The sequence below is a fragment of the Arthrobacter sp. P1_B11 genome, assembly GCF_056406715.1.
In genome coordinates this window covers 110534-166567 of the sequence record NZ_JBFTZQ010000007.1, presented here as the reverse complement: position 1 = coordinate 166567, position 56034 = coordinate 110534, and the positions used below count along the sequence as shown (strand labels likewise).

The following is a 56034-nucleotide window of genomic DNA, read 5'->3' as shown; positions in this document are numbered from 1 at the left end:
TTGTCCAGTGCCAGCCCGGAAACGTCCGCAACAGCCATGCCGCCGGTCGGGATTCCGAGGTCCGCGAGCTGCTTCAGCACGGCGGCCTTGGCCGCCTCGCTGCTCGCCGGCTGCCCGGCGGCCACCGCAGCCATCCGGCCCAGGGTCTCGGCCAGGTAGTTATCCGACGTCTGGAGCATGAGGTCCACCTGCTGGCTGACCGTCGCCGACTCCACTTCCCCCAGCACGGCGGCGTCCGCTGCCGGCTTCCCTTCAAGACGTCCGACGCCGGGCGCCACCTTCAGTCCGGCGGCGGCCCCGGCCGCTTTGAGCTCCGCTGCGAAGGCCTCGCCAGCGGCGATGGCGGAATCCTGCGGACGCGACCCGGTGACCACTGCCGGGTCGAAACGTGCCGAGTTCAGCGCCAGCGGGAAGAGCGGCGCCACCTCCCCGGCAGCGACGTCGTCCGGGCTCCAGGCCGGGCTGAGGGAAGGTCCGGTGAACAGGGAGTCGTCCACGAGCACCTCCACCGATCCCGCAAACCCGTCCCGGCGCAGCGACTCGGCAGTCAGTTTGGCGAGGGTGGCAAGGCCGGCGTGGCCGAGTACCTTGCCTTCGGCGGATTCGCCCGCGCCCAGCAGGACGTCCCCGCCGCCCACGAGCACCACCGCCCTTGACTTGGCGGCCGGACCGGCCTTGGCCCCGATTGCCGGCCCCGCGACGGCTTTCGTGCTGAACCGCGTCTCCGGACCGATCCCCCGCAGCGCCGCCACAGCGGTGAGCAGCTTCATGTTTGAGGCCGGGATCCTGTTGGCCGCGCCGCCCCGGTCGAACAACACCGTGCCCGTGGCCGCGTCCTGGACAATCCCCGTAAAGGTGCCGCCGCCGTCGGTCTTCAGGACGGGACCGAGCCTGGCCGCAACCTCCGCAGGTACCGGAACGGGCGCCGTGTTGCTGAGCGGCCCAATTCCCTGCGGGACGGACAGCCGGTCCGGCACAAGCTGCCAGGTGGGTATTGGCGCGGGGACCTCCGCGGACTGGTCCGGGCCGGTCAAGCCCTGCGCGATCAGCATCCCCGCAGGAAGGGCCAGGGCGGCCAGAAGGACCGTGAGCAGCAGCATTGGCCAAGCCCGATTAAGTGCACGGAGTGGTCGGGTGATCGATCGGCTGGACGGCGCACTGCGTCTTGCGCGGCCGGTTGCCGTGCCGTTGGTGCCCCTCATGCTGCTGGTCCTCAAAGTCCTGAAATTACCCCATTAGTTCCTGAAACCTGGGCCTCTCGCTATATCCTCAATAGTAGTCGGCGGCAATGACTGTCCTTCCAGCGTGCCGCGAACACCCAGCAATCGTCGAGGAGCATTCCATGAAGCATGACGTGACCATCGAGATCCCCAAGGGATCGCGCGTCAAGTACGAAGTCGACCATGAGACCGGCCGAGTCCGCCTGGACCGCGTCCTCTTTACCTCCATGCACTACCCCACCCACTACGGTTTCTTCGAGAACACCCTCGGCGAAGACGGCGACCCGCTGGACGCACTGGTGCTCCTGCAGGACTTCGATCTGCACCCGGGCGTCATCGTCGAAGCGCGCCCGATCGGCGTCTTCAACATGACCGACGACGGCGGCGGAGACGCCAAGGTCCTGTGCGTGCCGGCGGACCCCCGCTTCGACCACATCCAGGAAGTCAGCGATGTCAGCGAGTTCCTGATCAAGGAGATCGAGCACTTCTTCACCCGCTACAAGGACCTGGAGCCGGGCAAGTGGGTCAAGGCCGAGGGCTGGGCCGACCGCGCCGCCGCAGAGGCTGAGCTCGAGGCGTCCATCAAGCGCTACGTGCCTGCAGCGCACTGACGCTTTCTTGAAGGCTGCCCGACGGCGGCGGGGGTTCCCTGCGAACCGCACCCGCCGCCGTCGGTGTTTAACCGCAAGTTCCAGGCCGGCCGCGTCCAGCCGGGCGCTCCCGCAACAGCTGTGTCCGGGCCCAATTTCGGGAGTGGCCAGCTTGTCTCGCGGCTACCAACCGGTAGGCTGTTTTTCACCATGTTCACGCTGACTATCAACCAAACAGACAGCCGGCGCGACGGCGACCGGGTCCCGACGCTGCTCAAGGATCTGCGGCATATCCCGGCACGCCTGGACTTCGATCGCTCGGTAGAGGACGAGGTCCAGGGGATCCTGGACTGCCCTCATCAGACCGTGGAGGCAGCGCTGATCGCCCTGCGGTGCGGCAGTTGGTATGTGGGGGTCGGGGTAGGGCCTGTCAACGAGCCCCTGCCGAACCAGATTAAGGACGCTTCCGGGCACGGGCTCGTCTACGCGCGCCGGGCCGTGGACCGGCTCCGCAACGGCAAAGACCGGATACCGGTGGCCGTCGAAGGACCGCTGGCAGACCTTGCCGCAGAATGTGAAGCCGTCATGCGGCTACTGGGCCAGATCGTCCGGGACCGGAGCGACGCAGAATGGCGTGTCCTCGATCTGCTGACCCCCGGCGTCAGGGGCCAGCAGAAGGCGGTGGCGGCTGAGCTGGGCATCACGTCCCAGGCCGTCAGCAAGGCCGTTTCAAGGTCGCAGTGGAACGAGGAGCATGCCGCCCGCCCCGCCGCCGCGCGGCTGCTGTCCCTCATTCTCGAGGTCCGCTAGCGCCCCTGTGGCTGCCGTAAGGCTTCTTTGCGTTGCGCTGGTTCTGCCGCGTTGAACCCGCTCGTGCCTCGTAGTGGAGCGCACACAATAAATTGGCTGGTCAAGCGGGGATGCGTTACCGCCGGCGCGCAAGCCGCAGATACGTCGCAATCAGGCGGGGGACGACGAGGTATACGGCGACGGGGACGACGACGAGCGTGACCGCGAGGGCCCGGAGCACAGGTGGCAATGGCCCGATCAACGGTGTGAGCGCCCACTGGCTGAGCGCGACGAGCGGGAAGATCGCGACCCACGTGATGACGGCCCGCTCGTGCACCGTCGGCGGTGCGGGTGCCCGGGTCGGGGTTGGTGCTGTGGCGTACATGGCGGGCTCCTTTCGGTCTGTATGCCCTTCCTGATGCCCTTCATATTAGGTTTCGAGGGCTGGCCGAGACATCGGGGCGGCTACTCAAGTGCCTACTCATTTGGGGGGCTGGACACCCTTACTTCGCCCCGCAGATACTGATGGCATGGCCAGGAGAACCCTCCCCACGGCACCCAAGACGCGGGTCCCCGGGCGTCTCCCGGCGTCTGGGAGCAGCTTCGTTGGTCGCACTGCCGAACTCGCCGCTGTCACCGACGCTCTCCTGTCGAGCCGCCTCGTGACGCTCGCCGGACCCGGTGGCGTCGGGAAGACACGCATAGCCCTCGCCGCGGTGCACGCCGCCGGCGACCGCTTTGGCCATCCGGTATTCGTCGACCTCACCCGTATCCCCGAGGGCGCCCCGGTGGCGCTCGCGGTAGCAGAGGCCATGGGACTTCGCGGCGTCAAGAGGGAGGGTGCCCTCGACGCGATCCTGTGGTGGCTCGACGGCGGAGAGCGGGTGCTCCTCGTGCTGGACAACACCGAGCATGTCCTTGAGGAGACGGCTGCGCTCGTGGCCGAGCTCCTCGAAGCGGCCGTGGAATGTACCGTCCTGGTCACGACCCGACAGCCCCTCCACGTCGCGGGCGAGCGTATCGTCCCGGTGGGGCCCATGCTCGACGACGATGCCGAGACTCTCTTCTGGGAGCGCGCGCTAGCGGTGCGACCGTCGCTTTCGTTCTCCATGGAGTCCCGCTCCGCGTCCCGGGAGCTGTGCGCGCGCCTGGACCGGCTGCCGCTGGCCGTTGAGTTGGCAGCCGCTCGCATGTCCGTCATGACGCCGGCGGAGATGCTGCCGCTGCTCGAGCGGCGCCTGCGTGCCCTTGGATCCGGATCTGCCACAGGGCCGGCCCGCCATCGCAGCCTGCGGGCCTGCATCGCTACAAGCGTGGACGCGCTGGGGGAGCGCGAGCGCGCTGCGTTCGAGGCATGCGCCGTCTTCGCGAGCCCGTTCGACGCACGGGCGGTGGCCGCCGTCGCGGGTGCGTCACTCGAGGACCTAGAAGACCTCGTCGCCCGATCCCTGCTCCAGCCATCCGTCGACAGTGCCGGCCACACGGTCTTCCGCCTTCTCGAGAGCCTGCGCGAGTTCGCTCGCGAGGGGCTCGACGCCGGACGGCTCGAGGGGGTGCAGAGGCGCCACCTAGCGTGGATCGCGGCAGAGTTCGGTACCGACCGGCCATTGAGCGTGATGGAGAGCTCACGCAACGGGCAAGCCGTCGATCGCCTGCCCGATCTCCGGGCGGCTCTCGACTTCGCGGTCGTCGCCGCACCTGCCGAAGGCCTTCGGCTCATGGGCGCGACGCGCGAGCTGTGGTTCCGCAATGCCCAGGACGAAGGGCTCTCCCGGGCCATCGGTCTTCTGGAACGTCATCCAATCGCTGATGAGGCGCGCGCCGAAGGGCTTGTAACCGCTTCCGTCTGCCACACGTCGCGGCAGGAGACCGAGGCCGGGAACCGGCTGGCTGCGGAGGCGCTCGCCATCCTCGAACGGGATTCGGCAGGGGCAGGATCCGCCTTCTTCTACCAGGCCATCGCCCGATGTCTTGCCAAAGACACCGAGGGTTCAGTGGAGTCGTGCCGGGCGGCTCTGGATGTCTATACGAAGCTCGGCGATGCGGCCGGACGGAGCAGGGCCGTCGGCATGCTGGGTATGGCGGCGGTGTGGGCCCGTCGCGACGAGGAGGCGATCGGCATCCTCCATGAGGCTGTGGACCTTGCCGTCGACGCGCGGGACCTCTGGGCCCAAGGTCAGATCCTCACCTACTTGGGCCTCGCCGAGTCGAATCTGGGCCGCACCGTGGTGGGCCGGGCCAGGCTTTTCGAAGGGGTGGACGCCTTCGCCCGAGTGGGGGACATTTCCTACCGCGGCGTCGCGCTCGCCCGCCTCGCGGCGCTGACTGTGACGCGGGACCCGACGACGGCGGTGCGGGCGGCCGCCGCGACCACGCGTCGGGAGGGGGCCGGGGGGAGGTTCCACGAGATCGCGCTTGCGGACCTCGCCCAAGTACAGTCGACCGCGGAGCTGCTGCTCGGACCGCACAGCTTCGCGGTCGCGTGGGAAGCCGGGGAGAAGCTCTCATTCGCGGAGGCCGCGGCGGAGCTCCGGGCCGTCGGCGGCGGGCTGCAGCCGGACATACTGACGCCCCGCGAACTCGAGATCGCCGAGCTTGTGCGCCGAGGTCTCGGCAACGTGTCGATCGCGGCGCAGCTCTCGCTCTCGGCGCGTACCGTCGAGAACCACGTCGCGCATGCCCTGACGAAGTTGGGACTGCACAGTCGCGCGGCCTTGGCTGTCTGGGCGGCGGAGCGCAGGAGGCCTGACTGAACGGGCGCAGCCATTTGCCGAACGTCGGTGCCAGTTGCTCGGTGGCAGCCGGCGTTACAGCAGACTGCGCAGAACGTGGGCGGCGCCGTCGTCGTAAACGGACTTGGTGACCTCATCCGCGGCGGCGGCCACTTCCTCGGGGGCCTGGCCCATGGCAACGCCGCGGCCCGCCCAGGTGAGCATCTCGATGTCATTGCGGCCGTCGCCGATGGCCACGGTGCATGAGGCGTCCACGCCAAGGCTGCTGCGGAGCTTTTCGAGGGCGCTGGCCTTTGTGACTCCGGCTGCAGCTATGTCCAGCCAGGCCGTCCAGCCAACCGAATAGGTCACGCCGGCGAGGCCGATGTGCTGGATGGCCTCGTTGAACTCTTCCGGGGTGTTCTCGGCGCTGAACACCACCACGCGGACCGCGGTGGCCTCAAGCATGGTCTGGAAGTCGGTGCCAATGGCCTCGACTCCGAAGCTGGCATCCTGGAACCGCTCAGTGGACAGGAAGTTGCCGTCCTCATCCTCCAGGGCGTATTTGGCCGAGGGGAGCCGCTTGCGGAGGGCGCGCAGCGCGGGGCCGGGGTCGAAGGTGGCCTTGTGGATGATCTCGTAGCCGTCTGTCAGCTCGGGATGCAGGCGCAGCGTGACGCCGCCGTTGCAGCAGACGGCGTAGCCGCGGTCGATGCCGATCTGCTCAATCACCGGAAGGGTGGCGTTGAGCGAACGGCCGGTGGCGATCATGACCTCATGGCCTGCTGCCACCACGGCCTGCGCGGCTTCGCGGACAGGGGCGGACATGTGGCCGTCGTGGTCAACGAGGGTGCCGTCCACGTCCAGCGCGATCATGAGTTTCTGCGGGGTTTCTCGCTGGTCTTCGATGCCAGCGGCTGAGGATTCAGTCATTGTAGTCATGCCTCCTAGTACAGCAGACACCCCTGACACCCGCTAGGACGCAGGCCACAGCACTGTGTGAACACCGGGTAAATATTCACAGCTTTTCCCCGGTGTGAGTGTTTACCCGGTGTCGCCGGCGGGGTTAGAGGACAGGCAGGACCTGGAGGCCGCCGAGGTACTTCTGCAGGGCCGCGGGCACGTTGACTGAGCCGTCCGGGTTCTGGTGGTGCTCCAGGATGGCCACTATCCAGCGGGTGGTGGCCAGCGTGCCGTTGAGCGTGGCGACAGCCCTGGTGCCCTTGGGGGCGCCGTCCTCGTTGAGCACGCGTTCGCGGATGTTCAGGCGGCGGGCCTGGAATGTCGTGCAGTTGGAGGTGGAGGTCAGCTCCCGGTAGTTGCCCTGGGTGGGGACCCAGGCTTCGCAGTCGAACTTGCGGGCCGCGGACATGCCGAGGTCGCCCGCGGCGGTGTCGATCACGCGGTACGGGAGCTCGCACTTGGCCAGCATCTCCTCTTCCCAGGCCAGCAGGCGCCCGTGTTCCGCGGCGGCCTCTTCAACGGTGGTGTAGATGAACATCTCCACTTTGTTGAACTGGTGCACGCGGATGATGCCGCGGGTGTCCTTGCCGTGCGATCCGGCCTCGCGGCGGTAGCAGGAGCTCTGGCCGGCGAAACGGATGGGACCCGCCGTGAGGTCCAGGATCTCGTCGGCATGGTACCCGGCCAGCGCCACCTCGGAGGTTCCCACCAGGTAAAGGTCGTCTTCGGCGAGACGGTAGATCTCGGCGTCGTGCTTCACATCAAAACCGGTGCCCTGCATGATCTCGGGACGCACCAATGTGGGCGTGATCATGGGGACAAAGCCGGCCTCGATGGCCTGGTCCATGGCCATCTGCAGCAGCGCCATCTCCAGCCTGGCGCCGACGCCCCGCAGGAAGTAGAACCGCGAGCCGGACACCTTGGCGCCCCGCTCCATGTCGATTGCGCCGATCAGCTCACCGATCTCCAGGTGGTCGCGCGGCTCGAAGTCGGGAAATTCGCGGGGTGCGCCGACGGTCCTGACCACAATGTAGTCGTCCTCGCCGCCTTCGGGCACGCCGTCTTCAATGAGGTTGGGAATGGTACGCAGCAGCTCTTCCTGCTTGGCCTGCGCGGCGTCGGCTTCGGCGGAGGCGGCCTTGACGGCACCGGCGAGCTCGCGGACCTCAGAGAGCAGTGCCTGCTTCTCCTCGCCCTTGGCCTGGGCCACCTTCTTGCCGAACACATTCTGTTCAGCGCGGAGGTTTTCGAAGCTGATCAGCGCGGCCCGGCGCGCGGCATCCGCGTCGATGATCGCGTCCACCACGGTTTCGTCCGCACCTCGGGCGCGCTGGCTGGCGCGGTACTTGTCCGGATTTTCGCTGAGGTCTTTTACGTCGATCACCAGACAAGAGTATCGAATATGCCGGGCTGCCCGGCGCGGACGCTGTTCCCGATTGCCGGGGGCTCCGATTGCGGACCCGTTGCTGGACGCCCCGCCGAACTGGGAGCGGTGCCTGGCGGGATAGTGTTGAAGCACCATGAGCGACTTGCTTCTCTACGTCCTGATCGCTGGGGCCCTGGCATTCGCCGTCTCCAGCTGGTGGGGCGTGCGCAGCCTCAAGGCCCTGCATGCGCGCAGCGCCGTGCGGGAAGACACCCATGCGCACGGCCTGGAACGCCAGCGTGTTGCCGTGGTTCTGAACCCCATCAAGGCCAAGTCGGCCGAGGCGCGCGCCGCCATCCAGCGCGCCTGCCTTGCGGCAGGCTGGGAGGCCCCACGGTTTTTTGAGACGACGGCGGATGACCCCGGCCACTCACAGGTGCAGGCAGCGCTCCACTACGGCGCCGATGTCGTCCTTGTGGGCGGCGGTGACGGCACCGTCCGCGTTGTGGCTGAGTCGCTCGCCCACACGGGTGTGGCGATGGGCCTGATCCCGCTCGGCACGGGAAACCTGCTGGCGCGCAATGTGGACGTGGACCTGTACGACCTATACGGCAACGTCCAGACGGCCCTCTTCGGCCATCAGCGGTACATCGATACGGCCCGGATGCACATCGAGAACTCGGCGACCGGCGCTTCGTCCAACCATGCATTCCTGGTTATCGCCGGCATCGGTATGGACGCCGAGGTGGTGGGTGATACGAATGCCGGGCTAAAGCGTGCCGTGGGCTGGCTGGCGTACACCGAGGCAGGCGTCCGGCACATGCCCGGACGCCGGAAGAAAGTGTCGATTTCGCTGGACGACCAGCCCGAACAGATGCGCAAGATCCGCAGCGTCCTCTTCGCCAACTGCGGACTCGTACCCGGCGGCATCGACCTGATCCCCCAGGCCATGATCGACGACGGAATGCTGGACGTCGTCGTGATGAGCCCGCGAAGCGCCGTGGGCTGGCTGGCGATGTACACGAAGATTCTGTTCAAGCACAAGCGGCACCTGCCCGTGATGAGCGTCTACCGCTCCGGGAAGGTGGTCATCAGATGCCCGGAGCCCATGCCCACACAACTGGACGGCGACACCTCCGGAGAAGCCACTAAAGTCACGGTTCAGGTGGATCCCGGATCCCTGCTGATCCGGGTCAGGGCCATGCCCGGCATTGGCACGGGCGGCAGCCAGGCCTAGGCGGACTTGGCGGTTCCAGCATGCTTGGCGGCCTCGGCGGCCTTGGCGGCTGCACGGGCCTCGGACTGCTCGCGGATCATGGCCTGTTCCTCTTCGAAGCGCAGGCGGTCCGCCCGGTCGGCGTCGTCCCCGTCCCAGTCCTGGTTTTCAGCGGTCGGCTTGGGATTGACGATCATTCCCTGGCCGTCGTTGTCGGCGCTGGCACTATCTGACATGACCCGCTCCCTTCGTTGGGGCCGCCCCCCTTGTTGATCAGGCAAGCATACGCACAGTCCTAGGGGCAGGGAAGTGCCGTCAGGGGCATTTGTCTACGCTGTGGGCGAAGCATTTACGGTCATTTCGGAGCCCAGCGAGTCCGCCGCGAGAATATCTCCGACCCACGCATGCGCAGCCTGGAATGCTTCGTCGGAAGTATGTGGCGCCACCACCGGGCTTTGCGCATCCGCGCGCCCGTAGGAGCCGAGGAACCTCGTGGCGGGGCTGATGCGGTGCAGCCCGGCAAGTGCGTCTGCGACCCGCGCGTCCGCCACATGGCCGTCGGCGTCGATGCTGAAGAAATAGTGGCCAAGGTACTGCCCGGTGGGCCGGGATTCGATCCGACTCAGGTTCACCCCGCGGGTGGCGAACTGGTCCAGGATCTCCATAAGGGCACCGGGACGGTCTTCAGGCAGCGGAACTACCACGGTGGTCTTATCCGCGCCGGTCCGGGCTGGAAGAACGCCGGGACGCCCTACGAGAACAAAGCGCGTCACAGCACCGGGGTTGTCGCCGATGTTCTCGGCCAGCACGTGGAGCCCCGGCTGTTCCGCGGCAACAATGGGAGCGCAGATGGCGGCATCGTAGTGGGCGTCATCCTCCAGGAGGCCCATCGCCGCGGCGGCAGTGGAAGAGCCCGGAATGTATTCAGCACCAGGGATATGCGCATCCATCCACAGCCTGCACTGGGCCCAGGCGTGGCCGTGGGTGGAGACGCGCCGGATCTGAGAAATGTCCGTGCCGGGCCTCGCCACGAGGACAAAGCTGATGGGAACAAGCGCCTCGCGGATGATCCGGAGTTCCTGTCCCGTGGCGATGGCATCGAGGGTGGCCGTAACGCCGCCCTCGACGGAGTTCTCGATAGGGACCATTGCAGCGTCAGCAGATCCGTCGCGCACCTTGTCCAGCGCGGTGTTCACGTTGGACGACGGAACCCGGATGGCGTCTGCCGCGTCCGGGACCTGCATCAGCGCCGCCTCCGTGAACGTGCCCTCGGGGCCAAGGAAGGTATAGGTGGGACGTGAGGCAGACATCAGTATTCCTTACGAGTTATATAGGGGAAGGGCAGCGGTGGCCGAGCGGGTCAGAGAACCACGGGCTTGAGCCCATTGTCCGAGACCAGCTGCTTGCCGGACTCGAGCCACTGGTCCATGCCGCCTGCGACATTGAGGGCCGAGTAGCCTTGGCCGACCAGCCACTGGGCGGCCCGGAATGACCGTCCGCCAGTGCGGCAGATGACGTAGAGGTCCTGGTCCGGGTCCAGGTCATCGATGCGGCCGGGCAGCTGGTCCAGGGGGATGTGCACCGCGCCTTCGGCGTGGCCGGCCACCCACTCGTAGTCTTCGCGCACATCTAGAATGGTGGCGTCCGCGGGAACCTCGTTGACGGTGACGGTATCGAAGTCGCTCATGGGAGTCCTCTCCTCGGCTGCAAGCTCTCAGCACCAGCGTATCGCCAGCGGGCAGCCCCGCGGCCCACGGGCGGCACGTTACGCTTCTTGGATCATGCAAAGGACAACAGCCCTGCCAGCCGGCACTCCCGCGGCCCGCGACGTGTCCGGCGACAGGGCGTTGCCCGCGCCCGGGAGGATGCGCCGCCTTGAGTGAGATCCACGACCTCTCAGCGGTGCTGCTCAGGGACGAACTGCGGTCCGGGGAGCTCTCCGCGCGAGAGGCAACAGCCCACTTCCTCCGGCGGATCGAGGCCGCGAATCCCCGGCTGGGCGCGTTCATCACGGTCACCGCGGACATGGCCCTGGCCGATGCCGCCGCGGCCGATGAGCTGCAAGCCCGCCTTCCCCGCGAGCAGCTGCCCCCGCTCCATGGTGTTCCGCTGGCGTTCAAGGACCTGACCGACGTGGCCGGCGTGGTCACAACGCACGGCAGCGCAGCCCTGGACCGCCGCCCGGCTCCCGTCGACGGCGCCCTCGCCGCGGCACTAAAGGGTGCCGGGGCCATCTCACTTGGCAAGACGCAGGTTCCGGAATTCGGGCTGACGGCCTACAGCGAGAACCTCATCGCCCCGCCGTCGCGCAATCCGCACGCGCTGAGCCGCAGCTCGGGCGGTTCATCCGGCGGAAGTGCCGCCGCGGTGGCAGCCAAACTGCTGCCGTTCGCGCCGGGGTCCGACGGCGGCGGGTCTGTCAGGATTCCTGCTGCCGCGTGCGGCTTAGTGGGACTCAAACCCGGCCGCGGACTGGTTCCGGCGGGGGAAAGCAGCGGCGATCCCGCCGGGCTGGTGGTTTCAGGACCGCTGGCGCGCTCCGCCGCGGACGCGGCGCTCATGCTCGACGCGCTGGCTGCGGAGGGTCCTGAGGGCAGTGCGGTGAACGCGGCACCGGGCGGCGCCCGCTACCTGGAAGCCGTCAAGGCCGCACCGCCCAAGCTGCGGATCGGTGTGAGCCTGGACAGCCCGTGGTCCGCCATCTTCCCGTTCACCCCGGAACCCGAAGCGCTCGATGCCCTGGCAGCTGGCGCCCGGCTGCTGACAGACGCCGGGCACGACGTCGTCGAGACCGCCATCCGCTACGACAACCGTTATCCGGACGCCTTCACCACGGCCTGGACGGCCGGCGTCGGAGCGGCCCGGATAGCACCGCAGCGCGAGGCTTTGCTGGCCCCGCTCACGCGAACCTTCCGGCGCCGGGCACAGCAGCGCAGCGCAGCGAAACTGAACGAATCCCTCGCCTTCCTGCGCCAGTTCCAACGGGACACCCTGGCGCAGTACGCCGAATGGGACCTGATCCTGACGCCGTCACTCGCCCAAACGCCGCGGCCGGTGGGCTGGTTCACGGGCTCGGCCCACGGGGACGGCCACTGGCCGGCGTCGGAATGGGCGGGCGACGCCGACGGCGACTACCGGAAGCAGTGCGAATTCGCCCCGTGGTCCTCCATGGTGAACGTCTGCGGCCTGCCCGCCGTCAGCATCCCGGTGCACTGGACCGGCGGTGGCAGCGCGGACGCGGGACTTCCCATGGGCATTCAGCTGATCGGCCCGATGGGATCCGAAGCGCTGCTCCTGCAGGTCGCGGCCCAGCTGGGGTATTAGGCGCAGCTGGGGCATGAGGCGCAGCTGGCGTAACGGCGGGCGACTGGTCCGGCCGCTGACAGATTGACGGGTTGCTTCCCGTTCCCCGGGCCGCTCCTCAGATGGTGCTGTACGAGTTGGTGGCTGCGACGCTGAACAGGAGCGCGAGGCTGATAATGGCCAGCACCGTGAGGGCCAGGCCGACGTATCCCATCACCAGACCGGCTAGGGCGAGACCGCGTCCCGACGGTTCACGCCGCAGGGCCATGTGCCCCAGGATGACCGCCGCAATCTGCGGCAGGATGACGAACCCAAAACCGACGAAGACTGCGATGCCGCAGCACAGGCTGGCGATGCTCAGCGTTTTCGGTTCAGCCGGCATCCCGTAGTGGGGCTGGCCGTAGGGGCCGGCGTACTGCTGGCCATAGGGGCTACCCTGGTTGCCGTAGGGGCTCCCCGGCTGGGCGTAGGGGCGGCCGTACGGGCCGCCGTCGTAGCCTGACCCGCCCCGTCCCTGGCCGAATTCCTGGCCATAGAGCGGCGGCGTGTACAGCGGGGGCGCCGGAATGTCCGAACCCTGCGGCGGAATATACGACGGCGGCTGGTAGCCATCCGGCGTTGGGTCGCCGCCCGTTCCGTTGGGGCGCTGCTCTGTCATGGGGATCCCCTCTGAAAGTGTCCTAAGCAAAACAGTACAGCCGCCCCGGGCAATGGCACGGGCAACCCGTCAATCACCATCGGTGACTTTAGCGGGGCAAAATCTCCCAGACGACCCAAAGGGGCGGCAGAAGGAGTGCTGATAAGAGAAAGCCTGCAATCAACGCCCCTCCCATGTACCGCGCCACACGGGTGCCGGGGGAACGGCGCCGCCCCGGCTGAGGAAAGCCGTTCCGGACGCCGGAGTGCCGGCCAGCCTGCCCCCGGCCAGCGGGATACTGGACCCGGGAGGAGGGGATTGCGTGGTGAGGGACAACCGGAGGACATCGGCCGCTCGGACCAGGGGCAGCCGGGCGTGATGCCTGGGATATCGCAGTGGCGGATGATCCAACAGTTGGAGGCTGTGTAGTCGCTTGCCGGGGAGCCGGCGCCCTCAACCCTTCCTGGACCATGGCGCGGGCAGGCCGCGCCATGGTGCCCGGCCCCTCCGGGACCTGCGGCTGCGTGAGGAGCTGGCCGAGCTGGGCATACAGTCCGATCACGGACTCCGAGTCAAGCACCCGGGGTAATGCTGCCACCGCCGCCACCAGCCGGTCGGTCCCATGCACTTCCACCCCGCAGGCGGTATTTCCGGAAACTTCGTGCTGCGCCGCCATGCAGACCATGGAGCGCACGAACCTGCGCCGGTTCGCCGGAAGAAGGGCGGCCACGGCAGCGGCCTGCCCCAGCGCCACTTCTATAACAGGGTGCCGGGCATAGCCGTTCTGCCGCAGCACTCCGTCCCGGACCTCAACGTGGCCATTCCAGCTCTTGGAGCTGATGACCACCACCCCGCCGGGCCCCACCAGTACGTGATCCAGCCTGGCCAAGGGGCGGCCGGGCCAGTGGACATCGTGCAGGAGAAACCAGCCGTGGGGCAGCAGCAGGCCGAGCGTGCCTGCCACCAGCTGCTGGTAGCCGGCAGCGGCGTGCTCCGCCCGGTCAAGGTCGCGTTTCAGCCGCGCAATCCGTTCCGGCGACAACCGCGACTGTTCGAATGCCCCATCTGCAGCCCCCATTGCCCACACCCCCATTCATTACCATTCAGAGCGTCACTGTTCGGATCGTCGACCCGTTGAGGCACAGCCAATCGGGGACCCGTTCCGTGACGTGCTCCTTTTGCACGCCGCCCGTTATCTTTTCCGGCCGGCGGCAGCGACCGCCGTCGTCATTCTTTTTTGAAGGTAGCAGCCGCATAAACAGCCGGTATATAGGTACTTTTGGCGGTGAGTACTCAGTTTTTCCATGTCGATTTCCAACTAGCCGCACTATTTCCTGAAATTCGGCGTCATAGGGACCGGATTACGGACAACTCGTGTTGCGTTCCGGCCACGTCTGGCATGCTGGTCCCATGGCTAGCCGCGCGGGTACAGTTGCCCAATCCCAAGACCTTGTTGACCTGACCGCTCTTCTCGATGCGTACTACGACGTCACGCCTGACCTGGGTGATCCCGGGCAGCGTGTGGCGTTCGGAACCTCCGGGCACCGCGGGTCCAGCCTGAAGGCGTCCTTTAATGAGGCTCACATCGTGGCCATCACCCAGGCCATCGTGGAATACCGGGCAGGGCAGGGCATCACCGGTCCGCTCTTCCTGGCCAAAGACACCCACGGGCTCAGCGAACCGGCGCAGAATTCCGCCCTGGAAGTTCTTGCCGCCAACGGCGTGAAGGTCCTCATCGACGCCCGCCACGGCTACACCCCCACCCCGGCCCTGAGCCACGCCATCCTGACCTACAACAGGAACGCCCCGGCCGGCGCTCCGCAGGCGGACGGCATTGTGGTCACGCCCAGCCACAACCCGCCCGGTGACGGCGGCTTCAAATACAACCCTCCGCATGGCGGACCTGCGGACACCGACGCCACCGGCTGGATCGCCAACCGGGCCAATGAACTGCTGGAGAACGGTCTTCGCGGCGTGAAGCGGATTCCGGTGGCTGAAGCTCTCGAGGCCGAGACCACGGGCAAGTTCGACTTCCTCAGCAGCTACGTTGACGATCTTCCGTCGGTCCTGGACCTGAACGCCATCCGCGAGGCCGGCGTCCGGATCGGTGCGGACCCCATGGGTGGCGCCTCCGTGGACTACTGGGGCGAGATCGGCGAACGGCACCACCTGAACCTCACCGTGGTCAACCCCACCGTGGACCCGCAGTGGGCCTTCATGACGCTGGACTGGGACGAGAAGATCCGCATGGACTGCTCCTCGCCGTCCGCCATGGCCTCGCTCATCAACCGGATGTCCGAAGGGGCGAACTACGACGTCGCCACCGGAAACGACGCCGACGCGGACCGCCACGGCATCGTGACACCCGATGGCGGGCTGATGAACCCGAACCACTACCTCGCCGTCGCGATCGACTACCTCTACCGCCACCGCACAGGCTGGAACCCGGAGTCCGTGATCGGGAAGACACTCGTGTCGTCCTCCATCATCGACCGCGTCGCCGGAAGCCTGGGCCGCAAGCTGGTCGAGGTGCCGGTGGGCTTCAAATGGTTCGTGCCGGGCCTGCTGTCCGGCGAAGGCGCGTTCGGCGGCGAGGAATCTGCCGGCGCTTCGTTCAACAAGATGGACGGCAGCGTCTGGACCACGGACAAGGACGGCATCCTGCTGGCCCTGCTCGCTTCGGAGATCACCGCGGTCACCGGGAAGTCCCCGTCGGAGCTCTACAAGGGCCTCACCGACCAGTTTGGTGCACCCGTGTACGCCCGCATCGACGCCGCTGCAACGCGGGAACAGAAGGCGGCGCTCGGGAAGCTGTCGTCGTCGGATGTCACGGCCACCGACCTGGCCGGCGAGACGATCACCGCGAAACTGACGGAGGCGCCGGGCAACGGAGCTTCCATCGGTGGCCTGAAGGTGGTCACGGAGAACGCCTGGTTCGCCGCCCGCCCCTCCGGCACCGAGGACGTGTACAAGATCTACGCTGAGTCCTTCAAGGGCGCCGACCACCTGAAGCAGGTCCAGGCGGAAGCCAAGGCCCTGGTGGACGGGGTTATTTCCTAAGCTCCCACAGCTTGAGGATGCGCCGGATGGTGCGGTCACCATCCGGCGCCATGTCCACGAGTGCAATGTGGTCAAGCACGACGGCGTCGCCCGGGTTCACGCGTTGCTCACCGTGGTGGGACACATGCGGGCGGAAGAGCCGCCGGGTGTGGTGCGGGCTCGCGACACGGCCGGAAAGCTGCTCCACCGCCTGCACCAGGGATTCGTGCAACGCCTGCAGCGCGGGGTCATCCTTAACCAGGCTGACGGGTACGGAGCCTTGATGCCCGAAGTGGTGGTCCCCGCCGATGGACAGCACTGAGCCCAGCGCCTGCTTGGCCGGCACCTCGGCGAGCGACGCGAACCGGGCCGTGCCGCCGTCGTCCGTAACATTGAAACGCACCAGCGTGATGTGCAGCGGCCAGTCGGTGCGCAGGAACTCCTGCCCCTCCGAGGCCGGCTCAATGAACGCCACCATGATGAGGTTCCGCATACCCCAAGTGTGCCACCGGGGCCTGTTGCCTCATTGCAATACCTCCGGGAAGAGTGATTCGTTGCCTCATCTGAAAACCTCCGGTTGGCTCCCTTCGTTGCCTCATTGAAAAACCTCCGGGAGATCAGTTGTTCCAGGCCCTGTTGACGGGTTTGAGCGCTGCTGGTTTCTTCGCCAGGGCCAGAGTTTCCAACTCGGCGGTGAGAGCGAGGATTTGGCGCGACAGTGCCCCGGGTTTGATCCGTTTGAACGCGGCATTCATCTGGATGACGGGGCGTTTACGCATCCTCTCGTGCCGGATCGCGCGCTGGTGGGGCGTGGCCGGCGTGTCATGCTTCTTGGTGACTTTCGCGCCGTGCCGGGTTTTTTCGATGAGCTTTTGCTGGGGCAGCAGATAGTTGGTGAAGACGCGGTCCAACGCCCAGATCTCATTGAGTTTCTCCAGTTCGGCGGCGGTGTCGTAGCGAAGGTAACCGACCAGTTCCCGGACCCGGGCCCAGTTCTTCTGCTCCACATGTGCGCCATCATTCTTGTTCCCGGGCCGGGACCGGGTGAACGTGATCTCATGGGCGTGGCAGTACGCCAGAAGGTGTTCGTTGATGAATTCGGAGCCGTTGTCCGAATCGATGCCGATGATGGGAAAGGGGAACACCTCGGTGACGTGCTCCAGGGCCTCGAAGACCCACTTGGCGGCTTTGTTCCGCACGGACCGGTTCACCGTCCACCCGGTGGAAATATCGGTCACCGTCAGGGTGAAACAGAATTCCCCGAAGCTGTTGCCTCCCTCGTGGCCGACCAGATCGATCTCCACAAACCCCGGCACGGCATCGTCCCACTCGGCCCACGTGCGGACCGGGATCTGGGACTTGAGCAGCGTACCCGGCTTGGTATGCGAGCGTCCCCGCGGGATCAGTCTCGCCCGTTCACCGGCCAGTTTGCGGTCGATCGTCGCCGCGCTCACATAGTCGCGGTGCCAGCCGGTCAGTTCGACCAGCTCGTTCAGGATCCGGGTCTTCCCTGAGCGGTCGGCGCTCTTATAGGCGAGGGCTTTCTTCTTCGTCACAGCTTGCCGCTGGGCCATCGTTAGCTCCATGAAAACGGGCATAGCCCGCATCCGCTCCCAAGGCCGTCCACCACGCCGCTCCGCGGAGGTTTTCAGATGAGGCAACGTATCCGGCCACGCGGAGGTTTTCTACGAGTCAACGCGCGGGGATGCTCTCAACCAGGGAACAGGACTAAACTTGGGGTAGGCCCGGATGCATGCCTTGCAGCTCTAAGCTGCAGAAATACTGCCCCGATTGCCTCCGGAATGTCCCCCATGTTGCCGGAGGCAATCGCGCGTCCTGAGGCTGTCCGCCTGGTCGCTTCGAAGCCTGGACCGGGCGAAGGCTTGGACCAGGCGAAGGCTCGCACCGGGCGAAAGCTTGCGCGGGCGAAGCCTTGACGGGCGGATCAGACGGTGCGGACGACGTGCTCGTAGGCGAACTTGGGCTTGGCCTCGCCCCAGGCGTCAGCTCCGGGCCGGCCGATGTTGACCACGAGGAAGCTCTTCTGGTCACCGGCGGGGAAGAACTCGGCGTCGATCGCGGTGAAGTCCGCGCCCGTCATGGGGCCTGCGGCGAAGCCGAGGGAACGCACGGCGAGGATGAAGTAGCCCGCCTGCAGGTGCGCGTTGTTGTTGCCTGTGGACGTTGCGAGGTCCGGGGACGCGTCGTACATGGCCTTGGGGGCGTTGTACCCCGGAAGGAAATTGTCCCACTGCTCCTGCCACGAGGTGTCGTAGCTGAGGACCGCAACGAGCGGCGCGGAGGCCGTCTTGGCGCGGTTCCCGGCGGAGAGGAAGTCCACGAGCTTGGCGCGGGCCTCGTCCGAGCGCACGTACGTGACGCGCAGTGGCTGGGAGTTAAACGCGGTGGGACCAAACTTGGTCAGTTCATAGATGGCGCGGGCCTGCTGCTCGGTGACCTCACCGGTGAAGGCGTTGGCCGTGCGGGCTTCAGCGAAAATCGCGTCCACGGCTGCGGAATCGATCACGGCTTCTTCATGGGCGATTGTCATTCAGTTCCCTTTAGCTTTGCCGCCGTCCCTGCTGGGCGTGGCGGTGCACTCCTGCTTTCCATGGTTACAACCGTGCCGGGAGCAGCCCTCTTCCCGTGACGGCCGGTTACGGGACGTGAGCTTGGGCACATCCGCCCGCTGGAACCCTCTTGGCGCCCGGGCCTGGCGCGGTATTGTTGCACCGGAAGATCCCAGCCCCCAACCCGCGGGCTATCCCTCTGAAAGGCCCCCGGCAATGAGCATGCTCGGAACCAAATGGAAGCTGCACGGCAACGGAAAAGCGGTCCGCCCAGGCGAAGTGGTCGCCCCCGGGGAACGGCTCACCTGGCCAATCACCATCGGCGTGGGCATGCAGCATGTGGTGGCCATGTTCGGCGCCACGTTCCTGGTGCCCATCATCACCGGAATGCCCCCGGCCACAACCCTGTTCTTTTCCGGCATCGGCACGCTCCTGTTCCTGGTGATCACCCGGGGCCGCGTGCCCAGCTACCTCGGCTCCAGCTTCGCTTTTATCGCACCCATCATGGCCTCCCAGCAGCAGTACGGCGTCCCCGGCGCCCTGGGCGGGGTGGTGCTGGCGGGAGCCGGGCTTGCCGTGATCGGTGCCATCGTGCAGAAGTTCGGTGCGGGCTGGATCAACAGGCTTATGCCGCCGATCGTCACCGGCGCCATCGTGGCGCTGATCGGCCTCAACCTGGCGCCCGCGGCCAAGAACAACTTCGACCTAGCCCCCGTGACCGCGCTGATCACGCTCGTGACAATCATCCTGGTGAGCGTCCTGTTCCGCGGGATCGTCGGCCGGCTTAGCATTCTCGTGGGCGTGGTGGTGGGCTACCTCGCGGCCATGGTCCGCGGCGAGGTGGACTACTCCAAGATGGACGCCGCGGCCTGGGTCGGCCTGCCCCATTTCCAGACGCCGGAGTTCCACCTGGGCGTCGTGGGCCTCTTCGTTCCGGTGGTGCTGGTGCTGGTGGCCGAGAACATCGGGCACGTAAAGTCCGTGTCCGCCATGACCGGGCAGAACCTGGATGGCGTCTCCGGCCGCGCACTGATGGCCGACGGAGCGGCCACCGTACTGGCAGGCTTCGGCGGCGGATCGGGTACCACCACCTATGCCGAGAACATCGGCGTCATGGCGGCCACCAAGGTCTACTCCACCGCGGCGTACTGGGTGGCGGGTATCTTCGCGATCCTCCTGAGCTTCTCGCCCAAGTTCGGCGAGCTGATCGCCACGGTTCCGCCGGGTGTGCTGGGCGGCGCCGCCACCATGCTCTACGGCATGATCGGCATCCTGGGCGTGAAGATCTGGGTCCAGAACAAGGTCAACTTCTCCAACCCGGTGAACCTGACCACCGCCGCCGTCGCGCTCATCATCGGCATCGCCGATTACACGTGGACCATCGGGGACCTCAAGTTCACCGGCATTGCGCTGGGCTCCGCCGCGGCTCTGGTGATCTACCACGGCATGAAGGCCATCGCGAAGGCCCGGGGCACCGCGGCCGAACCGGAGACCGAGGGGCCGTCCGGACTTCCCCCGGCCGCGAAGGCAGCCATCAACGCGGCGGCGAAGCGGTCACCGAAGAAGCGCTAGGCCCCGGGCCTGTCTTCTCACGGGCGCATGTGCCACGCCCGAGGAATGTCCGGAGCATATTTGCACCGTTTTGAGCCCGCAGGCCACTTGGCGCCCCTGAAAATCAGGGGCGCCAAGTGTTTTCCGCCGGCAAGGTGGTGCAGGAGTGCGGCGCCGGCACCTGAAGAACTGGGCTGCTACCCGGCGTCGAACGTCTCGTCATCGTCGTTCGGGGACTTTTCCTTCGGCAGATCGTTGCCGCTGCCGTCCGGCAGGCCGGCGGCGTCCTGGTCCGGCTCCGAAGAGAACTGGTCTGAGCCCTGGGCGTCCGCGTTGCCCTCATCGATCTCGGCGTCCGCTGACGGTACCGCTTCGTCTCCTGCACGCGCGTCGGCTGTTTCAGCCCCGGCGCTCGGCGAGGCATCGGCGTCTCGGGGAATCGGGGACTCACCGGGGACGGTATCGAAGCCGGCTCCGCTGGCATCACCCTCGGCATGGAGCTGCTCGTCTGTCCCGCCGAAGCGGCCGGCACCGGGTTCACCCGCGCTGTCCTGATCTTCTTCGGCAAAGTGGCTGAGGTTCGGCGTACCTGTGCCGAAGGTCTCGCCGTCCGGGCTGTTCTGGTTCAGGCCTGCTGCGTCAAAATCCTCCTCCTCGCGGGGCTGGGCAAACTGCTTTCCGCCCACCTCCTGCTCAACGGTGGGCGTGCCGTAGCCTCCCGCTTCCTCTTCAGGGGCGGCGTGCTGGTTGTCCTGGCTCATGTGTTCCTCCTGATTGGCTGGAAATTGCTGGAAAACGTGGTCTCCGTGCGGCCCAGGGCCCGGCTCACAGCCCCTTGCCGCCGGTGACGGGCAGAACTGCCCCGGAGATGTACGAGCCGGCGTCGGACGCCAGCAGGACATAGGCCGGGGCGAGTTCCGCGGGCTGGCCGGCGCGCTGCAGCGGCGTGTCCTGGCCGAACTTGGGCAGTTTGTCAGGCCATTCCGTGGCCGGAATAAGCGGAGTCCAGATGGGGCCCGGCGCCACGGCGTTCACGCGGACACCCTTAGGCCCGAGCTCCTGGGCCAGGGCCTTGGTAAAGGCAACCTGGGCCGCCTTGGTCATGGCATAGTCGATCAGTCCCGGTGAGGGGTTGAACGCCTGGATGGAAGCGGTGGTGATGATCGACGCACCCACGGTCAGGTGCGGCACGGCGGCACGGGCGGTCCACAGCAGTGAGTAGAGATTGGTTTGAAAGACGCGGTCGAACTCTTCGGTGGGAAGCGATTCGAAGCTGTCCCGGTTCTTCTGGTAGGCGGCGTTGAGCACCACCACATCCAGCCTGCCGAACTCCGCTACTGCGTCGTCCACGATCTTCGTGCTGAACTCTTCACTCCGGCCGTCGCCGGCGAGAAGCAGCGCCCGCCTGCCGGCCTTGCGGATCCATTCCGCCGTGTCCTGGGCGTCCTCTTCCTCCTCGGGAAGATAGGAAATGGCGACATCCGCACCCTCGCGGGCGAAGGCAATAGCCACCGCCTTGCCGATGCCGGAGTCGCCACCGGTGATGAGCGCGGCTTTGCCCCGCAGCTTGTCGCTGCCCTCGTAGCTCAGCTCGCCATGGTCCGGCTGCGGATCCATCGGGGCGGTGAGTCCCGGCTGCTTCTGTTCCTGCTCGGGAAAGGGTCCCGAGTGGTAGGTACCACGGGGATCCCTGGGCTGGTCAGTCTGCTTTGCTGAGTCACTCATAGTCCACCTACTAACGGTCAGGGTTCTAACGGGCAGGGTCATGCGGGACTGGCCATTGAGGCGGCTTCACGGTTCGCTTTCCACGGCTCCCTCCGTGGGCCATTGGGCGTCCGACTCTTCGAACCTAACGCAGGTTTGAGGACCAAGTCCACATCCTGATAGAAATTAGTCAGCAAACTTAGCAGTTGTTGAATTCGGTCCGGCTTGAGCCTACGTTGGGAGCAGGCGGGCCCGCCTGAGGCCAGATGGAGGTCGATGCATGAGTGATCCGGACGCCCCAGCAGGCAGCGGCAGGAATGAGACCCGCGAGGAACAGCTCGACCGCAACTGGATGGAGCTGTTGCAGGAGCTGCGGGTGCTGCAGACGGGCGTGCAGATCCTTGCCGGCTTCCTGCTGACCCTGCCTTTTCAGCAGCGGTTCAAGGAACTCGACGACTTCCAGATCGGCCTCTATCTGGTGAATGTGGCGCTTGCCGCCCTGACCACCGCCTTCATCCTCCTGCCGGTCAGCGTGCACCGGCGGCTGTTCCGCCACCGGCTCAAAGAGACTCTGGTGTCCAGTGCGGACAACATCACCAAGATCGCACTGGGCGGCGTGGCATGCCTCAGCGTCGGGACTGCGGCGCTGGTCTTCGACGTCACGGCCGGGCGCACCGCCGGACTCACCGCAGGGCTGGTACTGCTCGCGGTGCTGGCCGTCCTTCTCGTTTATGTCCCCCTGCATCTTCACCGGCAGGCCCGGAGATAGCAGGCCCGGAAGCCGGACAGAAACTGCCGGCTCCGCTCCAGTGAGGGCGGGGCATCAATCAAAAGAGCACGGAGGAACAATGCGTAAATGGGCCAAGGAACACGGGCTGCTGCTGGCAAACGTGGGGCTCTTCCTGGCGTTCTTTGGCGGCATGATCCTCACCGGCGCCAGCAACTACAGCGAAGACCAGCTCGCTCACGGGCAGCCGGCCGTCACCGTCGCGGAATATCTGGGCACCGGCGCTTTTGTGGAAGCCACGTTTGAAAACTGGGAGTCCGAATTCCTGCAGATGGGCATGTACGTCATCCTCACCGTGTTCCTTTTCCAGAAGGGCTCCTCGGAATCCAAACCCATGGGAAAGGACGCGCCGCAGGACGAGGATCCCCGCAATGCCACCATCAAGGACGCCACCCCGTGGCCCGTGAAGCGCGGCGGAGTGGTGCTGAAGCTTTATGAACACTCCCTTTCGATCATGTTCCTGCTGCTGTTCCTGGCCTCGTTCGTGCTGCACGGCATTGGTGGCGCCGACGATTACAACAGCGAGCAGGAGAGCCACGGCCAGCCGACAGTAAGCGTCTTGGGCTACTTCGCCACGAGCCGGTTCTGGTTCGAGTCTTTCCAGAACTGGCAAAGCGAGTTTCTCGCCGTGGCGGTGCTGGTGGGAACATCGGTCTACCTGCGCGAGAAGGGGTCCCCCGAATCCAAACCCGTCGCCGAACCGCACTACGAAACCGGCGCCTGAGCGCACCTGTCCAGCAAGGTCCGGCCTAGGGGCGAAGCATGCGGTGTTAAGCGCCTTCGAGCACCTGGGAAGTGGCCCACGCAAGGTATTTTGCGGCATTGGCGACGGCGTCTTCCGGGCTTGAGGCGACGTCCAGCAGCTGCGCCGCGGCCACCACGCCGTGTTCGGCCAGGTCCTCCGGCGTGACCAGGATCCGCCCCGCCACCACGATCACCGGGATGCCCCGTTCCCGGGCGGCGTCCGCGAGCGCGATGGGTGCCTTTCCGGTGAGGGACTGGGAGTCCATGGAACCTTCGCCGGTGATGACGAGGTCGGCGTCCTTGAGCTGCTCGGCCAGCCCGGTCAGCCCGGCGACGAGGGCGAAGCCGCCTTCGAGGGTGGCGTGCGTGAAGGCCAGGAACGACGCCGGGAAGCCGCCCGCCGCTCCGGATCCCGGGACGTTGACGTCCCGGCCCGTGGCCTCCCTGAGGATGGACGCCCAGTTGCGCAGGCCGGCGTCGAGCTTTTCGGCGGCGTCCTCATCAGCACCCTTCTGCGCGCCGAAGACGTGTGCCGCGCCGTCGGCGCCGTACAGCGGATTCTGAACGTCGACGGCGATCCGGAAGTTTACGGCGGTCAGGCGGGGATCGAGGCCCGAGACATCCAGGGCTGCCACTTCCGCGAGCGATCCGCCGCCCAGCGGCACCACGTTTCCGGCCGTGTCCAGGGGCTTGAGCCCCAGCGCACGCAGGGCGCCGCTGCCGCCGTCGGACATGGCCGAACCGCCAACGCCCAGCACGATCTCCGTGGCGCCGGCGTCCAGGGCCGCGGCAATCAGCTGGCCGCAGCCATAACTGTGGGCGCGGAGGGAGTTCTCCGGCGTCGGCTCCATGTGGGCCAGGCCGGAAGCCTGGGCAGTCTCGATCACAGCCGTGGCTCCGCCGAAAGCATCCTTCCGCAGCGCCCACGCCGCGCCGATTGGGGCGAGAATGGGCCCGACGACGGCGTTGAGCCGCTCTTCGTACCCGGCGGCAACGGCAGCTTCGAGCGTCCCTTCGCCGCCGTCGGCCACCGGAAACTGGTTGGCTACGGCGTCGGGATAGACGCGGCGGGCGCCTTCGGCGATGGCGGCGGCGGCTTCGATGGCGGTGAGGGAACCCTTGAACTTGTCCGGGGCGATGAGGATGCGCATGGCACCATCCTGCCAGCAAGGCTCAGGAACGCGCGCTTGCCGGTTCCGTCATGCCGGCTCCCTGAACCACTGATTGGCCGGAGCACGCGCCCGCCATCAGGCGCGTGCTTCCTCCTGGCCGGCGTATGTGTCCAGGAGTTCACGGGCGCCGCTTCCGTCCGGCCCTTCGGCGGAGAGGGCGGACCGCATGCCGTCCAGCTTCTCGGCGCCTGCGGGGAAAGGAGGCAGGAGCGGGACGTCCGGATCCGTCAGGACCTCGATCACCACGGGGCGGTCCGCCGCAAAGGCGCGGTCCCAGGCGCTGGCCAGTTGCCCCGGGGAATCGACCCGGATCCCCATCAAACCCAGCAGTTCCGCGTAGCCGGCATACGGAAAATCCGGGATCTCCTGACTGTCCGGGAACCGCGGCTCGGACTCTGTTTCCCGCTGCTCCCACGTGACTTCGGCGAGGTCGCGGTTATTGAAGACACAGACCACAAAGCGCGGATCAGCCCATTGCCGCCAGCGGTGTGCGACGGTCACCAGTTCTGCAATCCCCGCCATCTGCATGGCGCCGTCGCCCGACAGCGCCACCACCGGCCGCTCCGGCCGGGCAAGCTTGGCCGCGATGCCGTACGGAATGGAGCAGCCCATGCTGGCAAGAGTCCCGGACAGGTGCGCCGGCACTCCCGGCGGAAGGGTCAGCTGGCGGGCGTACCAATAAACGCAACTGCCGACGTCGACACTCACCTGGGCGTTGGCCGGGAGCCGGCCGTTGAGCTCTCGCACCACGAGTTCCGGGTTGACCGGCTTCGCCGGCACGCGGGAGCGCTCCTCCTGTAGCGCATGCCAGCTGTGAACCTGCTCCTCCACACCCGCGCGCCACTGTTTGCGGGCCTCGCTGGCCGCCCCCTCGCCGCTTTCGCCGGCGGCTCCGTTTCCGAGGCGTGCGGTGAGTTCCCGCAGGGTTTCCGCAGCGTCCCCCACGAGGCCCACCTCCACCGGGTAGCGGTTGCCCACTTTCCGGCCGTCGATGTCGATCTGCACGGCCCGGGCGGCGCCCGGTTTGGGATAGAACTCGGTCCAGGGATCGTTCGAACCGATGATCAGCAGGGTGTCGCAGTGTCCCATCAGGTGGGCGCTGGCCGTGGAACCAAGGTGTCCCATGGTGCCCGCGGCAAAGGGCAGGGTCTCGTCGACGTAGGGCTTACCCAGCAGGCTGGTGGTGACGCCTGCGCCGAGCTTTTCCGCGATGGCCACTACCTCGGCCTGGGCATGCTTCGCGCCCTGGCCCACCAAGAGTGCCACCTTGCGGCCGGTGTCCAGCACCTCGACGGCCTTCACGAGGTCGTCCTCGCGCGGCAGTACCCGCGCGGGCCGCCATTCCGGTGCGGTCACGATGATGCCGTGCTCCTGCTCGAGTTCCGGCGCCGGGGCCTTCTGAATGTCATGCGGGACGATCACGACGCACGGCGTCCGCGTCTCAAGCGCCGTGCGGAAGGCGCGGTCCAGGACCATGGGAAGCTGCTCCGGGGTGCTCACCATCTGCGCAAACTGTGCCGCCACGTCCTTGAACAGGGTCAGGAGGTCGATTTCCTGCATGTACGCAGATCCCAGCACGCTGCGGCTCTGCTGCCCGATAATCGCCACGACCGGGACGCCGTCCAGCTTGGCGTCGTAAAGGCCGTTCAGGAGATGCACCGCACCAGGTCCCTGCGTGGACGTCACAACGCCCACGCCGCCGGTGTACTTGGCGTGGCCAACAGCCATGAATGCGGCAGTCTCCTCGTGCCGGGCCTGGACGAACTGGACGCCGCCCGACTTGCCGCCGTCGCCGGCGCGGCGGAGGGCACCCATGAAGCCGTTGATGCCGTCGCCGCTGTATCCGAAGACCCTGTCCACGCCCCAGGCTTTGAGGCGTTCCACCATTACGTCAGCAACCAGCCGATCAGCCATCGAAGACTCCCCTGCTCAAGATGTGAAAGATACCGGGCTTGACCTGCCCTCGGAGTATGGACTCTGGACTACTCCTCGTGCCCCTGGTCCCCGCTCATCTGGTCCTCCGCCGGCGGCGTCTCACCCGGCGGCACGCCTCCGCCGGGCTCAAGTCCGGTGATGTTTCCATTCAGCGGGTCAGGGTTGGGCGAAGCGGCCGGGTCTTCCCGTTCGGTTCCATGCTCCTTTTCGCCGGCCGCATCGGCGGAGCCGGGCTGGTCCGGGTTGGCGGGGTCGTTTTCGGGGTGATAGCTGCTCATGTTCCTGCGGTCCTCCGTGGTTAGGGTCGTATGCAAATACAACGGACTTTGGTGACGGTGGAGCTCGGCCCTCCGGGGCCCCGGGGGCACTGGACTAATTGTAAGCATGCTGATGATTCTGGACCAGTCAGATGCCGAGAAGTCCACCCAGGAGGGTCCGTCTAGGACCAGGCGCCCCGGCTCACCAGAACTTCCCTCAGCAGGTCGGCGCGGTCGGAGACGATGCCGTCCACGCCGAGGTCCAGGAGCCTGTGCATCTCGGCCGGCTCGTTGATGGTCCACACGTGGACGTACAGCCCCAGGTCGTGGGCGCGGCGGACAAAGCCGGGGGTCACCACCTGAACAGCACGGTAGCGGACCGGCACCTGCAGGGCATCGACGTCGCGCAGCACACGGCCCACGACCGCCCGCGCCAGCGCACCCACACCGGGCACGGCCAGCAGCGGCGAGAGCGCCACGAAGGCGGCATTGGCCGCCGTCCCCGCGGAGGAGGCAGTGCGGCGGCTGAGCAGCCGCAGTACCGCCCGGCGTCGGCGGTCCGAAAAGCTGGCGATGAGGACACGGTCGTGCAGGGCGTGCCGCTCGATGGCGGCCGCGAGGCTGCGGACTGAGTTCCAGTCCTTGACGTCGAGATTGAACCGGGCGTCGGGGAAGGCGGCCACGAGTTCATCGAACGTTGGCACCGGTTCCAGGCCCCCGATCCTGGCCCGTGCAACCTCGGCGGCGGTCAGCTCTGCGATCCGTCCGGCGCCGTCCGTGATCCGGTCCAGTGCCGCGTCGTGAAAGAGGAGCAGCACGCCGTCGGATGTCGTGTGCACGTCCGTTTCCAGGTACCGGTAGCCGATCCCGACGGCGGCGCGGAACGCTGCCATGGAGTTCTCCAGGCCCTCGCGGGAGAAGCCACGGTGCGCCATGGCGACGGGCGCGCCTCCGGCGGCACCGGCGCCACGGCCCGAAGGGGAGAAAAAGGGCAGAGCCACGGTCGTTTTACGGCAGCCTGACGCCGAGTTCGGCGAGCTTTTCCTCGAGAATCTGGGCCACGCCGTCGTCGTCAAAGTGCGGTGCCTGCTGCCCGGCGGCGCGGATCGCCTCCGGATGGCCGCTGGCCATCGCGTAACCGTGGCCGGCCCAGCGGAGCATTTCGATGTCGTTGGGCATGTCACCGAAGGCCACCACGTCCGCGGCGTCGATTCCCCGCGACGCAGCGTATTCAGCCAGCGTCACGGCCTTGTTAATGCCCGGGACCGACAGCTCCAGCATGGCGACGGTGGGTGCCGAGTGCGTGACGGTGGCTAGATTACCGACTGCTGGAGTCACCTCCGCGAGGAAGTCATCCGCGGTGCCTTCGCGGACGATGGCGAGAAACTTCACGACGGCGTCATCCGCCGTGAGCGTCTCGGCCAGCGGAGCGGGGGTGAACTCGGAAAGAAGCTCACTGGAGCCGTTCTCGATGAAGCCCGGTTCCAGGTGGAAGCCGGTGAGGGTCTCGGCGGCAAACAGGGCTGCGGGACGAAGTGTCTTGATGATCCGGCGGGCCTCGAAAACGTCCGCGAGGGCCATGGTCCGGGCGGATACCAGCTGGCCCGCCTCGAGGTCCCACACCACCGCGCCGTTCGAACAGATCACCGTGCCGGTGTGCCCCAGCTGCTCTTCGAGCGGGTGCAGCCAGCGCGGCGGGCGGCCCGTGACAAAGACAAGTTCGACGCCGGCCTCCCGGCAGGCGTGGAATGCCCGGACCGTGCGGCCACTGATCTTTCCGTCGTGCCCAAGGATCGTTCCGTCTATGTCACTTGCTACCAACCGCATCCTGCCAGTCTACGTGGGCACGGTCAGACGCCGTCCCCCGCGGCCGCCGGGGCCGAGTCCTGCCGCGTGGCCGGTGTCTTGGCGGCCGGGGCCTTGGCTGCCGGGGTCCGCTCGGCCTCGTTTTCACGCCCGGTCTGGCTTTCGGCAGCCAGGGCCTGCGTTGCCGCCCAGCTCGCCAGGAGCCGCAGGGCGTCCGCGGAGGGAGAACCGGGCTCGGGCGGATAGATAAACAGTGAGAGTCCGGTGTCCGCGGAGAGGTCCATCGCCTCGAACATCAGGTGCAGCTCGCCGACGACGGGGTGGTGGAAGTGCTTGAATCCGGTGGTGTGGCGGCGCACGTTGTGCGCGGCCCAGCGGGTGCGGAACTCGCCGCTGCGGGTTGAGAGCTCGCCCACGAGGTCGCTCAGTCCCCGGTCGAATGGGTCGCGGCCGGCCTCGGCGCGCAGGATGGCCACCATGTTGTTGGCCGCCAGCTCCCAGTCGGGGAAGAAACGGCGGGAGCGTTCCTCCTCCAGGAAGATGAACCGGGCGTAATTGGCCGGCCGCCCTGGGCTGACGTACATCTCGGAGTGCAGCGCATAGCCCAGCCGGTTGGCGGCCAGGATGTCCATGCGCCCGTTGCGCACGAACGCCGGGGCGTCGGTGATCGAATCGAGGGCGAACTGGACGCTCGGCCGGACGCGCTGCTGGGCGGGACGACGCCGCGGCTGTGTGGTGTTGGCAGCCCGGGCCAGGTCGAACAGGTGCGACCGTTCGGCGTCGTCGAGCTGAAGTGCCCTGGCCAACGCCTCAAGCACGCTCTCCGACACGCCGCCGAGGCTTCCGCGCTCCAGCCGGGTGTAGTACTCGACGCTCACGCCCGCAAGCGTCGCCACTTCCCCTCGGCGGAGTCCGGGCACCCGCCGTTTACCGCCGTAGACCGGCAGTCCAGCCTGTTCCGGGCTGATTTTGGCGCGTCGGGAGGCGAGGAAGTCACGGATCTCGTTGCGGTTATCCATAGCCTCAAGGCTAGGAGTTTGCGGGGCCCGGAGGGAGTCCCTGCCAGTACCTGTATCAGCAGTGACTCCCTCATCCGAACCAAACAGGGTTGTATGGATGGTGCCCCGCCCCGCTCGCGGCCGACAAGGTCCGCCGGGTGATCCCCTCTGGCGGGGCATTGCCAACCGATCCTGAAACAGGAGACACATGCTTACCGCCAACGCTTACGCCGCCCCGTCCGCTGACGGGGAACTCGTTCCCACCACCATCGAGCGCCGGGACGTCGGCGCCCACGATGTCCTGATCGAGATCAAGTACGCCGGCATCTGCCACTCAGACATCCACACCGTCCGGGGCGACTGGGGACCCCAGCAGTACCCGCTGGTCCCCGGCCACGAAATCGCCGGCATCGTCACCGAGATCGGCGCCGAGGTCACCCGGCACCAGGTGGGCGACCGCGTCGGCGTCGGCTGCATGGTCAACTCCTGCATGGAGTGCGCCAACTGCCTCAAGGGCGAGGAGCAGTACTGCCTCGCCGGCATGACAGGCACCTACGGCGCCGTGGACCGCGACGGAACCATCACCCAGGGCGGCTACTCCACCCACGTCGTAGTGGCCGAAGATTTCGTGGTCACCATCCCTGAGGGCATCGAACTCGACGTCGCCGCTCCCCTGCTGTGCGCCGGCATCACCACCTACTCGCCGCTGCGCCACTGGGGCGCCGGCCCCGGCAAGAAGGTCGCGATTGTCGGCCTCGGCGGGCTCGGCCACATGGCCGTCAAGCTCGCCCACGCCATGGGCGCCGACGTCACTGTTCTCTCCCAGTCCCTGAAGAAGCAGGAAGACGGCCTGCGCCTGGGTGCGGACGCCTACTTCGCCACGAGCGATCCCGGCACGTTCGAACGGCTCGCGGGCACCTTCGACCTGATCATCAACACGGTCAGCGCGAAGATCGATATCAGCTCCTATCTGCAGCTGCTGACCCTCGACGGCGCCCTGGTCAACGTGGGCGCACCGGCGGAACCGCTCCCGGTGAACGTGTTCTCACTCATCATGGGGCGCCGGTCCTTCGCAGGCTCCGCCATCGGCGGCATCCGCGAAACCCAGGAAATGCTCGACTTCTGCGCCGAACACCAGCTCGGCGCGGAGATCGAGGTCATCCCGGCCAGCAAGATCAACGACGCCTACGAACGCGTCCTGGTCTCCGACGTCCGGTACCGCTTCGTCATAGACACCGCCACCCTCAGCTAAGCGTTGCCACAGGGGCATTGGCACTGAACGACTACTGAGAAAGTGAAGACAATGACAGACACTAAGGAACCTTCCGGCGCGGAGAAGTTGTTTGGCGATTTCGCGCCCGCACTGGTGGGCTTCACGGACGATGTCCTGTTCGGCCAGGTCTGGGAGCGACCGGAGCTGACCCCGAAGGAGCGCAGCCTTGTAACGGTCGCGAGTCTCATCACGAGCGGCAGCACTGAGCAGCTGGCCCACCACCTGGGCAGGGCCAAGGACAATGGCGCCAGCGAGCAGGAGCTCATCGAGGTGATCACCCACCTGGCCTTTTACGCTGGATGGCCGAAGGCGATGTCCGCCATGGCGGTCGCGAAGGACCTCTTCCGAGCCAGCTAGTTCCACCATTGACTCCGCAGCCCCGTCCGGGGCTGCGGAGGGTGGAAGGGACAAAAGCCGCACCGATTCCGGGCTTTTTCAGGGCACATTCAGGCCGCCCGGCGAGTCCTTTCCCATCGGGTCATTTCAGGCACATAGTTATCCCATGAGCGACCAGCGACGACGCGTCCAGCCTAAGGTGCTGCTGTTCCTTGTAACGCTGGGGGTCCTTATGTCCGTCCTGGCAGGCGTCTTCGTCTGGGTACAGGGCCACCCTGGCAACCGGGCGGCCGCCCCGGCCATTCCTCCGGCAACGTCCGCATCCCCCACCGCCACTCCCTCGCCAAAGGCGACGCCTTCGGCTCCCGCGGTCCCCGTCGACAAGCTCCGGGGGCGGGGCGTCAACATCCTGCTGCTGGGCAGCGACACCCGGGAGCCGAATGCGAAGGCGGCCGCCGCGAGGGTCGCCACGGACCAGCGGGCGGACGCGATCATCATGGTTCACATCACCGCGGACCGCAGGCATGCCTACGGGATCTCCGTCATGCGGGACACCTGGGCTGCCATTCCGGGCCACGGCTTCTCCAAAATCAATGACGGCCTGGCTTTGGGAGGCGTACCCCTTATGACGCAGACCGTCGAGTCACTCTTCCGGGTGCACATCGACCACACTGTCCTGATCGACTTCGGACGGTTCACGGGGTTGGTGGACGCCTTGGGCGGGGTTGAAGTGGACGTCAGGACGCCGTTCACTTCAACCCACGACAGCGGCCACGTGTTCAGGCCCGGCAAGCAGACCCTCACCGGTGCCCAGGCACTTGAGTTTGTCCGCGAGCGCTACGCATTCGCTGACGGCGACTACCAGCGGGTGCGGGACCAACAAACCTTCGTGAAGGCGCTGATCGCAAAGCTCCTCAGCCCGAAAACGCTGACGAACCCGGAGACGCTCCGTAAGGTGGTCAGCTCCGTCTCCTCGTTTTTCGCCGTCAATGCCGGCCTGGACGCGCCAGCCGTGGCGGGACTGGCGTACAGCCTGCGGAATATCCGGCTGCAGGACAGCGTGTTTTTTGCCCTTCCCACGGCGGGTGTCGGCACGTCCGACGACGGACGGTCAATAGTTCTGCAGGACCCGGCAGCCATCACCAAGATCAGGACGGCCCTTGCCGGGGACCGCGTGGCCCAGTACATCAAGGATTCGGGGATCCAACCCGCCCGCTGAAGCCTGGCGCCGCCTCCGGACGTACCGCCTACAGCCCTGGCGCCTCTCCAAGCTCCGCCCGCAGGTGCGAAAGCCGCCCGTAAGCACTGTCCCGGTAGGCCAGCAGCGCGTCCCGGTCATCCGGATCGATGCCCAGGAAACCGAGGCCGCTTTTGAGGCCAAGGTTTCCATCCTTGACCATCACGGCTAGCGCTTCCGGAGCCGCAAACCGATCACCGTAGGCCCTTTCCAAAGTACGGAACGATGATTCGTAGACGTCCAGTCCCGCCATGTCCCCGATCGCAAAGGGCCCGAACAAAGCCAGGCGGAACCCAAAGGTGTTTCTGACTACTGTGTCGATCTGCTCAGGTGTAGCGGCACCATCGTCAACAATCTGAACCGCTTCCTTGTACAGCGCGAACTGGAGCCGGTTGGCGACGAATCCCGGCGTGTCAGCCACCTTTGCCGGTGTCTTACCCACGCCGCGGATGAGCTCCTCGGCGAGGTCCAGGACAACGGGGTCTGTGTCCGGGCCGGGTATGAGTTCGACACCGGGGATAAACGGGGCGGGATTCATCCAGTGGACGCCGAGGAACCGCTCCGGACCGGCCACCGACAGGGCCAGTTCTCCGATGGGGATGGCTGAGGTGTTCGTGCCGATGACAGCGCCGGCCGGAGCAGCCGTCGAGATCCGGCGAAGGATATTGGCTTTTAGCCCTGGGTCTTCTGGAACCGCCTCGGCGATGAAGTCCGCCGCCGCCACCGCTTCCTCAATGCTGCCCGCAGCGGCAAGGTTTCCCGCAATGACCTCGGGCGCCCCCTCCGGGAACAGTCCGTGGGCCTCGAACCCGCGGGCTTGTTCGACTAGCCTGACGCGCGCCCGTTCGGCGGTCTCGCCGTCGACGTCGCCCAGTGCGACTTCGTAGCCGTGCAAAGCCAGTACCTGCGCGATTCCGCCGCCCATGTAGCCTGAGCCGACGACGGCCGTGGTTGTAAAGGTGTCAACGATTGTCATGAACATGCTCCTAGGAAAGGTCGGGCGCGCAGGACCGAAGGGCCGGGCACGGTTAGCGGATCGTGTAACCGCCGTCGACGGCCAGCGTGTGGCCCGTGATCAGCGAGGCGGCGTCACTGAGCAGAAACGCGATCGCCCCCGCGATGTCTTCCGGTTCACCGAACCGTCCCATCGGGATTCTGGACAGCAGCTCCGCAGCCCATTCAGGTCTGCTGAGGGTCGATGCTGTCAGTTCCGTGCGCACGAAGGTCGGTGCGACGGCGTTGACCCGGATTCCGGCCGGGGCCCATTCCAGAGCCAGGATCTTGGTGAGATGGATCAGGCCGGCCTTGCTGGTCCCGTAGGCTGCCCGTTCCTCGATTCCGACGATTCCCGCCTGGGACGCGACGTTGACGACGGCGCCCGGCGTTCCCCGGTCCATCCAGTGCTGCGCGATGGCCGTGGTCAGGAAGAAGCTGCCCTTGAGATTGGTGTCAAAAACGGTATCCCAGTCGTCGGCTGTCAGTTCCAGCGCCGGCTTGGGTACATTGACGCCTGCGTTGTTGACCAGCAGATCAATACCTCCGCTGTCATGCATCAGGGTGGCAGCGAATCGACGCAGGTCCTTGGTCCGGGTCACGTCGATGGGAAGGGAGGGCGTTCCGTACCGTTCGCTGATCTGGCGGGCACTTGAGGCGTCACGGCTGGTTCCATACACGGTGGCGCCGCACTCGGCAAGGCCATCGGCGATGGCCTTGCCGAGTCCGCGGGATGCCCCCGTGACCAGTGCATTCTTGCCGTCCAGGCGGAAATTCAGCACCCTGGCCCTTAGCTTTCGAAGGTGTGGTCCGACCAGGGCAGGGACGTGCCGCGGTACTTCGCCGCCCTGACGTCGCCCGAACGGGCGTGGCCCTCGAACCGTTCCACCCTGGATGCGCGGCCGCAGAGCTCACCGAAGAAGGCGCTGGACTCGGTGTTGGTCACTTCCTGGTACGTGACGGTGCGCAGGTACTTGCCCACCCAGAGGCCGCCGGTATACCGGGCGGCGCCGCGGGTAGGAAGCACATGGTTGGTGCCGATGACCTTGTCCCCATAGGACACGCAGGTCCCTTCGCCGAGGAAGAGTGCGCCGTAGTCGTGCATCTTGTCAAGGGCTTCGCGCGGGTTCTGCGTGAGGATCTGAACGTGCTCGTAGGCGTACTCGTCGGCCAGGACGTACGCTTCGTTAAGATTTTCAACGACGTGGACTGCGCCCCAGTCGCGCCATGCGGCCGCGGCGTAATCGCGGGTGGGCATGTCCACGAGGATGGTGTCGATGTGCTCGATGACTTTGCGGCCCAGCTCCCCGCTGGTAGTGATCAGGACGGCGGGCGAGTCTGGCCCGTGCTCGGCCTGGGACAGGAGGTCGACGGCGACGATGAACGGGTCCGCGTGTTCGTCGGCAACGATGAGGACCTCGGTGGGCCCGGCGAAGAGGTCGATGCCGACCTCACCGAAGAGCTGGCGCTTGGCTTCGGCGACGAAGGCGTTGCCGGGGCCGGCCAGCATGTTGACCGGCTTGATGGTTTCGGTGCCGATGGCCAGCGCGGCGACCGCCTGGATGCCGCCCAAAAGGTAGATCTCGTCGGCACCGGCCAGATACATGGCCGCGACGGTGGCGTCCGGCACCTCGCCCTGGATCAGCGGGGTGCACGCTGCGACGCGCTCCACGCCGGCGACCTTGGCAGTAATGATGGTCATGTGGGCGCTGGCCAGCAGCGGGTACTTTCCGCCGGGTATGTACGCGCCGGCAGCCTGGACCGGTACGTTCTTCTGCCCGAGGAACACTCCGGGCAGGGTTTCGATTTCGAAGTCGGACAGGGACGCAAGCTGCTTCTGCGCCATGACCCGGACCTGTTCCTGGACGAACTTGATGTCCTCAATGGTCTGCTCCGGAACGCGGGCCATGATCTCGTCAAGCTGATCCTGGCTCAGGAGAAACGATTCGGGCGCGTACTTGTCGAACTTCTCCGAATACTCGCGGACGGCTGCGTCGCCGCGTTCGCGGATATCTGCGATGACGCCCTCCACGGTCGCCCGGACCTCGGGCGTACTTCCCCGGGCCACGCTGTTCCGGGCAGGCTCTTTCAGCATCGTTGACTCCACGGCCGAACTGATTTCATTTGTAACCGTCATCAGGCTTACCTTCCATCTTCATTGATGGGCGACTGCTGGAGCGCCCCGATCCAAGCCATCCGGCCTGCATGATGAACGAGTGTATACGTATACATTTTTCGACACAAGGGCTTGTAGTGATGAATTGAATACGTATACACTCCTTTTCACGAGGCAGCCGGTGTGGCTGCGCTCACAGTCCGGTCGAAGACAAAGGAGTCTCTGAATGAGCACCCCCGCGACAACAGCAACCCCAGCGCCACCCGCCATTGATCCAAAGATGCGCCGCAAGGCCCTCGTCTCCTCCGTGCTGGGCAGCTGCATCGAGTGGTACGACTTCTACGTCTACGGCGTCGCCGCTGCCATCATCCTCAACTCGCAGTTTTTTCCGCAGGCGAGTCCGTTCGTCGGTATCCTGCTCTCCTTCAGCACCTACGCTATTGGCTTCGCGGCGCGCCCCATCGGAGGCGTCATCTTTGCCCACTTCGGCGACCGCCTGGGCCGGAAGAAAATGCTCATGATGACGCTCGGTCTGATGGGCGGCGGCACCTTCCTCATCGGCTGCCTGCCCAACTTCGCCACGATCGGCATCGCCGCCCCGATCCTGCTGGTCCTCCTGCGGATCGTGCAGGGCATCGGCGTCGGCGGCGAATGGGGCGGCGCCGCGCTGATGGCCACCGAGTTCGCCCCGGCCGAGCGGCGCGGGTTCTTCGGCTCCTGGCCGCAGATCGGCGTGCCGGCAGGGACACTGCTGGCCAACGGCGCCTTCTACATCATGGGCTACCTGATCTCACCGGAGGCTTTTGTGGCCTGGGGATGGCGCATCCCGTTCCTCGTCTCGATCCTGCTGGTGGCGCTCTCCTTCTACATCCGCAGCAAGGTGGACGAATCCCCGGCGTTCGAAGAAATCAAGCGCAAGGGTGAGATCGAGAAGATGCCGGTGGTCAAAGTCATCAAGACCCGCCCGCTGACCATCCTCAAAGTCATCATGATGCGGTTTGCCGAGAACGCGAACTACTACATCTACACGACGTTCCTGCTCGCCTACGGCCCCGCAGTGCTGCTGGAAAAGAACAGCATCCTGCTGGCCACCATGATCATGGCAGGCCTGGGCATCTTCTCCATCCCGTTCTGGGGCTGGGTATCCGACCGCTGGGGACGCCGCTACACCGTGATCGCCGGAGCAACCACCATGCTCCTGATGGCCTTCCCCTTCTTCTGGGCCGTGCAGACAGGTGACTTCCTGATGCTCGTGCTCGTGCTCATCTTGACCTGCAACGTCGGCCGCGACCTCTGCTATTCCGTGGAACCGGCCTACTTCACCGAACTCTTTGAACCCAAACTGCGCTATTCCGGAGCCTCAGTCGGCCCGCAGGTCGCGGCTGTCTTCGCCGGAGGCTTCGCACCGCTGATCGCCACGGCACTCATCGGCCCCGAGTTCGACCGGTACTGGCTCGTTGCCCTTTACATGGTGGTCACGTCGATCATCACCATTGTAGGAGCGCTGTGGTCGCCTGAGACGGCGCCCCGGGTCCGGTTCCGCCGTGGCCTTAGCGCCGAATACGACCCGACAACCGGCCGGTAATACCCCGCCACTGCAAAGGCAGGCGGCTGCCTCCAAAGGCAGTCGCCTGCAGGTGCAGGTCCGAAACTTTGGCTACTCTGAAACAACGGAGAGCGGGAATCCTCTGCGCACCTGCGGCGTAAACAAGATGAAAGGAGGGCGACGCAATGGTTACCAGCCGTGATGTGGCAGAACTGGCCGGCGTCTCACAGGCCACCGTGTCCAGAGTCATGTCCTCCTCCGCGAAGCTTTCGCCTGCCACGAAGGCGCGCGTTCAGGCAGCCATGGAAACCTTGGGCTACGTACCTCATGCCGGGGCCCAGGCCATGAAGACCAGGAAAACGAACACCATCGGAGTGGTGGTTGCCGACCTCACGAACCCCTTCTACCCGGAGGTTCTTGACGAGCTGAGCCGCGAGCTCGACTCAGCGGGCTTCCGCGTCGTTATCTGGAACGCGGGCGGCGGCAGTCACCACGACGCGTTGAAGGCCATCCGGGAACATGCCGTCGACGGAGTCATTTTCACGACCGCCACGGAAGACTCGCTGGAACTGCAGGCTGCCATAGAAAAGAACAGCCCCATCGTCCTGATCAACCGCGTCGTGGAAGGCCTGGAATGTGACCAGGTCACCAGCAGCAACACTGACGGCGGCGCCGCCGTCGCCGATTATCTGGTGGCCAACGGCAAAACCAAGGTCGCGTTCATCGGTGGCGCTGAAAACGCAAGCACCTCCCGCGAGCGCGGCCTGGGGTTCCTCGGCAGAATGGCGGAGCGGGGGCACACCGTTCCGGAACATTTCCGTTTCCAGGGCGGCTTTTCCCACGACATCAGCGCCCAGGTCATGAACAGGCTGCTCTCACGCGCGGACCGTCCACAGGCTGTCTTCTGCGCCAACGACCTGATGGCCTTTGGCGCCCTCGATGCCCTGCGCGCCAACCAGATCCAGCCCCAGGATTGCTGGGTGATCGGCTACGATGACGTCGACATGGCCGCCTGGGACTCCTTCAGCCTGACCACCGTCCGGCAGCCCAGCCGCGAGATGGCCCGTGTCGGGGCGCGGATGCTGCTGGAACGCATCCACAGTCCGGGCCAGCCGGCCCGGCGGGTCAACTTCCCGTGCGACCTGATCGTCCGCGGAAGCACCAAGGCCACCAGCGGCTCCTGACCGCCGGCGCTTCCGTGAGCTGACCTGGCCGGGCTTTGGGAGCCTGGCGCCGCCTCCGGACGTAAACTGGTGGTGGCAAAGGAGCGAACGGCAATGGATGGCGAAGCTCGTGATTCCGGGCTGGTACACCCCGCAACGTACATCGGCGGGCGGAACATCAGCGGTTGCCCCGTGGCCGCCGTCAGGAGCCGGTGGTCGCCGTGACCGCGGTGTCGACGCGGCGCCTCCTGATCGGGCTCCTCGTCTTCCTGGCCTTGCTCCTCGGTTACGTTCCGGCTGCACCTCCTGCGCAGGCAGTATCGCTGAGGGGCCATGACATCTCCTGGCCCCAGTGCCCGACGGCGGTCGGCGGCTTTGGCCTGCCTCTCCCGCCCGCGTCATCCCAGTTCGTCGTGGTGGGCCTGACGAAGGGTCTCCCCTTCACCGAAAACCCGTGCCTTGCCAGCCAGGTGGGCTTCGTGAGGACCAGCGGCAAGCCCGCCCAGGCGTACACCATGGCGGCTTTCCCCACCGCGGCGCAGCTCACAACGTACCGGTCGCAGGGGCCGTGGTCTGCCGCCACCCGGGCCGGCCAGCTGTCCAACGTGGGCTACGCCGAAGCACGTTTCGCAGTGGCCAGCCTTACCCGGACAGGATTCACGCCGCGGGTGGTCTGGATCGACGTCGAACCCCGGCCCGCCCAGCCCTGGCCCACGGCCACTGCCCTGCAGCAGCGCGAAAACCGATATGTCATCGAGGGCCTGATGCGCGGCCTGCGGGATGCCCGCTTCTCCTATGGCGTCTATTCCTTCGCCTCCGGCTGGGCAAGCATTACCGGTTCTTGGCGGCTGCCCGGCGTGCCCGTCTGGGCCACGGCCGGCCGTCTCGATTTCCCCTCCGAGGCCCTCGATCTCTGCCGCAAGCCCAGCTTCTCCGGTGGGCGTGTGTACCTGTCACAGTGGTACGACGACGTCCGGGACTACGACCTGACCTGCGACCCGTACGCGTTCACTCCCCTGCCCGTCCCTGCGTCCGCCTTGTCGCGGTCGACGGCGGACTTTAACGGGGACTGGAACACCGACATCCTGGCCCGGGTCACGGCCACCGCAGAGCTGCGGATGTACTCGGGGACCGGGCACGGCGGCAGGCTTCCCGGCCAGCGCATCGGTACCGGCTGGAACGGTTTCAACGCACTTGAGACCCCTGGCGACTTCAACGGCGACGGCCCGCTGGACGTGCTTGCCCGTGAGACGGCCACCGGCAACCTCTGGCTCTACCGCGGCAACGGCACCGGCGGATTCCTGGCCCGCGTTAAGGTGGGCATCGGCTGGAACATCTTCAGCGCCATCATTGGGCCGGGTGACTTCAACGGCGACCAGCGCGTCGACGTCCTGGCGCGTGAAACCGCCACTGGAGCCCTCTGGCTGTACCGCGGCAGCGGCACCGGAGGATTCCTGCCGCGCGTCAGGGTGGGCACCGGGTGGAACGTCTTCAATGCCCTCGTGGGCCCCGGCGACTTCAACGGCGACGGTGCCGTGGATGTGCTGGCACGGGAAACAGCCACCGGCCTGCTGTGGCTGTACCCCGGCAGCGGTACCGGCGGCTGGCTCCCCCGCGTCAGGGTAGGCGTCGGATGGAACGTCATGACCGCCGTCGTCAGCCCCGGTGATTTCAACGGTGACCGCACCGCTGACGTGCTGGCGCGTGACGCCGCCGGCGTGCTGTGGCTCTACCCCGGCAGCGGCGCCGGCACCTTCCTTTCACGTGTGCGGGTGGGGGCAGGCTGGAACGGGCTCGCCCCGCTCTTCTGAGCACGTTGCGGCGGCATGGTCCGTTAGAGGCACCTGGGCTGGAAGGCGGGGTCGGCGGGACCGGCCGTCATCCCGAGAGCGTTGGCAACGAGCTGCCGGACCACGGGGTCGCTGGGAGTCTGGTCGTGTCCGATCAGATCGGCCGGGCACTTGTCCTGGATGGTGATGTTGGTGACCTGCCTCGCCGGACCTGAGAGGAACTGGCTTTGGTAGGGAGTGACCACCTCGTCGTGCGTGGTTGAAATCACGGTGTAGGCAGGACCTGCCACCGTGTCTCCGATGGAGTTCAGTTTCTGCAGGAACGCCGATCCTGCCTGCTGGTCTGCGCACGCGGCGCAGGCGAAACCGGCGGAACCGGCCACCGGCGGCACGACGTCCGGCGGCGGGGCAATTACTCCCTGCGTTCCGTGGTTGGAGGGTGCGATTCCCACGAGCTGGTTGACCTTTTTGGCCCCGCCGAGGAATCCCATATAGTAGCGCGGCATCATTCCACCCTGGCTGTGTCCCACCAGGTTCACCTTCTTTGCCCCCGTCGCAGCCAGCACCGCATCAACGAACGGGGCGAGCTCCCGGGCGGAGTCGGCTACGGGTGCCGTGGCGTCCACTCCGTTGGTTTCGCCGTAGTTAAGGGCGAAGACGCAGTACCCCGCGTTCTTGAGGTACGGAGACATGGTGACCCAGTTCTTCGCCATGTTCTCGAAGGTCCCGGGAACCAGGATCACCGGATAGGGGTGGGCCGCCGACGGCTTGCAGGACCAGTCATTGGCTCCGGGAGGAGAGACATCGATGGCGTCGGCCTGGGCGGGCAGCGCACCGAGGCAGCCGGCAAGGAGCGCGACGGCGGCTATTGAGACAGTTTTCTTGAGCAGCGACATGGAAACCTCTTCGTTTTGCGTGTCTGCGGGACGTGCGCCGGCCAGAATGGCCACGGTGAGGGTGTGACCTAGATCATGGGGCGGCCTTTCGAGCGTAGGCAGCCCGCATGCCTGCCCACATGCCCTTTGCACTTCTGTGCATGCATTCAGCCCGGCCGCCGCTGGTCCTGACCAAAGGCGATCGGCCTCCCAGGCCGCTAAGTTACTGACGAGTACGCGTGTGGCGTGGGAGGACCTGCACGGGAGGACCTGGCGAGAGCAACCCGGCTACGTGCACGAATGTTCAGGAGCCGCTTCCCCGGGACACTGCTGAAGCCAGTCTTTAGGGGCAGCGGATTGTGCTGCCTGCCGCCGGCGTTTCGCGTCCAGAGATGCCGAAGCTGGCTCCAGGCGTGCTGAGACCGTGGAGCCAGCCTTTTCGGCAAGTGCCCCTCGAGATGAAGGCTGTTCAAGCCTCCCCCCAACAAGGTTTGAAGAACACTTGCGAGACACAGGCTATGCGCATGCCGGGACGCAAGCAACGGTTCCGGCTAACTGGCCCGGCGTTTCCGCTGGAGAAGAGTGCCGCCGTCGTTCGCCCAGCCGATGACCACCTTGCAGGCAGGCATTCCTATACCCATCTCATTGAGGGGTCATGCACCCCGCTGATAGCAATGTTTTCCCAAGTCCTGCACCCCACAGTGGTTGCGCGGGGCAACGACAACGCACTGTCGGCCCCGCAAGGCATGAAGTCCCCGGTGATCACAACGCTCCGGGAACGGCCTGGGTATCGATGACCGGGGGCCGCGGGGCCTTTTCGGCCCCTAAACGAAGGAGGCGCAGACAGATGTCGCAGGAATCTACAAACACAGGCGGGGTATCCCGCCGTACGCTCTTGCGGCTGGGGGCAGCCGGAGGAGCCGGCGCCGCGCTCGTCGCGGCGCAGGGCTGGGCTGGCCCGCTGCTCGCCCAGAAAGGTCTGCTCTCGCCGGACGGTGCTTTCGCTGCCACGTCAACGGCGCTTGGCGACCTGATCTTCTATATCGAGGCCTTCCCGACCAGCCCGCTGATCATCGCCCCGTTTACCGACAAGCTGACTATTCCCAAGGCCCTGGCCCCTGTACCCAAGGTGGGCGACAGCTTTGTGAAGGGCTACAGCGAGTGGAACGAACCGCCAGGCCCGGGCCAGGGCCAGCAGAGTTCCTTTAAGAATGAGCAGCACCAGATCTGGCCGAACAAAGTGGGCTATCCGGACCCGCTCGTCTATAAGATCGACCTGCTGTTGCGGCAGCACGCGTTCACCACCTCGCAGGTGCTGCCGATCGACGCAAACGGCCGCCCGACAGTCTCGTTTGACGATAAGGGCAAGACGTACCCTGCGGGCACCAAGCGGACTTTGCCGCAAAGCACGATCTATGGCTTCAACGGGACCTTCCCCGGACCCATGATCAACGCCGAATACGGCAGGCCGGCGCTGGTCCGCTTCGAGAACCACTTGGACGAGAACCCGCTCAACCTGGATCGCCAGGACTTCGGTTCCCCGGACTGGTCCTTCCTGACCCACCTGCACAACGGCCACACGGCACCGGAGAGCGACGGCAACCCGCACTACTCCATGACCAGCGGGCCCAAGTACGAGGGCTACCTGCCGAAGACGTTCTGCGACAACCTGTATCTGAACTGGCCCGCCGGTGGAGATGACCGCGAGAAGCAGAGTTTCTTCTGGTTCCACGACCACCGCATGGACCACACAGGTTCAAATGTTTACAAGGGCATGGTGGGGCTGTACCCGATCTATGACCCGAAGAACGGCATGGACATGGGGGACGAGCGGAAGGGGCTGCGCCTACCGGGCGTCCGGAAGGACAACCCGGACGGATCATTCGACGTGGACTACGACGTCCCGCTCGCCTTCTACGACTGCCGGCTCGACGACGGCGTGACCACGCACAAGGACATCCACGATGTGCAGGGCGAGTTCCCAGCCGCGAAGAACCCGGCGAAGCACCCGGAGTGGTGGGGGAAGACCTTCTACAAGCACTTCCCAAGCCATGGGTTTGTGGGCGACATCTTCACCGTCAACGGCACGGCCAGCCCGGTGATGGAGGTGAAGCGGCGCAAGTACCGCTTCCGTTTCCTGGACGCCTCCATTGCCCGGATCTACGAGTTCAAGCTGATGAGCTCCACGAAGGGACCGAAGTCCGCCGTCTCGCTCGGATACAAGGGTGATGAGCTCGAGGGCCAATACCGGATCCCCGACGCGCAGCAGTGCATGGAGTTCACCCAGATTGCCTCGGACGGCGGGCTCCTTCCGTTCCCGGTCAAGCGCAGTTCCTTCGAGCTGTGGCCCGCGAAGCGCCGCGAGGTGGTCATCGATTTCAGCCGCTACCAGGACGGCACGCCCACCACCAAAGGCGACGTCATCTACTTGACCAACGTCATGAAGATGCCCAACGGGCGGATGTGGTCCAACTCGTCCCGGTTCACGCCCGATCCGAACTACAAGGTCCCGGTGCTCAAGTTCGTGATCGGTGACGATGCGCCGGATGACAGCGTCATTCCGACCAAAATGCGTGACCTTCCGCCGCTGCCCAGCAACTGGCAGACCATGCTGGACAACCGGCTGATCTTCGAGGTGGAGCGCGGCGCCGCTGGCGGCGAGACGGAATGGCTCATCAACGGCAAAGAATTCGAACCCCACACGGTGGCCACCAGCAAGAAGAACAGGGCCGGCCGCTCACCCCTCGCCCAGCAAAAGAAGGGCAGCTTCAACCTTTGGGAGATCCGCAACGGCGGCGGCGGCTGGGTGCATCCCTTCCATCTGCACATGGAGGAGCACCGGACCGTCATGCGGAACAACAAGGACGTGACGAAGGGAAATCCCTCGCACCCGGACGACGTCTCGCGTGAAGACCTGGTGGCTCTCGATCCTGGCGAGTCGGTGATCATCTACCGCGGATTCCGGGACTTCGTGGGACCGTACGTGGCGCACTGCCACAACCTGGCGCACGAGGACCACGCCATGATGTTCGGCTGGGAGATCACACCGTAACCGTCCCGGCTCCGGCAGTAGGAGAAACGGCCGGGGCTTGTCCACCAGATGAGCCCCGGCCCCAACAACCAATGTGCGACAACCGATATGCGAGGTAACCGGAGATGACCGAGAAAACGATGTCCGGCAGTTCCGTCGACGGGCACAGCATTGCCGCCCCCGCGCGGCAGGCCGTACCCTGGCTCACGGTTCTGCCGCTGGCTGCGGTCATGGCCTACGCTGACGGATTCTGGATGGTGTCGCTGCGCGGAGCAGTCGGGGCAATCGAACGCACGCAGGAGCCATTCGCCAGCTGGCTTCGCGAGTCCACAGCCACGCTTCCAGTTTTCGTGTTGGCCGTGCTGGCAGCCGTCACGCTGGCAATGCGCTGGTTCGGACCAGCGCTCTCCAGGCCCAGTAAGTTCATTGCCACGGGCCTCCTGATCGCCGCGGCAGGCACCCTCGCAGGGATGGCCCAGCTTGCCGTTAACTCTGCGTGGGACTATGCCCTGCAGCATCGGCTCATGGGCGCCATGCACCACGCGGCCACCGGCAGTTCGGTGTCCGATCTCGACCAGGCGTCACTGACGGTGCAGCTGGTCTCCATCGCCTATGGCAGCGGAATATTGCTGGTCACCAACGTCGTGCTCACCGGCTGGGTGGTGGCGATGCGCGGCGGCCGGATGGATATCAGCCGGGCCCAACGGCGGCCGGCGCGAACTGCGCCGATCGGCCTCAGCAGGCTGCTTGTGGCCGTGGCGCTTTTCGGCAGCGCGGCCATCCACGGGGCTGTCATACCCGGGCACCTTGACCACTGGGCCCCGGCCGGCGCCTTCTTCCTCGTCCTGGCCTTGGCCGAGCTTATCCTTGGCCTGCGCATGCTCGGCCGGCACCACCGCGGTGCACTCCCGGCCGTCGCAGCGGCCTCGGCAGTCCCACTGGCGCTGTGGCTGTGGTCCCGCACGGCCGGACTCCCCTTCGGACCCGAAGCCGGTGTCCCCGAACTTGTCGGCCTGGCCGATATCGCTGCCTGCATCCTTGAGCTCGCCACCCTGGTGGTCGCCATCGTCCTGCTCCGCGGCGGTAATGCACTGCCCGGCAGAAAGGGCGCCACCGCAGCACGTCCCCCGGCATCAGCACACCTCCGCTCCATCACGGCGCTTGCTGCAATCGCCGTCGGCGTACTCGGGATGGCAGGCACCGTGCCGGGGTGGTTCGGCGAAGCAGGAAGCGCGTCTGACATCTCGCATAGCGCCCATCCGTGACGTGAGCCGGCCCCAACCGGGCGCCCCGCCCCGCCGAAGCATTTAGTCCCGCTCCGCTAGGTCCTTCGTGAACGCCAGGGGCCCGATGGTTTCCGGATCGGCGGCCAGGTCGAAGTGTGGCGTGTAGCCGGTGTTCAGGTACAGGTGTTTGGCCTCGGGCTGGCGCGGCCCGGTGGTGAGGTAGACCCTGCCGTACCCGCGCGCGCCGGCCAGCCGTTCCAGCTCGGCCAGGACCCGGCGGGCCAGCCCGCGCCGCCGGTGCGCCGAGTGGGTCCAGATCCGCTTGAACTCGGCAGTCCGGGCGTCGTAGCGGCGGAAAGCTCCGCCGGCCACGGACTCGCCGTTCTCCCGGATGATCAGCAACGCCCCGTCCGGAGCCTGGAACTCTGCGGCCGGGTATCTGTTCAGTTCCTCGGCGGCCGAGCCCCGGCCGAACAGGTCCCCGTAGCGGGAGTCGTACTCGACGGCGAGCTCGTCCAGCAGCGGCCGGACGCGCGCGTCGTCCATGGGCAGTTCCAAGACAGCGAGTCCCCCCGCGTCCGCTGACGCGGACGGCGGTGGGGACTGGGGCGGGGCAGTTTCCATGGTCAGGCCTTTCCGACGGCGGCAATAGCGGGACGTGAAGGAGCGGTACGTGAGGTCGCGGGACGTGGCGGACGAAGCCCGGCGATTACGGTGAGGATTCTCCTGGCCAGGGCATCATTTTCGCGGAAGGGCGCGGCGTTTGTCCCCGGGCGGGCGAACGCACCCGCGCCCCAGCCGGAGGTCCCCGGCCCCACGCCGAACATCCTGCCCTGGGCATCCCCTTCGCGGCCCACGAGCTCGTGCGCGGCGGAGACGAGGAGCCGCCCCGTTGAATGCGCGCCGTCGGACGTCAGCAGGTGCTGCTCGGTGCCGACACCCGCGGCGTGCAGTGACCGGAGCAGCGGATTGGCGGACCGTGCCACGGATGGAGCCGGGAGTCTGGCCTCGATGAAGGCCCTGGCCCGTACCGTCACGTCCGACTGCGACGACGTTGCCACGAAATAGCCTGTCGCCTCATCCGCGGCCACGTCCAGGCCCGGCCCCAGGAACTGCAGCAGCCCGGCCCGGTGAAGCGCCAGCATCTCGCGCAGCCGCCGCGGCGGAGGCCCGGAATCCACGAAGCTGAAGAAGCCGTGCCACCAGCCCTGGACCTCCTGCTGGGAGCGTGCGTTCAGCCGTTCGGGCGGGACGATCCGTCCCAGTTCCATGTAGACCTTGAGGAGCGCTATGAACAGCGCCAAGGTTTCCGGATGGTCGAGGCCGGTCCGCAGCTCGAGGTCGTGGCCGATGTAGCCGGCCACCGCATCCTGGACCTCCCGGTGGCCGGCGAACTGCCGCCCGCCGAAAGGCCGGTCCAGCCGCTCAAGGTCCAGGTGCAGGGCCGCATCGGGGACGGCCGCCGCCACGAGGTCCCGGCGGCCGCTGCTGTACCAGTCGAGGTCGGAAAACCGGGCCGAGAACTCGGTCCAGCCCATGCTGACCCGTTCCGGGCTGCCGGTAAACAGCTCACGGTAGTAGCCATGGCCGGCGTCCTTGGCGATGAGCGGCCACAGCTGGGTACGGAAATCCAGCTCGCCGTGGCGCGCCAGCAGCGCCTGGACGGCTCCGGCCGTGAAAAACCGCGGATCTCCGGCCGGCTCGCCGCGCAGGGCTGAGCTGATCTTGGAATGGTAGGGCACGCCGCGCCGCGATCCCGCCCACAGCCGGGGCTCGGCCCCGGACGGAACGTAACGGAGGCCGCCGTCGGACATCTCTTCAAACCGGCCTCCGCGGCCTTCCATCAGCAGCACCAGCAGGTCAACGAACGCGAGTCCCATGCCGGAGACGATGACGTCCTGTCCCGCGGTAATCGGTGAGTAGTCGACGTCGGTGGTATAGCTGGGTGCCGCATGGAACCCGCCGTGCCGGGCGGCGAAACCTGTCCAGCCGGCCGACCGGGCATCCGGCTGGGAGTCCGTATGGCCCAGCGCCGCGATGACGACGTCGGCGTGCAGCGTGCCGCCGCCGGCCAGCCGCACGCCGTACCGCGCGCCGTCGGGTTCCACACCCACTGCTGTGTCCCGGTGGACCGTGACACTGACATCGCCGCCGAGCGCTCGGACAGCCCGGCGGAAGAACCACTCGAGGTATTTGCTCTGCAGCTGGCGGGTGGGAAACGTGGTCCCCGACAGCGAGCGCAGCTGCCCCAGCAGGGCAGGTGGCAACGCGGGAACGTCAGTGATGGAGCCACCGAGCACTCCTACCGCCCATTCGGCCAGGCCCGGGCCGTCAGCCGGCGGCCCATCGCACTGCACCGAGGAGTCGGTGAACATGGTGACGTCCGCGGCGGCCGAGTTCAGCATGAGTCCGGGGTGCTGGCCGAAGCGCCAGATCCTGCCGGACCCGGGCTCGTAGGGTTCCACGACGTGGATGTCTAGAGGGACGTCCGCCAGCTCGGGCCGGTTCGCGGCGAGCCGCTCCAGGATACCTGCGGTGCGCGGACCGCCGCCGAGGAAGACGACGGAAGGGTTCTGCGCTGGCATCGGCACTCCTGATCGGGACGGCTTGGGAGCCTCAGGCTAGGGTGCAAAACCGGCCCGGGTCGAGGGGCGGGTAACGGCTGTTCACCCCGCGTAACGGCGCGTAAATCAGCGCAAGAATTCGTCTCATGACGCCCCGCTAAGCCGGATGAACGAATGCAACCAGGCGCTTTGCCGGAGGTTCCCGGCGGACCTAGATTGGCAGCCAACCGACCCCCGAAAACACCAACTGGAAGAAGCGAGGTGGCGCATGAGTTCAGCAGCAACCAAGGTGTCGCAGTCCGCACCGGAGCCGGCGTCCGCCGCACCCGGAACCGCGGAGGCCGCCGCCGGCACGGCCGGAAGGGTTCCCGGACCAACGAAACCCGGCCCACGGAAACCCGCCACCGACTACGCCGACTACTCCCTCGTCTCGGCGCCCCGGCCGTGGCGCTGGGTGGGGACGGCCGTCGTCGCACTGGGCCTTGCGGCGGTGGCCTGGTCCCTGGCGACTAACCCGCGCTGGGAGTGGGACGTGGTGGGGCAGTGGTTCACCGCCCAGTCCGTGGTGAAGGGCCTCCTGGAGACGCTCAAGCTCACCGCAATCTCCGGCGTGCTCGGGTTTGTCCTGGGCTTCATCCTGGCCCTCATGCGGCTCTCCGCCTCCCCGCTGCTGTTGTCCGTGTCCTGGACGTTCTCGTGGATCTTCCGGTCCACCCCGCTCCTGGTCCAGATGCTGCTTTGGTACAACCTGGGGTATCTCTACGAGAAGATCAGCCTGGGCATCCCGTTCACGGACATCCGCTTCTTCGAGGTCCAGACCACCACACTGATCAGCCAGTTTGCGGCAGCAGTGCTCGGTCTGACCCTGAACCAGGCAGCCTACTCAGCGGAAATCATCCGCGGCGGCATCCTGTCCGTGGATCAGGGGCAGCTCGAAGCGGCAGCCGCGCTGGGCATTCCGGCCTGGCGCCGGTCCACCCGGATCGTGCTGCCGCAGGCGATGCGCGCCATCCTTCCCACTGCCTTCAACGAGATCATCGGCCTGGTCAAGGGCACCTCCATCGTGTACGTCCTGGCCTATTCGGAGCTGTTCTACACGGTCCAGGTGATCTACAACCGCACGCAGCAGGTCCTGCCGCTGCTCTTGGTGGCCACCCTCTGGTACGTGGTGATCACCTCGGTGCTCAGTGTTTTCCAGTACTACATCGAGCGGCACTACTCCAAGGGCGCGGTGCGCACCCTGCCGCTCACCCCGCTGCAGAAGGCACGGAAATTCTTCGCCACCCATGCCCCCGTAAGGAGCCTCCGATGAGCACCGCCACCGCTGCACCCGAAACCACCCGCGGGCTCGTGGAGATCACGAAAGTCCGCAAGGCCTTCGGTGCCACCGAAGTGCTGAAGGGAATCTCCCTGACCGTTGAGCCCGGCGGCGTGGCGGTGATCGTGGGACCCTCCGGCTCGGGCAAATCCACCCTGCTGCGGACCATCAACCACCTGGAAAAGGTGGACGGCGGGTTCATTGCGATCGACGGCGAACTGGTGGGCTACCGGGTCCGCGGGAACAGGCTCCACGAACTCCGCGAAAAGGACATCCTGAAGCAGCGCACCGAAATCGGCATGGTGTTCCAGAACTTCAACCTGTTCCCGCACCTGACCGCCCTGGAAAACGTGGCCGAGGCCCCAGTGGTGGCCCAGGGCCGGTCCAAGGCGGAAGCCCGCGAGCGCGGCCTCGAACTGCTGGACCGGGTGGGGCTCAAGGACCGTGCCGGGGCCTATCCGCGGCAGCTCTCCGGCGGCCAGCAGCAGCGGGTGGCCATTGCCCGGGCGCTCGCGCTGGATCCCAAGATCCTGCTCTTCGACGAGCCCACGTCCGCCCTCGACCCGGAACTGGTCAACGAGGTCCTCGACGTGATCCGCGAACTCGCCAAGTCCGGGACCACCCTGATCATCGTCACGCACGAGATGGGCTTCGCCCGCGACGTCGCCGACACCGTGGTGTTCATGGACCAAGGCCAGATCGTGGAACAGGGCGCCCCCAAGGACATCTTCACCAACCCGCAGGAAGAACGGACCCGGAGCTTCTTCTCCAAGGTCATCGAACCCGCTTTCAACATCTAAGGAACTCCCATGGGACTCTTTCCCCGCCAGTCCGCAGCCAAGCAACGCGCCGGAGCCCGAACCCGCGCTCTTCCGGTGCGTCCCGCCGTCGTGCTTCTCAGTGCCGCGGCGCTCATCGGCGCCGCTGCGGTGTCCGGCTGTTCCGATCCGGGGGCGGCAGCCGCCGGTGCCGGCGCTTCGGGCCAGAACCCGGCGACGACGGCGGCACGCAACGGGGTGGTCTACAACACCTCTCCGGACCAGCAGCGGATCAGGGCGAAAAAGATCGACGAGCTGGCCGCGAAGGTTCCCGCGCTGATCGGCAAGGACGGCAAGCTGACCGTGGCCACCACGGCCGGCTCCATTCCGCTGTCCTTCCACGCCACGGACGACAAAACGCCGATCGGCTCGGAGCTGGATATCGCGCAGCTGGTGGCGGACAAGCTGGGCCTGGACCTCGACATCCAGGTGACGTCCTGGGAAAACTGGCCGCTCAAGACCCAGTCCGGCGACTTCGAGGCGGTGTTCTCCAACGTGGGCATCAACAAGGACCGGGTGAAGCTGTTCGACTTCGCCAGCTACCGGGCCGCGTACATGGGGTTCGAGGCCAAGAAGACCTCCTCCTACGACATCAAGGGCGCGGACGACATCTCCGGCCTGAAGGTTTCCGTGGGCTCCGGCACGAACCAGGAAAAGATCCTGCTGGCCTGGAACAAGGAGCTCGAAGACAAAGGCAAGGCGCCGGCCACCCTGCAGTACTACTCCTCGGACGCTGACACCATCCTCGCGTTGTCCTCCGGCCGGACCGACCTGAACATCGCGCCGTACCCGTCCACGGTGTACCGGGAAAACACCCGTGACGACCTGAAGATCGTGGGCAAGGTCAACGCCGGCTGGCCCTCCGAGACCCTCGTGGCGGCCACCACGCTGAAAGGCAACGGCCTGGCCCCGGCCATCACGGCGGCGCTGAACTCGGCCATCAAGGACGGTTCCTACGCCAAGGTGCTGGACCGCTGGGGCCTGTCCGAGGAGGCCCTGCCGGAGTCCAAGACCGTCACCGAGGCAACGTTCAAGGCCGCGGCATGAAGTTCCAGGTCCTCGACATCATCCCCCACCTGAAAAACCCGCTCACCGGAGGGATCGTCTCGACGGCGGACCGGCTGAACCAGGTGGTGCAGACGGCCCGGCGCGCTGAGGAACTCGGGTATGACAGCTTCTCGGTGGGCGAACGGCACGCCGGAGAGTTCATCTCGTCTTCCCCCACCACGGTGCTGGCTGCCATCGCCGCCGTCACCCGCAGGATTAGGCTGCAGAGCGGGGTGACGGTCCTGTCCGTGCTCGACCCCGTGCGTGTGGCCGAGGACTACGACACGATCGACCAGCTGAGCCGGGGACGGCTTGAGCTGGTGATCGGCAAAGGCAACGAGGTGCTGCAGTACCCGTTGTTCGGCCTGGATCTGGCCGACCAGTGGGACCTGCTGGCCGAGAAGTACTCGCTGCTGCGTCGGCTCTGGCGCGAGGAGGGCGTCACGTGGTCCGGCCGCTTCCGCGCCCCGTTGGCCGAAACCACCACCACGCCGCGCCCGTTTGCCGGCGCGCCCCGGGTGTGGCACGGCTCCGCCACCACGCTGACCTCGGCCGGGCTGGCGGCCCAATGGGGGGATCCGCTGTTCACCGCGAACGCCATCCAGCCGCGTGAGAACTACAAGGTGCTCATCGACCACTACCGCGAGGAATACGAGTTCCACGGCCACGACCCCCGGCACCAGTACCTCGGCTCCGGCAGCGGCGCGGGCGGCGTCTTCCTTGCGGACACCACGCAGGAAGCCAAGCGCCAGTTCGGCCCGGTGTATGAGGCGCTGACCGCCAACCGCAACGTCCCGGGCAACAACTCGCCGTTCCGGGACATTGACCACGCTGTGGCGGAGGGCCCTGCCCTCGTGGGCAGCCCGGAGCAGGTGATCGACAAGATCCTCAGCTACCACGGGCTTTACGGTCACGACCTGCAGTCCATCTCCCTGCCAACCACCCTTCCGTTCGGGCAGCAGCTGGAGATCCTCGAGCGGTTTGCGCTCGAGGTCATTCCTGCCGTCCGGGCCGCAGCTCCCACGAGTTTGTGGGAACCAGCCGATCCGTTCGGTGGCCGTCCCAAGTCCGCGGGAGCCACCGAGCCGGACGCAGCCTCAGCAGTCAGCGCCGACCACGACGACCACAGGAGCGACCATGCCCACGTCTACGCACACTGAAACGAACGGCTGGTCGAGCTTGTCGAGACCGGATCTCGACATGGAGGACGACGGCGGCAGCGTCACCGTCGTGTTCGGTCCGATCGCGGAACGGGACGGACTCAACCTCACGGCGGGGGACGCCGTCGTCGAACTGGCCAAGCGCGGCGGTGAGTACATCGTCCGGCCCCGGCACCCGGAGAACCCGCTGCTCAACCAGTACCGCGGCTTCAACCGCGCCGTGAACCTGCCCTGCGCTTACACAGACCTCGCCACCTGCCCGCTGCCGCCAGCCGAAAACCGGCTGCCCGTGGCCATCGAGGCCGGAGAGCAGACCCCCTACGAAAGGCAGGACCAGCAGTGAGCACTCCCCCGATTCCGGCCCGGCCGGGTTTTCTTGCCCTGGAGCTCGACGGCGACGGCGCCCACCCCGCCGCCTGGCGCAAGGCGCGGCACACTCCAGCTGAACTGCTGGACGGAACCCGGATCCGGGCCACGGTGCTGGCCGCTGAATCCGCCGGCTTCCATGTGGCGACCTTCGCGGATGGCGCCGTGCCCGGCGGCACCGGAATCACCGGCCAGCTGAACGCCCTCCAGCGCGCGGCCTTTTCCGGACCGGTGACAAGCTCCATCATTGTGGTGCCGGAGGTGGACACCGTCTACACCGAGCCTTTCCACGTCTCCACGCAGCTGGCAAGCCTCGATTACGTGTCGGGCGGGCGTGCCGGCTGGCTGGTTGCCGCCTCGGACAGCGCGGCAGACGCCGCCGCCGTCGGGCGCCAAACCGTCAGCGGCGCCGGACTGGGGCGGGAGGCCGCGGACTCCATCGAGGTCAGCCGCCGGCTCTGGGACTCCTGGGAGGACGACGCGGTGATCCGCGACGTCGCCACGGGACGGTACCTGGACGTCGACAAGCTGCACTATGTCGATTTCGAAAGCGCGGGCGGCTTTGAAAGCGGGGCCGACGCCGTGGGTGCAACGTACTCCGTCAAGGGTCCCTCGATCATTCCCCGGCCGCTCCAGGGGCAACTGCCAGTGGTGGTGCCGGCAGGCCTGCTGGCTTCGGGCCGGCTGTCCGCCGGGGCAACGGATGCCCTGCTTGTTTCGGCGCCCACGCCTGACCTGCTGGCTGCCGAGGTGGCCGAAGCCCGCAGCGCTTTGGCCGCCACAGCGGGTGGCGCCTCTGCCGTGATTGCCGAGCTCGACGTCGTCCTCGATGCCCGCGGCCAGGCCGCGGAAGGGCGGCTCGCGGAGCTAAACGCGCACACCCCATGGGAGAGCACCCGGGCCCGGTTCGTCGGCACCGCGCCGGAGCTGATCGAGCTGCTGACCACGCTTTTGGAAACGGCCGACGGCGTGCGCCTGCACCCGGCGGTCCTTGACGTGGACCTCGAGGAACTGGCACAGCTGGTCCTTCCCTCGCTGCGGCGCCGCGGCGTGCTGGCGCCGGTGCAGCCGGACACCACGTTCCGCCAGTTGCTCGGTCTGCAACGCCCTGCCAGCCGCTACGCCACCGCGCGCCATGGCGCAGATTCCGTCCTCGCAGGCCCGGCCGCAAGCTCCACCGCACACCAGGGAGAGAACAATGACTGACACATCCATCGGCAGCGGCTTTATGCCGTCCGGCCAGCTGCAGCTCGGCATCTTCTTCCAGGGCGTGAACTCCGGGACCATCTGGAAGTCGCCGCAATCAGGATCGCAGACGGACTTCGAATCGTTCCGCCGCATTGCCCAGACCGCCGAGCGCGGCCTGTTCGCCGCCTTTTTCCTGGGCGAGGGGCTGCGGCTGCGCGAGCACCTCGGCCGCCCGCACGCACTGGACGTGGCAGGCCGGCCCGACGCCCAGACCATGCTCGCGGCCCTCGCCTCGGTGACCTCGCACATCGGACTCGTAGCCACCCAGAACACCACGTACAACGATCCCGCGGACCTCGCCCACCGGCTGTCCACCCTGGACCTGCTCTCCGGCGGACGCGCGGCCTGGAACGTTGTCACCACGGACAACGCCTGGACCGGGGCCAACTTCCGCCGCGGCGGCTACCTGGACCACGCGGACCGCTACGTCCACGCCGAGGCGTTCGTGGAAACGGCCAAGAGGATCTGGGACTCCTGGGAGGAGGGTGCCGTGGCCGCCTCCCCCGCCGCTGAATCCTGGTCTGCTCCCGGTTCTGCCCGGCCCGTGCACCATGAAGGCCAGCACTACTCTGTGGACTACCGGCCCAAGCTGCCGCGGAGCGCCCAGTACAGGCCGGTGCTGTTCCAGGCAGGCGATTCGCCGGACGGGCGCGACTTCGCGGCGCGGCAGGCAGACGTCATCTTCTCTGCCCACCCCAAGTTTGACGACGCCCTCAACTTCCGCCGCGACATCGTGGAACGCACACTCAAGGCGGGCCGCGGCGCCAACGACGTCAAGATCATGCCGGCCAGCGAATTCATCCTCGCACCCACGCCGCAGGAGGCACGGGAGAAGAAGGAGTGGGTGCGGAGCCTGCAGATCGGCCCGCAGCAGGCCATCGCCTACCTTGAACAGTTTTGGGGGCGGGAGCTTCAGGAGTTTGATCCGGACGGCCCCCTGCCGGAGATCGATCCGGTGGTGGAGGAGACGTCCGAGACCCGCGGCAGCGGCTTCCACGGCGCCAAGGCACGGCAGCTGGCGGACCAGTGGCGGGCCGAGGCGAAGGAAAAGGGCCTCACCATCAGGCAATTTGTCTCCGCGAAAACCAGCCGCGTTGACGCCACCTTTACCGGCTCCTACACGGAGGTGGCTGACCGGCTGGTCGACTACGCACGCACGGGCGCCGTGGACGGGTTCAACATCTCACCGTGGCTGATCCCCACGGGCCTGGACGACATCGTCAACCACCTCGTCCCTGCGCTGCAGGAACGGGGCGTCTACCCCACCCAGTACGCCGGAAGCACCCTGCGGGAGAACCTGGGGCTGGCATCCCCGGTCCGCCAGGACGCCGGCGTCGCGCAGGAGGTGTAAGAACGTGCGCAGCACCGGGCCGGACGCCACCGGGAACGACGTGCAGGCCGGAGGCCGGGCCGCGGGCTGGACGACGGCAGGCGGCAAACAAACCGACACCTCAGCCGGCACCATCCGGCTCCAGCTGACGGTCTGGGAGCAGATGCTCTGATGCTCGACGGTTGCTCCGCTACTGTCGCTTTTGCCCAACAAAAAGGCGGTGACGGAGCAGCCGATGGGCACCCCGTCGACTGCTCCGTAACTGCCGTTTTGGCGCGGGATAAGGGCAGTTACGGAGCAACCGATGAAAGGTGAGGCTACTTCTTGGGCAAGCCGGCCGGGTTCAGTTCTGACTTCTGCACGGCTTCGGCGGAGAGGCCCCAACGGTCCAGGATCTTGGCGTAGCTGCCGTCCTGGATCAGGTGGTTCAGTCCGGCCTGGGCGGCGGCCGCGAAGCCGTTGCCCTTCTTGGTGGTGGCGGCAATGCTGGCCTTCAGCGGCCAGCCGCCGTCCACCAGGCCCACCAGCTTCGTCTTGGCATCGCTGGCCGCCTTGTACGCTGCGGTGGCATTCGGCCCGAACGTCAGGTCCGCCCGGCCGGACTGCAGGGCCAGGTTCGAGGCGGAGTCGTCGTCGTAGTACTGGAATTCGACCGGCTTGAGCCCCTTCGCCTTGTTCTCCTCGTCCCAGCGCAGCAGGATGGACTCCTGGTTGGTGCCCGAGCCCACGATGACGCGCTTCCCGGCCACGTCCGCGGCGGATTCAACTTTGGTCACGCCGCTGTCGCTCTTGGCGTAGAACCCCAGCTTGTCGTCCCGGTAGCTCGCGAAGTCGTATTTGAGCTTTCGTTCCTCGGTGACGGTTACGTTGGACAGCACGGCCTCGTACTTGCCCGACTCAACGCCGAGCGGCCAGTCCGCCCAGGCCGTGGGAACAATGTCCGCTTCCAGCCCCAGGGTCTGTGCCAGCGCGACGGCGATGTCCACCTCGTTGCCCACCGGCGTCTTGTTGTCGGTGGCGTACACCGCCAGGGGCGGTGCGAACGGGCTGACCGCCACCGTCAGCTTTCCGTCTTTCTTGATGGCCTCCGGAACAAGGGCGGCGGCCGCCGGGTCAACGGTGACGGGGACGCGGTCCTGCTGCGGGGAAAGGTTGAAGGTCTTGGCGGCTGACGACGAAGCCGCCGTGGCCGTTCCGGCATTCCCGGCCGCCGCGGCACCGGGGTCGGAGCAGGCGGAA

At 66.6% G+C, this 56034-nt stretch carries 51 protein-coding genes and 1 pseudogene (2 of these 52 only partly in view); 25 read left to right on the top strand and 27 right to left on the bottom strand.

The features are described from left to right. A protein-coding gene (gene dacB, locus AC1D14_RS07935; RefSeq protein WP_476968273.1) for a D-alanyl-D-alanine carboxypeptidase/D-alanyl-D-alanine endopeptidase crosses the window boundary here: on the bottom strand, nt 1–1202 show its 5' portion. The gene continues 340 nt to the left of window position 1, outside the view; 1202 of the gene's 1542 nt are visible here — the first part of the coding sequence; the start codon lies at nt 1200–1202; the stop codon falls past the left edge of the window. A 140-nt stretch (nt 1203–1342) separates the two neighbouring features. Between dacB and AC1D14_RS07930 the strand changes: the two genes are divergently transcribed. Both AC1D14_RS07930 and AC1D14_RS07925 read left to right on the top strand, forming a co-directional pair. Then, entirely contained in the window at nt 1343–1831 is a 489-nt protein-coding gene (locus tag AC1D14_RS07930; protein WP_230117861.1) for an inorganic diphosphatase, read from the top strand. 189 nt (nt 1832–2020) lie between these two features. Beyond that, nucleotides 2021–2620: a hypothetical protein gene (locus AC1D14_RS07925; RefSeq protein WP_230117860.1), complete on the top strand. Its 600-nt coding sequence runs from the start codon at nt 2021–2023 to the stop codon at nt 2618–2620. Between the two features lie 115 nt (nt 2621–2735). On the opposite strand, the gene AC1D14_RS07920 is transcribed toward AC1D14_RS07925, so the two are convergent. Beyond that, nucleotides 2736–2984 (bottom strand): hypothetical protein, encoded by a 249-nt coding sequence (locus AC1D14_RS07920; RefSeq protein ID WP_230117859.1) that lies wholly within the window; start codon nt 2982–2984, stop codon nt 2736–2738. A gap of 88 nt (nt 2985–3072) precedes the next feature. Here AC1D14_RS07920 and AC1D14_RS07915 point away from each other — a divergent pair, with 88 nt between their 5' ends. Continuing rightward, a complete protein-coding gene (locus tag AC1D14_RS07915) occupies nt 3073–5352 on the top strand; it encodes an ATP-binding protein (protein WP_476968272.1) in 2280 nt (759 codons plus the stop codon). A gap of 54 nt (nt 5353–5406) precedes the next feature. Here AC1D14_RS07915 and AC1D14_RS07910 read toward each other — a convergent pair whose 3' ends face one another. Beyond that, complete coding sequence (locus AC1D14_RS07910) at nt 5407–6252, bottom strand: HAD family hydrolase (RefSeq protein WP_476881517.1); 846 nt, start codon at nt 6250–6252, stop codon at nt 5407–5409. Nucleotides 6253–6376: 124 nt separating this feature from the next. After that, on the bottom strand, nt 6377–7657 hold the full coding sequence (serS, locus tag AC1D14_RS07905; RefSeq protein WP_476881516.1) for a serine--tRNA ligase: 1281 nt from the start codon (nt 7655–7657) through the stop codon (nt 6377–6379). 136 nt (nt 7658–7793) lie between these two features. Between serS and AC1D14_RS07900 the strand changes: the two genes are divergently transcribed. Beyond that, nucleotides 7794–8876 carry a diacylglycerol/lipid kinase family protein gene (locus AC1D14_RS07900; RefSeq protein WP_230117855.1) on the top strand — a complete coding sequence of 361 codons (1083 nt, stop codon included), beginning with the start codon at nt 7794–7796 and terminating at the stop codon, nt 8874–8876. Here the strand turns inward: AC1D14_RS07900 and AC1D14_RS07895 are convergent. From AC1D14_RS07895 to AC1D14_RS07885, 3 genes are all read right to left on the bottom strand, one after another. Beyond that, complete coding sequence (locus AC1D14_RS07895; protein ID WP_230117854.1) at nt 8873–9091, bottom strand: hypothetical protein; 219 nt, start codon at nt 9089–9091, stop codon at nt 8873–8875. The genes AC1D14_RS07900 and AC1D14_RS07895 overlap by 4 nt on opposite strands. A 93-nt stretch (nt 9092–9184) precedes the next feature. Beyond that, entirely contained in the window at nt 9185–10165 is a 981-nt protein-coding gene (pheA, locus tag AC1D14_RS07890; RefSeq protein ID WP_230117853.1) for a prephenate dehydratase, read from the bottom strand. Nucleotides 10166–10215: 50 nt separating this feature from the next. Next, nucleotides 10216–10542 carry a rhodanese-like domain-containing protein gene (locus tag AC1D14_RS07885; protein ID WP_230117852.1) on the bottom strand — a complete coding sequence of 109 codons (327 nt, stop codon included), beginning with the start codon at nt 10540–10542 and terminating at the stop codon, nt 10216–10218. A gap of 188 nt (nt 10543–10730) precedes the next feature. On the opposite strand from AC1D14_RS07885, the gene AC1D14_RS07880 reads away from it, so the two are divergent. Beyond that, a complete protein-coding gene (locus tag AC1D14_RS07880; RefSeq protein ID WP_230117851.1) occupies nt 10731–12179 on the top strand; it encodes an amidase in 1449 nt (482 codons plus the stop codon). A 97-nt stretch (nt 12180–12276) separates the two neighbouring features. Here the strand turns inward: AC1D14_RS07880 and AC1D14_RS07875 are convergent, their stop codons facing one another. After that, a complete protein-coding gene (locus tag AC1D14_RS07875) occupies nt 12277–12816 on the bottom strand; it encodes a DUF4190 domain-containing protein (RefSeq protein ID WP_230117850.1) in 540 nt (179 codons plus the stop codon). 88 nt (nt 12817–12904) lie between these two features. After that, nucleotides 12905–13873, bottom strand: a complete 969-nt coding sequence (locus AC1D14_RS07870; protein WP_230117849.1) for an NERD domain-containing protein — start codon at nt 13871–13873, stop codon at nt 12905–12907. A 332-nt stretch (nt 13874–14205) separates the two neighbouring features. Between AC1D14_RS07870 and pgm the strand changes: the two genes are divergently transcribed. Then, nucleotides 14206–15855: a phosphoglucomutase (alpha-D-glucose-1,6-bisphosphate-dependent) gene (pgm, locus tag AC1D14_RS07865; RefSeq protein ID WP_230117848.1), complete on the top strand. Its 1650-nt coding sequence runs from the start codon at nt 14206–14208 to the stop codon at nt 15853–15855. On the opposite strand, the gene AC1D14_RS07860 is transcribed toward pgm, so the two are convergent. The 3 genes from AC1D14_RS07860 to AC1D14_RS07850 form a co-directional block, all read right to left on the bottom strand. Next, nucleotides 15845–16327: a 2'-5' RNA ligase family protein gene (locus AC1D14_RS07860; RefSeq protein WP_230117847.1), complete on the bottom strand. Its 483-nt coding sequence runs from the start codon at nt 16325–16327 to the stop codon at nt 15845–15847. The genes pgm and AC1D14_RS07860 overlap by 11 nt on opposite strands. Before the next feature lie 124 nt (nt 16328–16451). Next, nucleotides 16452–17408, bottom strand: a complete 957-nt coding sequence (locus AC1D14_RS07855) for an integrase catalytic domain-containing protein (RefSeq protein ID WP_476968271.1) — start codon at nt 17406–17408, stop codon at nt 16452–16454. A gap of 371 nt (nt 17409–17779) precedes the next feature. Continuing rightward, the gene (locus tag AC1D14_RS07850; protein WP_230117846.1) at nt 17780–18385 is read right to left on the bottom strand and encodes a malonic semialdehyde reductase; all 606 of its coding nucleotides are present in this window, start codon (nt 18383–18385) and stop codon (nt 17780–17782) included. A gap of 235 nt (nt 18386–18620) precedes the next feature. Here AC1D14_RS07850 and AC1D14_RS07845 point away from each other — a divergent pair, with 235 nt between their 5' ends. Continuing rightward, entirely contained in the window at nt 18621–19976 is a 1356-nt protein-coding gene (locus tag AC1D14_RS07845; RefSeq protein ID WP_230117845.1) for a uracil-xanthine permease family protein, read from the top strand. A gap of 176 nt (nt 19977–20152) precedes the next feature. On the opposite strand, the gene AC1D14_RS07840 is transcribed toward AC1D14_RS07845, so the two are convergent. Together AC1D14_RS07840 and AC1D14_RS07835 are read right to left on the bottom strand one after the other, a co-directional pair. Further along, nucleotides 20153–20716, bottom strand: a complete 564-nt coding sequence (locus tag AC1D14_RS07840; RefSeq protein ID WP_230117844.1) for a hypothetical protein — start codon at nt 20714–20716, stop codon at nt 20153–20155. A 64-nt stretch (nt 20717–20780) separates the two neighbouring features. Beyond that, entirely contained in the window at nt 20781–21680 is a 900-nt protein-coding gene (locus AC1D14_RS07835; RefSeq protein WP_230117843.1) for an SDR family oxidoreductase, read from the bottom strand. A 259-nt stretch (nt 21681–21939) separates the two neighbouring features. On the opposite strand from AC1D14_RS07835, the gene AC1D14_RS07830 reads away from it, so the two are divergent. Together AC1D14_RS07830 and AC1D14_RS07825 are read left to right on the top strand one after the other, a co-directional pair. Continuing rightward, on the top strand, nt 21940–22428 hold the full coding sequence (locus AC1D14_RS07830; RefSeq protein ID WP_230117842.1) for a DUF6328 family protein: 489 nt from the start codon (nt 21940–21942) through the stop codon (nt 22426–22428). A 79-nt stretch (nt 22429–22507) separates the two neighbouring features. After that, nucleotides 22508–23170, top strand: coding sequence for a DUF6766 family protein (locus tag AC1D14_RS07825; protein WP_230117841.1), 663 nt, complete (start codon nt 22508–22510; stop codon nt 23168–23170). Between the two features lie 46 nt (nt 23171–23216). Here the strand turns inward: AC1D14_RS07825 and AC1D14_RS07820 are convergent, their stop codons facing one another. The 6 genes from AC1D14_RS07820 to AC1D14_RS07795 all read right to left on the bottom strand — a co-directional run bounded on the left by AC1D14_RS07820 (nt 23217) and on the right by AC1D14_RS07795 (nt 29379). Next, the gene (locus tag AC1D14_RS07820) at nt 23217–24341 is read right to left on the bottom strand and encodes a glycerate kinase (RefSeq protein ID WP_230117840.1); all 1125 of its coding nucleotides are present in this window, start codon (nt 24339–24341) and stop codon (nt 23217–23219) included. Between the two features lie 96 nt (nt 24342–24437). After that, nucleotides 24438–26276 carry a thiamine pyrophosphate-requiring protein gene (locus AC1D14_RS07815; protein ID WP_230117839.1) on the bottom strand — a complete coding sequence of 613 codons (1839 nt, stop codon included), beginning with the start codon at nt 26274–26276 and terminating at the stop codon, nt 24438–24440. A gap of 68 nt (nt 26277–26344) precedes the next feature. Further along, entirely contained in the window at nt 26345–26575 is a 231-nt protein-coding gene (locus AC1D14_RS07810; protein WP_230117838.1) for a DUF6480 family protein, read from the bottom strand. Nucleotides 26576–26736: 161 nt separating this feature from the next. Continuing rightward, on the bottom strand, nt 26737–27555 hold the full coding sequence (locus AC1D14_RS07805; protein WP_476881508.1) for a glycerophosphodiester phosphodiesterase family protein: 819 nt from the start codon (nt 27553–27555) through the stop codon (nt 26737–26739). Between the two features lie 7 nt (nt 27556–27562). Then, a complete protein-coding gene (locus AC1D14_RS07800) occupies nt 27563–28381 on the bottom strand; it encodes an HAD family hydrolase (protein WP_230117837.1) in 819 nt (272 codons plus the stop codon). A 23-nt stretch (nt 28382–28404) separates the two neighbouring features. After that, nucleotides 28405–29379 (bottom strand): helix-turn-helix transcriptional regulator, encoded by a 975-nt coding sequence (locus tag AC1D14_RS07795; RefSeq protein WP_230117836.1) that lies wholly within the window; start codon nt 29377–29379, stop codon nt 28405–28407. 187 nt (nt 29380–29566) lie between these two features. Between AC1D14_RS07795 and AC1D14_RS07790 the strand changes: the two genes are divergently transcribed. The 3 genes from AC1D14_RS07790 (at nt 29567) to AC1D14_RS07780 (ending at nt 32186) form a co-directional block, all read left to right on the top strand. Then, nucleotides 29567–30610, top strand: coding sequence for an NAD(P)-dependent alcohol dehydrogenase (locus AC1D14_RS07790; protein ID WP_230117835.1), 1044 nt, complete (start codon nt 29567–29569; stop codon nt 30608–30610). 51 nt (nt 30611–30661) lie between these two features. Next, nucleotides 30662–30988, top strand: coding sequence for a carboxymuconolactone decarboxylase family protein (locus AC1D14_RS07785; protein ID WP_230117834.1), 327 nt, complete (start codon nt 30662–30664; stop codon nt 30986–30988). A gap of 145 nt (nt 30989–31133) precedes the next feature. Continuing rightward, nucleotides 31134–32186: an LCP family protein gene (locus tag AC1D14_RS07780; protein WP_476881506.1), complete on the top strand. Its 1053-nt coding sequence runs from the start codon at nt 31134–31136 to the stop codon at nt 32184–32186. A 28-nt stretch (nt 32187–32214) separates the two neighbouring features. Here AC1D14_RS07780 and AC1D14_RS07775 read toward each other — a convergent pair whose 3' ends face one another. Genes AC1D14_RS07775 through hisD form a run of 3 tightly spaced genes read right to left on the bottom strand, consistent with a single transcriptional unit; the run spans nt 32215 to nt 35334 of the window. Then, nucleotides 32215–33180: a 3-hydroxyacyl-CoA dehydrogenase family protein gene (locus AC1D14_RS07775; protein ID WP_476968270.1), complete on the bottom strand. Its 966-nt coding sequence runs from the start codon at nt 33178–33180 to the stop codon at nt 32215–32217. A 52-nt stretch (nt 33181–33232) separates the two neighbouring features. Beyond that, nucleotides 33233–33979: an SDR family NAD(P)-dependent oxidoreductase gene (locus AC1D14_RS07770; protein ID WP_230117831.1), complete on the bottom strand. Its 747-nt coding sequence runs from the start codon at nt 33977–33979 to the stop codon at nt 33233–33235. An 8-nt stretch (nt 33980–33987) separates the two neighbouring features. Continuing rightward, the gene (hisD, locus tag AC1D14_RS07765; RefSeq protein ID WP_230117830.1) at nt 33988–35334 is read right to left on the bottom strand and encodes a histidinol dehydrogenase; all 1347 of its coding nucleotides are present in this window, start codon (nt 35332–35334) and stop codon (nt 33988–33990) included. Nucleotides 35335–35539: 205 nt separating this feature from the next. Between hisD and AC1D14_RS07760 the strand changes: the two genes are divergently transcribed. The 3 genes from AC1D14_RS07760 to AC1D14_RS07750 all read left to right on the top strand — a co-directional run bounded on the left by AC1D14_RS07760 (nt 35540) and on the right by AC1D14_RS07750 (nt 39833). Continuing rightward, complete coding sequence (locus AC1D14_RS07760) at nt 35540–36898, top strand: MFS transporter (RefSeq protein ID WP_476968269.1); 1359 nt, start codon at nt 35540–35542, stop codon at nt 36896–36898. A gap of 146 nt (nt 36899–37044) precedes the next feature. Next, a complete protein-coding gene (locus AC1D14_RS07755; RefSeq protein WP_230117828.1) occupies nt 37045–38043 on the top strand; it encodes a LacI family DNA-binding transcriptional regulator in 999 nt (332 codons plus the stop codon). 200 nt (nt 38044–38243) lie between these two features. Beyond that, complete coding sequence (locus tag AC1D14_RS07750; protein WP_476968268.1) at nt 38244–39833, top strand: FG-GAP repeat domain-containing protein; 1590 nt, start codon at nt 38244–38246, stop codon at nt 39831–39833. 23 nt (nt 39834–39856) lie between these two features. On the opposite strand, the gene AC1D14_RS07745 is transcribed toward AC1D14_RS07750, so the two are convergent. After that, nucleotides 39857–40708, bottom strand: a complete 852-nt coding sequence (locus tag AC1D14_RS07745; protein WP_476968267.1) for a lipase family alpha/beta hydrolase — start codon at nt 40706–40708, stop codon at nt 39857–39859. 826 nt (nt 40709–41534) lie between these two features. Between AC1D14_RS07745 and AC1D14_RS07740 the strand changes: the two genes are divergently transcribed. Both AC1D14_RS07740 and AC1D14_RS07735 read left to right on the top strand, forming a co-directional pair. Continuing rightward, nucleotides 41535–43739: a multicopper oxidase family protein gene (locus tag AC1D14_RS07740; protein WP_230121229.1), complete on the top strand. Its 2205-nt coding sequence runs from the start codon at nt 41535–41537 to the stop codon at nt 43737–43739. Between the two features lie 104 nt (nt 43740–43843). Further along, the gene (locus AC1D14_RS07735; protein WP_476882497.1) at nt 43844–44983 is read left to right on the top strand and encodes a hypothetical protein; all 1140 of its coding nucleotides are present in this window, start codon (nt 43844–43846) and stop codon (nt 44981–44983) included. A gap of 42 nt (nt 44984–45025) precedes the next feature. On the opposite strand, the gene AC1D14_RS07730 is transcribed toward AC1D14_RS07735, so the two are convergent. Together AC1D14_RS07730 and AC1D14_RS07725 are read right to left on the bottom strand one after the other, a co-directional pair. Continuing rightward, the gene (locus AC1D14_RS07730) at nt 45026–45568 is read right to left on the bottom strand and encodes a GNAT family N-acetyltransferase (protein WP_476882496.1); all 543 of its coding nucleotides are present in this window, start codon (nt 45566–45568) and stop codon (nt 45026–45028) included. 2 nt (nt 45569–45570) lie between these two features. Further along, entirely contained in the window at nt 45571–47529 is a 1959-nt protein-coding gene (locus tag AC1D14_RS07725) for an FAD/NAD(P)-binding protein (protein ID WP_476968266.1), read from the bottom strand. Nucleotides 47530–47776: 247 nt separating this feature from the next. Here AC1D14_RS07725 and AC1D14_RS07720 point away from each other — a divergent pair, with 247 nt between their 5' ends. The 8 genes and pseudogenes from AC1D14_RS07720 (at nt 47777) to AC1D14_RS07685 (ending at nt 54967) form a co-directional block, all read left to right on the top strand. Beyond that, nucleotides 47777–48820, top strand: coding sequence for an amino acid ABC transporter permease (locus AC1D14_RS07720; RefSeq protein WP_230121232.1), 1044 nt, complete (start codon nt 47777–47779; stop codon nt 48818–48820). Continuing rightward, nucleotides 48817–49626, top strand: a complete 810-nt coding sequence (locus AC1D14_RS07715; RefSeq protein WP_230121233.1) for an amino acid ABC transporter ATP-binding protein — start codon at nt 48817–48819, stop codon at nt 49624–49626. Before AC1D14_RS07720 ends, AC1D14_RS07715 begins: the two co-directional genes overlap by 4 nt. A gap of 9 nt (nt 49627–49635) precedes the next feature. Continuing rightward, on the top strand, nt 49636–50691 hold the full coding sequence (locus AC1D14_RS07710) for an ABC transporter substrate-binding protein (RefSeq protein ID WP_230121234.1): 1056 nt from the start codon (nt 49636–49638) through the stop codon (nt 50689–50691). After that, nucleotides 50688–51851 carry an LLM class flavin-dependent oxidoreductase gene (locus tag AC1D14_RS07705; RefSeq protein WP_230121235.1) on the top strand — a complete coding sequence of 388 codons (1164 nt, stop codon included), beginning with the start codon at nt 50688–50690 and terminating at the stop codon, nt 51849–51851. Before AC1D14_RS07710 ends, AC1D14_RS07705 begins: the two co-directional genes overlap by 4 nt. A 19-nt stretch (nt 51852–51870) precedes the next feature. Then, a pseudogene (locus AC1D14_RS07700) lies at nt 51871–52194 on the top strand (DUF1684 domain-containing protein); the annotation flags it as partial. After that, on the top strand, nt 52191–53423 hold the full coding sequence (locus tag AC1D14_RS07695; protein WP_476968265.1) for an LLM class flavin-dependent oxidoreductase: 1233 nt from the start codon (nt 52191–52193) through the stop codon (nt 53421–53423). The pseudogene AC1D14_RS07700 and the gene AC1D14_RS07695, both read left to right, overlap by 4 nt. Further along, complete coding sequence (locus AC1D14_RS07690) at nt 53416–54816, top strand: NtaA/DmoA family FMN-dependent monooxygenase (RefSeq protein WP_476968264.1); 1401 nt, start codon at nt 53416–53418, stop codon at nt 54814–54816. The genes AC1D14_RS07695 and AC1D14_RS07690 overlap by 8 nt, the downstream gene beginning before the upstream one ends. 4 nt (nt 54817–54820) lie before the next feature. Next, a complete protein-coding gene (locus tag AC1D14_RS07685) occupies nt 54821–54967 on the top strand; it encodes a hypothetical protein (RefSeq protein WP_230121239.1) in 147 nt (48 codons plus the stop codon). A 145-nt stretch (nt 54968–55112) separates the two neighbouring features. Here AC1D14_RS07685 and AC1D14_RS07680 read toward each other — a convergent pair whose 3' ends face one another. Continuing rightward, nucleotides 55113–56034: the 3' portion of an ABC transporter substrate-binding protein gene (locus AC1D14_RS07680; protein ID WP_230121240.1), read on the bottom strand. 65 nt of this gene lie beyond the right edge of the window; 922 of the gene's 987 nt are visible here — the last part of the coding sequence; its start codon lies beyond the right edge, outside the window; its stop codon occupies nt 55113–55115.

What these genes read in the sequence shown, in the direction of transcription:
- AC1D14_RS07930 (WP_230117861.1), top strand. Translation starts at nt 1,343, where the DNA reads ATGAAGCATGACGTGACCATCGAGATCCCCAAGGGATCGCGCGTCAAG.
- AC1D14_RS07925 (WP_230117860.1), top strand. Translation starts at nt 2,021, where the DNA reads ATGTTCACGCTGACTATCAACCAAACAGACAGCCGGCGCGACGGCGAC.
- AC1D14_RS07920 (WP_230117859.1), bottom strand. Translation starts at nt 2,984, where the DNA reads ATGTACGCCACAGCACCAACCCCGACCCGGGCACCCGCACCGCCGACG.
- AC1D14_RS07910 (WP_476881517.1), bottom strand. Translation starts at nt 6,252, where the DNA reads ATGACTACAATGACTGAATCCTCAGCCGCTGGCATCGAAGACCAGCGA.
- AC1D14_RS07900 (WP_230117855.1), top strand. Translation starts at nt 7,794, where the DNA reads ATGAGCGACTTGCTTCTCTACGTCCTGATCGCTGGGGCCCTGGCATTC.
- AC1D14_RS07895 (WP_230117854.1), bottom strand. Translation starts at nt 9,091, where the DNA reads ATGTCAGATAGTGCCAGCGCCGACAACGACGGCCAGGGAATGATCGTC.
- pheA (WP_230117853.1), bottom strand. Translation starts at nt 10,165, where the DNA reads ATGTCTGCCTCACGTCCCACCTATACCTTCCTTGGCCCCGAGGGCACG.
- AC1D14_RS07885 (WP_230117852.1), bottom strand. Translation starts at nt 10,542, where the DNA reads ATGAGCGACTTCGATACCGTCACCGTCAACGAGGTTCCCGCGGACGCC.
- AC1D14_RS07875 (WP_230117850.1), bottom strand. Translation starts at nt 12,816, where the DNA reads ATGACAGAGCAGCGCCCCAACGGAACGGGCGGCGACCCAACGCCGGAT.
- AC1D14_RS07870 (WP_230117849.1), bottom strand. Translation starts at nt 13,873, where the DNA reads ATGGGGGCTGCAGATGGGGCATTCGAACAGTCGCGGTTGTCGCCGGAA.
- pgm (WP_230117848.1), top strand. Translation starts at nt 14,206, where the DNA reads ATGGCTAGCCGCGCGGGTACAGTTGCCCAATCCCAAGACCTTGTTGAC.
- AC1D14_RS07860 (WP_230117847.1), bottom strand. Translation starts at nt 16,327, where the DNA reads ATGCGGAACCTCATCATGGTGGCGTTCATTGAGCCGGCCTCGGAGGGG.
- AC1D14_RS07855 (WP_476968271.1), bottom strand. Translation starts at nt 17,408, where the DNA reads ATGGCCCAGCGGCAAGCTGTGACGAAGAAGAAAGCCCTCGCCTATAAG.
- AC1D14_RS07850 (WP_230117846.1), bottom strand. Translation starts at nt 18,385, where the DNA reads ATGACAATCGCCCATGAAGAAGCCGTGATCGATTCCGCAGCCGTGGAC.
- AC1D14_RS07845 (WP_230117845.1), top strand. Translation starts at nt 18,621, where the DNA reads ATGAGCATGCTCGGAACCAAATGGAAGCTGCACGGCAACGGAAAAGCG.
- AC1D14_RS07840 (WP_230117844.1), bottom strand. Translation starts at nt 20,716, where the DNA reads ATGAGCCAGGACAACCAGCACGCCGCCCCTGAAGAGGAAGCGGGAGGC.
- AC1D14_RS07835 (WP_230117843.1), bottom strand. Translation starts at nt 21,680, where the DNA reads ATGAGTGACTCAGCAAAGCAGACTGACCAGCCCAGGGATCCCCGTGGT.
- AC1D14_RS07830 (WP_230117842.1), top strand. Translation starts at nt 21,940, where the DNA reads ATGAGTGATCCGGACGCCCCAGCAGGCAGCGGCAGGAATGAGACCCGC.
- AC1D14_RS07825 (WP_230117841.1), top strand. Translation starts at nt 22,508, where the DNA reads ATGCGTAAATGGGCCAAGGAACACGGGCTGCTGCTGGCAAACGTGGGG.
- AC1D14_RS07820 (WP_230117840.1), bottom strand. Translation starts at nt 24,341, where the DNA reads ATGCGCATCCTCATCGCCCCGGACAAGTTCAAGGGTTCCCTCACCGCC.
- AC1D14_RS07815 (WP_230117839.1), bottom strand. Translation starts at nt 26,276, where the DNA reads ATGGCTGATCGGCTGGTTGCTGACGTAATGGTGGAACGCCTCAAAGCC.
- AC1D14_RS07810 (WP_230117838.1), bottom strand. Translation starts at nt 26,575, where the DNA reads ATGAGCAGCTATCACCCCGAAAACGACCCCGCCAACCCGGACCAGCCC.
- AC1D14_RS07800 (WP_230117837.1), bottom strand. Translation starts at nt 28,381, where the DNA reads ATGCGGTTGGTAGCAAGTGACATAGACGGAACGATCCTTGGGCACGAC.
- AC1D14_RS07795 (WP_230117836.1), bottom strand. Translation starts at nt 29,379, where the DNA reads ATGGATAACCGCAACGAGATCCGTGACTTCCTCGCCTCCCGACGCGCC.
- AC1D14_RS07790 (WP_230117835.1), top strand. Translation starts at nt 29,567, where the DNA reads ATGCTTACCGCCAACGCTTACGCCGCCCCGTCCGCTGACGGGGAACTC.
- AC1D14_RS07785 (WP_230117834.1), top strand. Translation starts at nt 30,662, where the DNA reads ATGACAGACACTAAGGAACCTTCCGGCGCGGAGAAGTTGTTTGGCGAT.
- AC1D14_RS07780 (WP_476881506.1), top strand. Translation starts at nt 31,134, where the DNA reads ATGAGCGACCAGCGACGACGCGTCCAGCCTAAGGTGCTGCTGTTCCTT.
- AC1D14_RS07775 (WP_476968270.1), bottom strand. Translation starts at nt 33,180, where the DNA reads ATGACAATCGTTGACACCTTTACAACCACGGCCGTCGTCGGCTCAGGC.
- hisD (WP_230117830.1), bottom strand. Translation starts at nt 35,334, where the DNA reads ATGACGGTTACAAATGAAATCAGTTCGGCCGTGGAGTCAACGATGCTG.
- AC1D14_RS07760 (WP_476968269.1), top strand. Translation starts at nt 35,540, where the DNA reads ATGAGCACCCCCGCGACAACAGCAACCCCAGCGCCACCCGCCATTGAT.
- AC1D14_RS07755 (WP_230117828.1), top strand. Translation starts at nt 37,045, where the DNA reads ATGGTTACCAGCCGTGATGTGGCAGAACTGGCCGGCGTCTCACAGGCC.
- AC1D14_RS07745 (WP_476968267.1), bottom strand. Translation starts at nt 40,708, where the DNA reads ATGTCGCTGCTCAAGAAAACTGTCTCAATAGCCGCCGTCGCGCTCCTT.
- AC1D14_RS07740 (WP_230121229.1), top strand. Translation starts at nt 41,535, where the DNA reads ATGTCGCAGGAATCTACAAACACAGGCGGGGTATCCCGCCGTACGCTC.
- AC1D14_RS07735 (WP_476882497.1), top strand. Translation starts at nt 43,844, where the DNA reads ATGACCGAGAAAACGATGTCCGGCAGTTCCGTCGACGGGCACAGCATT.
- AC1D14_RS07730 (WP_476882496.1), bottom strand. Translation starts at nt 45,568, where the DNA reads ATGGAAACTGCCCCGCCCCAGTCCCCACCGCCGTCCGCGTCAGCGGAC.
- AC1D14_RS07725 (WP_476968266.1), bottom strand. Translation starts at nt 47,529, where the DNA reads ATGCCAGCGCAGAACCCTTCCGTCGTCTTCCTCGGCGGCGGTCCGCGC.
- AC1D14_RS07720 (WP_230121232.1), top strand. Translation starts at nt 47,777, where the DNA reads ATGAGTTCAGCAGCAACCAAGGTGTCGCAGTCCGCACCGGAGCCGGCG.
- AC1D14_RS07715 (WP_230121233.1), top strand. Translation starts at nt 48,817, where the DNA reads ATGAGCACCGCCACCGCTGCACCCGAAACCACCCGCGGGCTCGTGGAG.
- AC1D14_RS07710 (WP_230121234.1), top strand. Translation starts at nt 49,636, where the DNA reads ATGGGACTCTTTCCCCGCCAGTCCGCAGCCAAGCAACGCGCCGGAGCC.
- AC1D14_RS07705 (WP_230121235.1), top strand. Translation starts at nt 50,688, where the DNA reads ATGAAGTTCCAGGTCCTCGACATCATCCCCCACCTGAAAAACCCGCTC.
- AC1D14_RS07690 (WP_476968264.1), top strand. Translation starts at nt 53,416, where the DNA reads ATGACTGACACATCCATCGGCAGCGGCTTTATGCCGTCCGGCCAGCTG.